Origin of the sequence: Paraglaciecola arctica BSs20135 (genome assembly GCF_000314995.1) — a bacterium.
In the GTDB taxonomy this organism is placed as follows: Bacteria; Pseudomonadota; Gammaproteobacteria; order Enterobacterales; family Alteromonadaceae; genus Paraglaciecola; species Paraglaciecola arctica.
Window position 1 is genome coordinate 57,672 of sequence record NZ_BAEO01000018.1, and the last position, 52,263, is coordinate 109,934.

Sequence of the window (52,263 nt, forward strand, 5' to 3'; positions counted from 1 at the left end):
CATAGTGAATGAATTGATTGCCAGCTTGACTCAGGATGAGCGAAAACGCCAAATTAACTCAGATGTAGGTGAACACCTCGACCAAATTCACACCCGTGTTCAATCATTACAAGCCGCAAGACAAAAAGGTGATTACGCAGCGACCGAGCATCACTTGCAGTTGCTAACAGAACGTGTGAATGACATGACAGGGCAGTTTGGTGATGCCATTGAAAGCTTGTGGCATAGACTCAATACCGAATTTGGTTTTGTAAGTAGTTTAGATGACAAAATTTTAGAAATTGAACTCGCCCAGCGACAACTTAGGCGGATACTTGACGGTTTTGGGATCATTAACTTTGACGATCTTATTCAACTAGCGGGCAGTGATGGTTCACTTCGTAAGTTATTAGTGAGTCAATTGCAGGCGCGTATTTCTGAACATTCAGGATCATTGTTAGAAGTACAAAAACGCCTGGTTTTATTGATGTCGCGCTTCCGTCAGCAACAAGACAAAGCATTATTAATTAATCGTATGAGTGCTTTTTTACGTCAACATCCTAATTTTCAAGTCGGTGATTACCCCAATCGTAGTCAAGTGCCAGCTGTAGTTAATCAGGCTCACGGTATCCATGCTCAGGCTTTTATTGCGTTAGACAGACCTCAAGATAGCTATGCCTTAGCAGAGCTCGCCCGTGCTGTGCCCAGGGAGCCTGAACAAAATGCTAAGTCTGAGAGTCAAACCCAAGGTTTTTCTGTTGCGCTGCAGAACTTAGTTGCCACCGAACAAAAACAACTCGCAAAAGATGTCGAAGACTTCTTTATCCAAGTCATAGAAAGTCCAGAAGCATTAAGTGGTGTGGATTATTTAGCCGAAAAAGAATTACCTTGGGAGCCCGAAATGTGGTTATTCCAAATTGTGGCTGAATACCAAGGTTTACCTGAGCAAAATAAACAAAGTTTTATGCTAGAAAAAGACAGCGCCCAGAAAAGCCGCTTTAATCAATTGCATATCATTCGAGATGTCAAAGTGGGCATGCATTTGTTAGGCAATTTTCAGGCGGTAGGTTAAGCCAAGTTATGGCAGATGATCTCAGTTTAAAGGCCAAAGGATTACTTGCTACACAACACCATAAACTGTTATTTGATGAAGCTTCTGTGGCGAATGTAAGTCGTATCCTAGAAGAGATTTTAAATTGGTGTGATGACCTAGAGTTTCAACCAGGAAAATGGCTTAAGTCTAATAAAACCTATCGATTCGATAGAGACTATATAACCCAAATAAATCAAATATTAGTGGATGAAGGTTACGCTAATATTTTTGATAACTTTGATCAAGATAACCACAGAAGCGCAGCACAAAGATCCCCAAATGAAAAACAGGCGAAACGCAAACCAACTCATCACCTTATTCTTTGTGCAGTCACTGAAGGGGCTGCTCTTGATGCCATTAATCAATGTTTTTACTCATGCCAGCACCAGCAGACCAATATTGAATTAGATGTTAGCCAGGTGCGATTAAATGCTTTTGACTGTCTTGTGATAGTGGAAAATCGTGATAGTTTTAATGATTGGTTTGAATATAAACATTATGCAAACTTATCTAAGCCTCTGGTTATTTACCGTGGCGATAAATATCACTCAACTGCCTGCAAAACTATACTTAGAAGTTGGTTAAACACCCAAGATGATAAACCCGCTATCTACTTTGGTGATTTTGATTTAGCAGGATTACGCATTGCGACTAGTGCAGGATACTCTCATCTGCTGTTACCAGAATATACTTGGCTAACCAAAAATGTGATTAAGCAACATTACCCTGATAATCAACAAAAGTACTTAGCTAGATTAGAATTAGATTGTCCTATTGGTTGGCAGCCATTACTGCAACTGATGCGTAACAAACGGACAGGGCTAAGACAGCAAAAAATGTATGACACGCCATTAATTCTGTATTCTAATCTAGGGTAGGCATATTTCAGGATTTGGGAGATGGTACAAGGAAGGCCAAAAAGCCAATGGCTAATACATTGGCTTTCAAAATAAACGGTTGGGAAAATGGAAAGTTAAGGTAAAACTTTCATCGCACTATTAAACTTATCTTGCCCTTTAACTACCCATGAAGGAGTCGCATCTCCTGTTCCTGCATGGATCAGTGAAGCATGGCGTTCTACCACTTCACTCATAACCTCATATTGATTGGCATCTACATCGACAAAAAATACGTGTTTACCTTGCTTCAGTAAAGCCTGAAAACGCTTGAATTGATAATTGGGTATTTGGATACCTATTAAGCCACCTACCCAAGTGCAAAAACCTAAAACAATAACCGCTAGAAATCCAGCAGGAAGCCATCCAGTTGCTGTTGTATGCCATTGCATTGTATAGGTAATACCGAAAATAAGCGCAGCGCCGATAATACCTACAACTGCACCTAGTTGGGTCGAGTGAACCACATCTTGCTTGAGAACCGCTTCAATGGCATGAAGGTGATGCTTTTCTACTTCTGCATCGTCTTCGCTAAGTACATGGAGTTGTGGTGAACTGAGGCCACTTAACTCAAGTTCTCGTGCAACTGCTTCGAGGTCGTTTAGATCGTCACTTACATAATAATGTCTTTGCATCTTTACTTACTCCGCTGTCTATTAATTGTACGTATTGATTAAAGCTCAACCAGCTTGAGTTGTATAGTATTGTCGCAAAAATATTGATTTTTATTGTGTGGATCAGGGGAATGGCTTAATACTCAGTTTTTTTAACCAGCATAATAGATAATGATGGATAATATAGTCCATTCAGCCTCATCATAGCTTGACTAAGGTAACGATAATATTTAATGTTGATGACTGGAAAAATGATAATCTACGGTGTTTATCTGGGGCCTGAAATAATATAACTATGTTATTAAGAGTCTTAATCTAAATCAGATATAAGCCGTTTTTAGAATTTCTTCAATGACTATGCGAACCTGAATAAAAAACAAAAATGCATGCCCTGAGCAGCATTACAAAAGCAGTTTTGCGTAGACATCATGGAAGAGTCCATTTTTGAATTATTTATTGCTAATTTTGGTGTGTCATTGATATTTTGGAGTTAAAAAAGTCGGACGGAGTCGGAAAAACAATAAAACAACCTTAGTGTCTTTATTTAGTGACAGGTTAAGCTGTTGAATTTAAAGTGTTTTCACTAAAGCTGTTGATTATAGTCTTATTTAAACAACATAGTTATTAGGAAGGTTCCCAGAGTTTACACAACGTTTAAAATAACATGTTGATTTATATGCTTAAAAAAACTCTGGCATATTATTTGAATTGACTGATATTTACTGAATTGTGTGATGATCAATTTCCTTATTGACAATGTTAAAGCAAATAAAAAAAACAAAAGTGCGAATTTAAATATGCAACCAAACTCAATGTTAGATCAAAATCCAACCAAAGCTACGCCAGAGAAAGTTTGTAACTTATTTCACTTGAGTCCATTACACCGTTTTGGCCACTATTTTGATGTGGAAAGTGGCGTAAATCAAATGATGTCACCCATCAAATGTGTAGAAATTTATAAATTACGGCATAAAGTCTATTGTGAAACATTAGGATATGAGCCTATTTATGACAACGGAATTGAGAAGGATAATTTTGACATTCGTTCTCACCATGTCGCTATTACTCATCAAAAACTAGGTACGGTAATTGGATGTACGCGGGTGGTGAATTGTTTTGATGAAACTGATTTGTTGCCAGTGGAAGTGTTGGCCGAAAAGCAGTTGTTAGACGCCGAATACCATCCTAATAAGTTTGGCCGTGAAAATATCTGTGAAATTTCTCGTCTTGCAGTAGACCAAGAATTTAAACAAAACTTAGATGAAGTCACTGCTCATGAGCAATCGTTATATCCTTATATCGCCTTACATTTATATTACAGCTCTCTGAAGTTGGCAGTGGAGTCGAATAGACCTCATGTATATTTGTTATCAGAATCAAAATTGATCCGTTGTATGCGTATGGAGGGTATTAATATTATCCCGATCGGTGATTATGTTGCGCACAAAGGTTTACGCAAACCATGCTATATCAATGCACAAGAATTTATTGATAACCTACCTAAGAAGTTTTTACCGATTTCCCAAAATAAATATGTGAAGAGTCAATTACCTGCAACCTCTGTAGAGTTATCTGCAATAAAAGCCTGAAATGTTTTATAAATGTTAAGTGGTTCAACTACTATTAACCATTTTTACTAAGACTAGTATTTACATTTAAGCGACCATGGAATGCCATTCTGGCAATAGCTGGTCGCTTTCAATTTCCCCTAGTAATGCGCCTATACAGTCATGGATATTGTGAACGCTTATATGGCCTAGAGTTGTCTGTTATTGCTTACCTTCGTGAAGTTACCAATAATTATGTGAAAACTTTTGGCCTCAAAAAGTAGAGAGTAGCTTTAATACCATTCTGTATAAAAAGGGAGAGGAAGGATTTCTAGGCTTTAAAAAATAACAATATTAGATGTCTAGAATTAAAAATCATATACAAACTCTAAGGTCAGTCTGCGGTCTGTGAGGTCAGCGTTTGAAAAGTTTATAGCACTTGGATTGGGATTGTTTGAGCTTCGATCTAAATATCTGAAGTCCAAGTTGGTAGACATATTTCGTCCTAACTCTCGAGAGATGCCAAGGCTACTTGAAATGGTCTTAGTCTCTGTACCTGTCGACTCTTCATCGATAAGCGCATAACTTATCGTTAAATTGAGTTTGGTTCTGCGACCAGCTTGGAGGCTGTTAGTTAAGGTAGCAATATTATTTTTTTGAATCCTATCTGTCTCCAAATATTCTATATTACTATGTGCAAAACTCAAAGCGGATGTAATTCTTCTACCACTCAGTCCAAAACTGGCGTTAAGGCTTTTTCTTAGTATAATTTGTTCGCTTAATTCGGGTATTTGCGCCAATAGATTGGAAAATTGTTGCCCTGGCTCAAGTTCGTAGGAAGGACTTGATGGCTGAAAGCATTCGCTGAACGAAAAACTGCCCGCAGGACAGACAAATACACCTTGGTCTTCGAGGCTGGTTATCAGACGAGACGAAGTGGTAAGTTGTTCGTTGTAACTCATTCGAGTTCTTAAGTGTTTGGTGTTGTGGATAAGTGAAAACGACCCACTATCACCAAAGAAACGTTTGCCATAATTTGCCTGAATAGAGGTTCTACTTGTAAAGTGCCAGTTCAAATCGAGCCCTATAAATGTTTCTTCTTCCTGATCGCTTTTTTCAGATTGGTTATAAGTTACAGTGATCGTCCTGTTTTTTGAGGCAAACCAAGATAATCCCACTCCAAAGCTGTCGTAATTGAGATTATTTATTGAAAGCTCGTCGGCATTTGCCAATTCATTTTCCTCGGTTCGCCCCTGTAAAACTGCTCGAATATTGCTAAATAGACCAAAACCTATTTCCCCGTCTATTACTCTTGACGTAAGATTATCGTTAATTGAACGATCAGTATTTTGATAGCTTGAATTAAAGTCCCAACTCAATTGGGTAAACTCGTCTCCTTGGTAAAATCTAGTTTCCAAAAACTGATTATTGTTATTAAGTCCCAAGTTAGTGCCAGTAGTTTTGTCACTTTTCACATTCGACATACCACCATTTAATTCTAAACGAAAATATTTTCGAGAAGGTACAGTTAAAGATACACTTGCACTATTATTCCGTGTTTTTGATAAGCCATCCGCCCCAAGATATGGGTCATTAACAAAATACTGGGAGGAAAGAATACTTCTATAAGATTGGCCTCCAGCAAGTTTTAACGACAGAATTTTTTCGACTAGAGAAATATCACCAGAATATTGATAATTAGTGAAACTATTATTTTGATTTCCCGTAGTTGTATCTGACTGTATTTGGTTATGATCTAAAGATAAGTTTCCGACCAAACGCTTGCTTTTATAGCTCGTTCTTATGCTAGGTTCTATGGACAAGATGCTGGCATCACTTTCTGCAAATGTTTCAGAATCATTCTGTGAACGTATAAGTGATGTACTAATGCTAGGCTTGATATCAAGCTCACCTGCTGCTGGCTCCATGGAATAGCCAATTAACAGACAAGTGGTGGTTAGCGTGATAAATTTAAAATTCAAAGTGCAGCCCTTCTAATGCAACTAATTATCAGCACCATAATAATATCCATAGACTCCTGAGCCATTATTAGAGCTTTTGTGAGCCTTGTTAATGACGAAGCCTTTTGCCATATCGGGATTAAGCTGCTCTACTAACTGGGATATACGGTTTAAATTTGTTTTCCCTTCCTGGACAACAATCACTGCTTGTCCTGCTAAATTTGCCAATATTGCGGTTTCGTTGATGCCCAATAAAGGCGGGGTATCAAAAATAACGATACGATCAGGATATCGGTTGGCAAACTCACTGACTGTTTCCAGCATTTTTTCGCTGCCTAACAGCTCGGATGATAAATGATGAGATTTACCTGCTGGAATAATACGCAAGGTTTCCAAACTGGTGTGATAAATAACTTCACTTAAATCTTCTACGTCGCCCAGCAAATATTCCATAAGGCCGTTTTCGAAAGGCTGATTGATAATTTTCATTATACTAGGGCGCAATACATCAGCATCAACGAGAAGTACGGTTTTATCTTGTTCTAAAGCAATGCTCAAGGCCAAATTTATCGCTGTAAAGGTTTTACCTTCGTTTGGATTTGCGCTGGAAACCATAATAATATTGCTATTATTGAGTGACTTTGAAAGCGGGCCAAAAGCGTTATTTAAAACTTTACGTTTAATTGCTCTAAATTCTTCGTTAATAACTTGCCTGTCTCTATTAACAAATCCATTTTGTAGCTCAGTAAGATCGATAGCCTTTCTTATTTCTGCAGGCTGAGTGGGTTCGACAGGCTTCTGTTGCGCAACAGAAAGCGACTCATCATCCAAGGTCTTAATGACGGGTTTTGAGCTTTGTAGCGCCGCCTGCTGGTTTTTTTTATCTTGTTCAAGAGCCTTATTTTTTTGAAGGGCTTTTTCTATAGAATTCAAAATAAATTCCCTAATAAATAGAATGGTAGACGTCCGTAAACAATGTCTGTCCATACTAATGAAATATAGATAGCAACAACGCACAAACTTGAAATTGTAAAAACCAGCATTCTATTGCGTTCTGTTTTTCGAAATGTTGCGGCGTGTATATCTGATACGCTGCCGAAAACCGGTATTCCAAAAGTGTTTTTTAATTGGTTAGCACTAAAAACAACGGGTTTAATCTGGCTGATTAGAAATGCGATGGCCAAACCTAATCCAAAGCCAAAAACCAGAATCATAGTGTAAAAAATCACTCGTTGCGGGCCTGATGGTTTACTAGGTAATGTGGGAGGATCTATTACTCTAAATTGCACATCGTCTGATGTCGCTTCCGCTTTACGAGACAATTCAGCTTGTTCTTTGCGGCTTAGTAACTCCAAATATTTTCTATTGGTAATCTCGTAGTCGCGGTTTAACCCCTGTGCCTCTGCTTCAATCTGAGGCACTAAATCGATTATTTTTTCAAGCTCCGCTACTTTAGCCCGATATTTTTCTGCTCTTACAGATAAAGATGCAATTTGGTTTTCGTATTGTGAAACCGCCAATTTCATTTCTTGGTAGACAGGATTTTGGTTAATGTTGCCAAATTGACTATATGAGCCTGTTGTTTCCGCTACTTTTGACATAGCTTCAATTTGCTTATTTCGTTCTTCTTTTAAGTTGTCTAACAAGCTGTTGGTTTTTCTCACATCAGGATGATTTTCTGTGTATTTAATTAACAATTCATCCAAATTACTTTCCAAAGTTGCAATTCTGCTATCAAATTTAGTTGTGATATTTGATTGGTTATCAATGCCATCTCCTGGTGTCGCCAAACCAAAAACCGGTTCTTCACCACTAAGTTGCGCTTTAGCCGCACTTAGTTGCGACTCAAGTTCCAGTAATTTTAGTTCTGTTACTTGCAACTCTGAAATTTGCATTTGATATTGACTATAGTAGTCAGTAGTCGAGCCTGGCGCCCGGTCCATGCGACTAATTTTAAAATTGGCTAAACGTTGCTCTGCTTCAATTAGGCGTTGCTCATATTCATCTATTTGCGTTTGAATAAACTCTTCTGCAGTATCACTGCTTTGCCTGTTTGATCCAAGGGCAGTTTCAACAAATTCATTTAGGGTAATTTGGACTATTTTTTGTGACAATACTGGGGAATGGGAAGGATAACTAATGGTATAAATATTCTGCTCACGGGTAGTACTGAGCTTGATATCATTTTGCAGATCATCAATTAACGTATCCATATCTTTTTGCGTCTTAGCAGTGATATCAAGATCTGCCTCGCGGGCAATTTTTTCTAGGTTGGGTCTACTTAATAATGTCCGGGCGACTAAATTAATTTGATCACCGGGGTTGTTGTAGACGGCAATCCCTCTTAAAAGAGGCCTAAGCAGGCTATTGGTATCCACAAACACCCTTGCCGATGATTCATACTCATTGGGCATGGTAGCGACATAAAACCAACCTATGGGACAAATTAACCATGATGTTATGATGATGTAACGTTTTTTTATCCAAACGCCCTTCACATAATCTAAAATCTGATCTAGCGTTTCCTGAATTCCTAACATATATACTTCTACTTAGATTATTACGAATAATTGACAAAGCGGAGTTTAAAACCAAGCCTCTGGGATGATCAATATATCGCCGGGCAATATATCTACATTGGCAGAAATATCTCCTTCTTTAATCAATCTATCAATATGTACTGTGTATTCTTTTTGCTCACCGTTTACGACGCGAATTAATTTAGAACCATCACCGTTAGCAAATTCGGTTATTCCACCCACTGCAACCATCAAATCAAGCAGTGACATATCTTCCTGGTAACTGATCGCTTGCGGAGAAGCCGCCTCGCCGATAACCCTGACTTGTTCACTATAAGGGCCGGAAAAACGTCCAACACTTACAGTTACAATGGGATCTCGAATATACTTAGAGAGCTCTTTTTCGACATCTCTGGCTAGAGCTGTCGGAGTTTTACCAGAAACTTGTAAATCCTCTACTAAAGAAGTGGTAATCATGCCATCAGGACGAACAGTGAAACTACCTGACACTTCAGGATTACGCCAAACGAAGATATTAACGTTATCACCCGGCCCAATTAAGTATTTATAATCGTCTATTGAGGTGGTGAGTGAAGGGCGAGTAGTTGCTCCAGGGAGAAGCGAAGAATTTGTACTGCAACCTGCCATTACAATAAGCCCGAAAGATAACAAAAATAATTGCGTCCATCTCACTATTTTCATATACGTAATTTCCTAAACCAAATAGTTACAAATATAACAAACTTGTCATTTACCACAGCGTCATAATCACTATAATGCTGCTTCAGAAAAGTTAGTCTATCTCAAATAGTTAATTTAGCATATGATAATTTATAGTAAAAAATGCAAGAGGAGTTGTTAATGGCGTTGACCAATAATAAGCAAAGAAAAAGGTCGAATGTCCTAGTGTTGGTGGAAGCATTCATAATTGGTTATGTCGCCTATATCGCTAATGTTGTTGTTGCCAGTACTACTGGTACCCCTCAGTCTAATAGCTTAACCCTTATTTCAAGTGTCTGCATTTTAACCTTTTTAGTGCTTATTTTTTCACTATCGGTTGGCTTATATGAGGCCAAGTTAAGGGAGACTTTTAGAGGCATTATTAGACGTATTTTTGTTAGTGTGGCTTTAAGTTATTTTGTTGTTGAGCTACTTGTTAGCATCTTCTTGACCGAGGCATTACCTCATCCTTACTATCTGCCAGTTGCTGCGGGGGCGATTATATTGTCGCTTGTTATATTCCGTTATTTCATTAGCAAGTTAGGTTTATTAGGATTAGGTGGTACCAGGACAATTGTTATAGGTGCTGGTGAGCGTGCTGCCATCATAGAAAAACGCATGCGCCGTGATGTCGATAGGTTAGGGTTTGAGTTGTTAGGTTTTATACCTATTCCCGGTGATAACCGAGAAGAGGGAATACAAAACGAAAAACTACTTCACGTTAAAATCGATGAGAATTTTAGAAATTTTATTACCGACAATGATATCGACGAAGTAGTTATTGCATGTGATCAACGACGCGGAACCCTACCGGTTGAAATTCTTTTTGACTGTCGTATACGTGGTGTCGAAGTGACCGACTTGCTTGATTTTATGGAGCGAGAAACCGGTCAAATTGTGGTTAATTTGATGTACCCAAGTTGGGTGATTTATTCTAACGGCTTTAATTCTCAAAATTATTTGCGAGAAGCATTAGACTATGTTTTTAACGGTTTAATGGCCTCTATGGTATTGTTGTTTACTTGGCCATTTATGTTGTTGACTGCCTTGGTAATCTATTTGGATGATGGCATGAAAACAGGCACTTCTGTGCTTTATAAACAGGAGCGAGTTGGATTAAACGGCAAGTTATTCAATATCCTTAAGTTCAGAAGTATGCGTCCTGATGCTGAAAGTGATGGGGCGAAATGGGCAACTAAAAATGATACTAGGGTGACGAGAATTGGGCAGTTTATCCGTAAATATCGAATAGACGAACTGCCGCAACTGCTTAATGTTTACCGTGGCGAGATGTCTTTTATTGGGCCTCGACCTGAACGACCTCAGTTTGTTGAACAACTTATTCGTGACATTCCGTATTATAACCAAAGACATAATGTCAAACCGGGGATAGCCGGCTGGGCTCAACTCAATTACCCTTATGGTGCTAGTGTTGAGGATTCCATGGAAAAACTAAAATTTGATCTTTATTACGTTAAACATCAGAGTTTTATGCTGGATATGTTGATCCTGATCCGAACGGTCGAAGTGGTTTTATTCGGTAAGGGACGTTAAATTTAGAAAAGGACCTTAAAAATTGAAAACTGATGTGCTTAATGCAATGACAGTAGATGTAGAAGATTTTTTTCATGTATCGGCTTTTGAATCGGTTATTTCTCCTTCTCAATGGAAGGACTACCAACCTCGCGTAGATACTAATACTCGCAGGTTGCTCGATTTGTTTGCCAAAAAAGAGGTGAAATCGACCTTCTTTGTATTAGGTTGGGTCGCTGAACGTTATCCGGAGCTGATAAAAGAGATACATCGCCAAGGTCATGAAGTTGCAAGTCATGGTTATGCCCATAGGCGAGCTTCACAACAAAGTCGTGAAGAGTTGCTACAGGATGTAAAACGCTCTAAAGATCATTTGGAAGACTTGTTGGGTGAGCAAATCATGGGCTATCGCGCCCCAAGCTTTTCCATAGGTTATACCAATGAATGGGCTTTTGAAGTCTTAGCTGAGCTTGGTTTTAAATATAGCTCTAGTACTTACCCGGTGAAACACGATTTGTACGGCACCCCAGATTGGCCGAGGTTTGCTTACAACAGACCAGAAAATATTATCGAAATTCCTATTCCAACATTAAGACTGATGGGCAAACAAATACCTATTGGGGGGGGAGGTTATTTTCGCCTTTATCCTTATAAAGTAACCGAAAAGTTAGTCCGTAAATATTTACGGCAAGAAAAACAGCCTTACTCATTTTATTTTCACCCATGGGAGATCGACGCTGATCAACCTAGACTCAACAATGCACCATTAAAATCACGTTTTCGTCACTATGTTAATTTGCATCGTACGGAAGCTAAACTGGAACGTTTACTGAGCGACTTTAACTGGTCCACCATGAAGGATGTATACGGAGTAAGCAAGTGACAGGCGCTTATACGTTCGAGATCCTTGGTTCAAGGGCTGAAGATTTAGCAAGATGGGATGCGTTTGTCGACCAGTGTGAACGTGGCAGTTTTTTCCATTTGTCTGGGTGGAAGCAAATTGTTGAGCAAGTTTTTAAACACAAAAGCCATTTTATGTATGCAGAGCAAGATGGCGCGATAGTGGGGGTACTGCCCCTAGTAGAGCAGAAAAGCTTTCTTTTTGGGCATACCTTAGTTTCAACCCCATTCTGCGTCTATGGAGGCGTGGCCTCAGATTCTGACGATGTTATGGTATTCCTTGAAGACAAAGCTATAGAATTAGCTCAGCATTTGTCGGTAGATTACCTCGAACTACGTTATCCTTTTGCACGCAATAATGCTGCATACACCGAAAAATGTGCCCATTCAGCATTTGGCTGCGTTATACCAGAAGACGATGAAGCGATTCTGGCAGCAGTTAAAAAGAAGCAAAGGGCAAATATAAGACATTCCCTCAAAAATAACCTAACACATCGAGTTGATAAAGATACTGCCACCGCCTATCAGGTTTATTCAGAGAGTGTTCGTAATCTCGGTACACCAGTGTTTTCTGCTAGTTATTTTGGTGCTCTGCAACAAATATTCGGTGAAAGATGTGACGTGTTAACGGTCGAACATCAAGGCCGTGCGGTCTCTTCCGTATTGAGTTTTTACTATAAGGGGCAAGTATTGCCCTATTATGGTGGGGGACTAGATGAGGCTAGAGCCTTAAAAAGTAATGATTACATGTACTATCAACTGATGTGTTCGGCTAAGTCATCAAGACAAACCAATTATTTTGATTTTGGGCGCAGTAAAGATGATTCTGGCGCCTTCAAATATAAGAGAACTTGGGGGATGGAGCCTCAGCCTTTGCATTATATGTTTTATTTGGTTAAGGCTACTGAGCTACCCAATTTGAGCCCCAACAATCCAAAGTATAAGTTTTTTATCAATATGTGGAAAAAGCTCCCTGTTGCAGTTAGCCGCTTCATAGGTCCATTTTTGTCAAAGTATCTTGGATAACATCAGATGAAAAAGGAACCCTTGTTATTTCTTTGTCATCGCATCCCATTTCCACCTAATAAGGGCGATAAGATACGCTCCTTTAATATGCTTAAGGCGCTAAGTCAGTCTTTTGATATTTATCTGGCTTGTTTTGTAGATGATCCCTTTGACTGGCAATATGCCGATAAATTGGATAATTACTGTCAGCAGAAGTTGTTGATAAAACAGAATAAAACAGTTTCAAAAATTAAAGGTTTACAAGCTTTTATAAGCGGTGAGGCTATCTCGGTTCCATACTATTACAGCCGCAGAATGGCTAAATGGACCAATGACATAATTGCCGCTCATAAGATAAAGCAGGTGTTTGTTTATTCATCATCAATGGCACAATACGTTGCAGGTGAGAACTACTCTGAGCTCAACCGGATTATTGATTTTGTGGATGTGGATTCAGATAAATGGAATCAATATTCAGAGGGAAAGACTGGCCTTGCTCGCTGGGTGTATAAAAGAGAGTGGCGCAAATTACAGTCTTTAGAGAACAAAATTGCTGAAGAATTTCAGCATAGTTTGTTTGTCTCTCCTCAAGAAGCTAATTTGTTTAAGCAGCAAGTTTCTGAGTCTGTCAGGCTTAAAGTCAGCGGCATGTTAAATGGGGTAGATACAGCGTTTTTTGACCCTCAGAACCCTGATATCCAGTCTGCAGAGGAAAATATTGATGTGGTATTTACTGGTGCCATGGATTATTGGGCGAATATTGATGCAGTTATTTGGTTTAGTGAAAAAGTTTGGCCCCTCGTCAAGGCTAGTTACCCAAAGGCAAGTTTTTTTGTGGTAGGCGGGAATCCTAGCTCTCAGATTAAAGCATTAGATGGTCAACTAGGGATTAAGGTAACGGGTAGAGTGCAAGATGTAAGACCTTATATCAAAAGTGCGAAAGTTGTTGTAGCACCTTTGCAAATTGCCCGAGGCCTACAAAATAAAGTACTTGAAGCTATGTCCATGGCAAAACCTGTAGTGGCAACTAGTATGGCCATTGAAGGTATCGAAGCTCGAAATGAAGAGATTAAAATTTGTGATAATGCGCAAGATTTTAGTCAACAAGTTATAGATTATTTAAATCATTCCACTTGTGCTGACAATAGTCGCACCTGGATATTGGAAAATTTGCAGTGGCAATCGAGTTTATCTCGGCTGCCAAGTTTATTTAAGGATGATGAATTAGATGTTAACTAACAATATATTTAGGCTGTTATGTTTAAGTTTAGTGGTTTGGGGGGCGGCGTTTTATTCGAGTATTGAATCGACGGTGGCAATCTGGAATCGCTCAGAAACCTTTGCGCACTGTTTTATCATCTTACCTATTTGCATCTATCTGATTCGAGAAAATTGGTCGAAATTACGATCCGCCAAAATTGAGCCGAATTTGATGGTGCTTCCCGCTGTAGTGGCAGTATTAATATTATGGTTATTTGGCAATCTGGCTCAGTTGTTGGTTATAGAACAAGGCGCAGCCTTTTTGATGTTGCCAATGATTATCTGGACTTTAATGGGTAATCAAGTTAGTAAGATACTGATATTCACGATGTTTTTCTGGATGTTTAGCGTGCCAGTAGGTGAATTTCTAATACCTCAATTACAAGACCTTACTGCAGACATTACTGTTTGGTCATTACAGATGACGGGGGTACCGGTTTATCGTGAAGGGCTATATTTAGCCGTCCCCAACGGTTTATTTGAAGTGGCTGTGGCCTGTTCAGGGATTAGGTACTTGATAGCCTCCTTCACTCTTGGCTCTTTGTTTGCCTACCTGAATTATCAAAGTAATAAAAAACGTCTGATTTTCATCCTGTTTTCCTTAGCGTTGCCGCTTCTGGCCAACGGTATTCGTGCTTATGGCATAGTGATGATTGCGTATTTATCCGACATGAAGTATGCCACTGGTGTCGATCATCTTGTTTACGGATGGTTGTTTTTTGGCTTGGTTATCTTTGTTATGTTTGCTGTAGGTAGTATCTGGAGTGATCCAGTGGTTAAAATGGAAAAGGAAGACAATGAATTACCTACTTCAACCATCCCAAAAGTAAAATTTCTTAGCGTTTTGATTGCTTTAGTTTTATTGGTGGGCTCAACCTTTGTTTATAAAAACCTAGTTAACAATCCCAACAGTGATTTTGTGGTCGACGTAGATTCATTGTTTATCGATAGCCAGGATATGAATGACGAATCCTGGTTGCCAATTTTTGAAAATGCCAATGCAGAGATGAAAGGTCACAGTGAAGGGCTCGATTATTTTGTTGCTTACTACAAAGTTAATGTTCAGGGGCAGGAATTAATTAACAGTAACAACAAGATGTTTAATGTTAAGAAATGGTCCATAGAGGAAAAACAGGATTATGCTCAGTTTAAAACGCTGACTATTATTAACATTCAAGGGCGAAAACGTTTATTAGCATATACTTATGTCACTCCATGGCTTACCAGTGCCAGTTCAATAAAAATCAAATTATCCCAAGCATTCGAAGCATTGTCTGGTCGACCACAATTGGGTATGTTAGTGATGCTTTCTGTACCAGTAAAACAAGAACAACAAGACACTCAAAAGTTACTTGATGCCGCAACGAGCAAGTTGAATGATGGCCTGCAGGACTTTCTTGATGAGTCAAAATAGCTTGCACATTGCTCATGTAGTTCACCGATTTGATACCGGTGGACTAGAAAATGGCGTGGTGAATCTGATTAATAGTCTGGGAAGCGAAGAATATACTCATAGTATCGTGACCTTGAAAGGGCATAGTACTGATTTCGCTGCACGTATAAAAACTGCAAATGTTAAGTTTTATGATCTGGCCAAGAAAGACGGGAATGACCTTAGTATTTTTTGGCGTATGAATCAGTTACTTAAACAGCTTAAGCCGGATATTTTGCACACCCGTAATACGGCTACACTAGAGTTGCAATTAGTTGGTTGGTGGCGACGAGTAAAATTACGCATACATGGAGAGCATGGCTGGGATGTCAATGATATGCATGGACAAAACCTTACCTACCGAAAGCTTCGTAAGCTACTAAAGCCTTTTATTCACCAGTATATTGCCTTGTCTAAAGAGGCAAGAGATTATTTGCTTGATATCATAAAGGTTAAGCCTGAGAGGCTAAATCATATATGCAATGGGGTCGATAAATCTAAGTTCTCGCCAAAGAAAGATATAACTAGAACATCCCCTTTTGTTATAGGTTGCGTAGGTAGATTAGAAGACGTCAAAAATCATGTGTTATTGGCTGAAGCATTTGTTATCGCATCAAAGCAAACTCAAGGTAAGGTAGATATTCAATTGCAGCTTATTGGTGAGGGGAGTTGTCGTGATAAAGTCGAATCTATTTTGACAGCAAATGATTGCATTAAAGCAAGTTGGTTGGCTGGAAACCGAAACGATGTAGCCGCGTTAATGACAGAATTTGATATATTTGTGCTTCCGTCACTAGCTGAAGGTATTTCTAATACAATTTTGGAAGCCATGGCCTGTGGATTGCCAGTTATAGCGACAAATGTCGGTGGCAATGCAGAATTAGTGCAACATGATCATTCCGGATATGTGGTTAATGTATCTGATCCTCAGGAAATGGCCGAGAGGATCCTTGATTACGTTGGCCAGCCTGAGCTAAAAATGCAGCATGGTCAAAATGGCAGGGCGTTAGTAGAGCAAAAATTCAGTATTCAGGTGATGACAAGTGCATACAACAACCTATATCGAACTGGAAAACCAGCGATATTGGATCCAGGCTCAAATACATTGCCGTGATCAATAATCCTCAGCGGCTTTGCGCCTCCGAGTGAGAAAAAAAGATTGAAGACATTTATTAGATTTTCGACATACCTGATAATGCAGGTGTCCAGAATACGTATATTTAAATAAGGAATAATTACGATGTGTGGAATTGCCGGGATTTTTCATCTGACTGAAAGTGGTCAAATGGATCGTGACATAATCGCCAAAATGAATGATCGGCAACAACATCGTGGGCCTGATGCGGGCGATTACTTCTTCGATCCTGGTGTTGCGCTGGCACACCGCAGATTGTCAATTATCGATTTGGAAGGCAGTCCACAACCCATGCTCAGTGCAGATGAAAAAGCCTGCATTGTTTTTAATGGTGAAATTTATAACTATAAAGAACTGCGCGAAGAATTATCTACCAAAGGATATAAATTTAATACTGATGGAGATACTGAAACGATCCTTAATGCCTGGCTAGAATGGGGTGAAGAATGTGTACACAAACTACGTGGTATGTTTGCTTTTGCCATATGGGATAGACAAAACCAGTGTATGTTTATCGCCCGGGACCGTTTGGGCATTAAACCCTTTTTCTATTCATTGTTGCCCAATGGCGAGTTTATTTTCGGCTCAGAACTAAAAGTTCTAAAACAGCATCCATTATTCGATAAAACGTTACGTAATACCACCATCGAAGATTACTTTACCTTTGGTTATATTCCAGAACCGAACACCGTGTATCAGCACAGTTTTAAACTGGCTCCCGGCCATTGCATGTTGTTGAAAAAAGGTGATAAACAACTACCCACACCACGAGAATATTGGGATATACCTACTCGATTCGATAAAGAACTTTCAGCCGAAGAAGTCAATGAGCAGTTAGTAGAACGTCTTAAAGAGGCTGTCGATATCCGTATGGTTGCCGATGTGCCTCTTGGCGCGTTTTTATCGGGGGGAGTTGATTCAAGTGCCATAGTTGCACTTATGGCGCAACTTCAAACTGACCCAGTTAATACCTGTGCCATTGGGTTTGATGTAAAGGCCTTCGATGAAACTGAATACGCTCAGCAAGTCGCAGACCAGTATAAAACTAATCATCGTTTTGAAACCGTTGACCAAGAAGATTTTGATCTCATCGATAAACTAGCGGATTTATATGATGAGCCTTATGCTGACAGTTCAGCTATGCCAACATACCGTGTTTGTGAACTTGCCAGAAAACATGTGACTGTAGCGCTTTCTGGTGATGGTGGTGATGAGTTATTTGCAGGTTATCGCCGATATAATCTGCATATGCACGAAGAAAAAATTCGCAATATGTTACCGCTCAATTTTCGCAAGGCAGTGTTCACGCCTTTAGGAAAATATTTTCCTAAACTTGATTGGGCGCCGAAGTTTTTACGTGCAAAAACCACGTTCCAGTCAATGGCATTAGATACTGTTGAAGGCTATTACAATTCGATGTCATTGTTACGGGAAGACGAGCGCAGAAAGCTTTTCTCTGATGAATACAATGAGAGTTTGCAAGGATACACTTCGCTAGAAGTATTTCGAAAGTATGGCGATAAGGTACAGCATCTAGATCCACTCAAAATCACCCAATATATCGATATGAAAACCTATTTGGTAGGGGATATTCTGACTAAAGTAGATAGAGCATCCATGGCTCATTCATTAGAGGTTAGGGTGCCATTGCTAGACCATAAGTTTGTGGAATGGGCGTTTAATACACCGTCGTCGAGCAACTTAAAAAATGGTGTTGGCAAACAAGCATTTAAAAAATCGTTAGAGCCTCACCTTTCACACGACATTCTATATCGCAAGAAGATGGGATTTGCTGTGCCCTTAGTTGATTGGTTCAGAGGACCGTTGAAACAACGTTTATACGACGGACTTTTATCTGAACAGATGGCAAATTCAGGCTACTTCAACATGACACGAATTAAACGCCTGGTAGATGATCATGTAAATGGTATGAGAGACAACAGTGCATCATTATGGGCATTAATGATGTTTGAATCTTTTATGCGTCAGCAATTGGATTGATTGTGATGAAAATACTCCACGTACTAGATCATTCGATCCCCTTACACAGCGGTTACACTTTTCGGACCCGTTCAATTCTAAAGCACCAACATCAATTAGGTTGGCAAACCTGTCATGTGACTAGCCCCAAACAAGGTCATTTTGATAGCGATATTGAAGTGGTTGATGACTTGGCTTTTTATCGTACTAAGGTACCAAAAGGCCTATTAACTAAAGTACCTGGGGTCAACCAACTTGCTTTGGTTAACCCGTTACGGGATAGAATACTTGAAGCAATAGAAATCGAAAAACCCGATGTGATCCATGCGCATTCACCTGCATTAAACGGTTTAGCGGCACTTAAAGCGGCGAAAATAGCCGGTTTACCAGTAGTCTATGAAATTAGGGCTTTTTGGGAAGATGCCGCAGTCGATCATGGCACTTGTAAAGAAGGTGATTTACGTTATCGATTAACCCGTAAAATGGAAAATCTTGTGGTGAATCGGGTAGATGCAGTTACCACAATCTGTGAAGGGCTGCGTAATGATTTAGTTAGCCGCGGAGTGCCAGAAGAAAAAATTACTGTTATCCCCAACGCCGTAAACATCGAACAGTTTAATTTGATCACTGAAAAAAATAGTGAGCTTGCTAAACAGTTAGGACTAGAAGATAAAGTTGTACTGGGATTTCTTGGCTCCTTTTATGGTTATGAGGGACTCGAGTTATTAGTTGCAGCAATGCCAGGCATTTTGAAGCAGATCCCCAACGCCATGTTATTGCTAGTTGGTGGTGGCCCACAAGAACAAAACTTAAAAACGCAAATCCATAGCTTAGGATTACAAGATAAAGTAATCATGCCAGGACGTGTACCCCATGCAGATGTAACCCGCTATTACAGCTTGGTCGACTTATTGGTTTATCCACGTAAACCCATGCGATTAACAGAGTTGGTTACGCCACTTAAACCTTTAGAAGCAATGGCACAAGGTAAGCTGGTACTCGCATCGGATGTAGGTGGACATAAAGAATTAATTGAAGATGGTAATAATGGCTGGTTATTTAAAAGTGGCAGTGTGACCGAGTTAATCAACAAAACCGTACAGGTGTTGGACCAACAGGCTGATTGGGAAAAGACTATCGCTAATGGCAGAAAGTATGTCGAAGATGAACGTAACTGGGGAAATTCTGTAGCGAATTATCAGCAGGTTTATCCTAAACTGGTAGCCCAAAATAAATGAACCGTTTTTTTCATCCATTAAGTATTAATAATGATATTGAAACGATCCATTGTTGGGTAGCAGAACGGTTGTTGAAATAATGAAAATATTGGTATTAACCACTCTTTATCCCAATAGCCAACAACCTAGACACGGTATTTTTATCGAAAACCGTGTTTTGAATTTTAAGGCGATGTTTCCCGATACTGAAATCAGAGTGATGGCTGCTATCCCTTGGTTTCCAGTGGCATCAGGAATATTTGGTGAATATGCAAAGTATGCGCAAATACCCAGCACTGAAGTGCGTCATAATTTAACTATCTACCATCCTCGTTATCCAGTGATACCCAAAATTGGCATGAATTTAGCGCCAATGCTAATGGCGATGGCGTTATTACCCAAATTGAAACAATTACTGCAAGATGGGTTCGATTTTGACATTATTGATTGCCATTATTTTTTCCCCGATGGTGTTGCAGCAACTTGGTTAGCGAGAAAATTAGGCAAGCCCGTCACTATTACGGCCAGAGGCAGTGATATACATTTGATCCCACAGTACAGATTACCCAAAAGGATGATTAACTGGGCTCTGAGAAACTGCACTCAAGCTATCGCTGTTTGTAAAGCTCTGGCAGATGAGATGCAGCTTTTGGAACCAAACTGCCAAGGTGTTAAAGTCGCTAGAAACGGAGTGGATTTAGTTAAATTTTCCCCCGAAGAAAATAGAGATAAATTGCGCAGACTGCTGAATATTAGCGGTTTTAACTTATTGTCTGTGGGCAACTTAATAGAACTAAAAGGCCATCACCTAATAATCGAAGCGTTAACGAGTTTACCTGATATTCATTTGTGTATTGCCGGTAATGGTCCACTGGAAGACAGCTTAAAAAAACAGGTTAAAGAACTTAACTTAGAAAATAGAGTGACCTTTTTAGGTTTATTAAACCAACAAGAATTACGAGATTATTATGCCGCATCGGATGCATTAATACTGGCTTCCAGTCGGGAAGGCTGGGCAAATGTGTTACTTGAATCTATGGCCTGTGGTACTCCTGTTATCGCAACCGCTATATGGGGAACTCCTGAAGTGGTTGCCAGTGATGATGCCGGTTTACTAATACCTGAACGAAGCGTTGAACACATTATATTAACCATACAACAATTAGTTGATAATCCACCTGATCGTTCGGCGGTAAGAGCATATGCTGAAAAATTTTCGTGGCAACAAACCAGCCAACTTTTATTTGAAATTTATACTCAAGCAATAAGCGTCCCAAATCAGGAATCAATTTCCAAGGTAAAGACATTATGATTGATAGTTTATATCTCGCATTAGATATACTTTGTGTTTGTTATTTATTTAATTATGCTTCGAAGAAGGAAGATAATTAATGCGTGATCTTGCGTTAACATTTCTTCTTATTGCAATAATTTACTATTCGTTCAAACGACCTTATATAGGTGTTTGTGCGTGGATCTGGATAGCATTGACTGCGCCAGCAGATTGGGCTTTTGGTTTTTCAACCAACTTTCGTCTAAATCTTACAGTCGTTATTATCACGTTTCTGTCTTATTTATTTGTAAGCAAAAATAAAAAATTTAAGTTAAGTGGTATTGGAGTATTAGTTTTATTGTTTGGTTTTTGGACACTGGTATCGTCTTTGGCCAGTATTACTTCTTTTCCGGAGGAAGTATGGTTTCGCTTTAGTGAATTTTTAAAAGTTCTGATGCTATTTTTCTTTGCTATTTTAATTTTTAAAAAGCGTTTACATATAGATACGTTTGTTTGGGCTATTGTATTGTCAATTTCAAGCTATGCGGCCATGGAAGCCACAAAGTTTATCCTGTCTGGTGGCAGCCACCGTATTGTGGGCGTTGCAGGGCAGATTCAAGATCGTAATGATCTTGCGGTTGCAATAAACATGTGTATTCCATTAGTTATTTATTTAATCCAGACTTGCGAACATAAAATCCTAAAAAATGGCTTGTGGGTATTATTGGGGTTGAACATAATGGCTGTTGTTGGGACATATTCCCGTGGTGGTTTTATCGGTCTTATTATTCTGGCAATTGCTTTTTGGTGGAAATCAAAACATAAGTTAATGCTCAGCCTTGCTGCCGTATGTATTATTCCTATTATGTATATGAATGCACCACAGGAATGGAAAGAAAGACAGTCAACAGTTGAGACTGCAGCAATCGAAGATGGATCCTTTATCGGCAGGTTATGGGCCTGGAAAATTTCCACGCTAATTGCGTTAGATAACCCTATGACAGGTGGAGGATTTCGAGCCGTTACCGATCCTTTTATATGGGATTATTATAGATCGCTGACCCCCGACTTCTCCTTTTTAAAAACGCCACCTATTTCAATAGAGGTAGCTCCCAAAGCTGCACACAATATATATATGCAGGTATTAGGAGATCATGGCTTTGTCGGTCTTGCATTATTCTTAGCTATCTTGTTAAAAACATTGAGTCTCAACAATCGAAATAGAAAGTTAGCGAAAGAATATGGAAATTTATGGTGCGAACATTTAAGTAATGCCCTCAGCCTATCCTTAATAGGCTTTTGCATCACTGGTGCAAATGTTAGTCGAGCCTATTTTGACTTGTTGTACGCGGTAGTCGCAATAGTTGTGGTTATAAGCACCAACCATTTAGCAAAAAAATATAATATTAAAACCGTAAAAAATACTGCGGCAATAAAAAGTGTTGAAACATAACAAATATTACATAGTTGATTTAACTTTATGCCTGATAAGAGTATTGCCAAGCAAATAGCTACTGGCACAATTTGGTCTGTCTTAATGCGCATGACCATTCGCATGCTAGGCATTATCAGTGTGCTGATTCTGGCACGAATCCTAGTTCCTGCGGATTACGGTATTGTTGCAAAAGCCATTTTATTGTCTGGTTTTTTGGAATTGGTCACTCAATTTGGTTTTAATGCAGCGTTAATACAAAACCAAAATGCAACCAAAGATGACTACGATACTGTTTGGACCTTAAGCATTATTCGCGCTACGGCCTTGTCCATTGTAATGCTCATCAGCGCCCCATGGCTAGCAGACTATTTTAATGAAGTTGCCATTGTTCCACTAATTTATGCTTACTCTATTTCAACCTTCATCCAAGGCTTTACAAATGTTGGCGTAATTGATTTTCAAAGAGATATGAATTTTAACTTTGATTTTAAATTCAATGTATTCCAAAAAATCAGCTCCTTCTCGGTCACTATTGCGGTAGCCTTAACATGGCAAAGTTATTGGGCTTTTCCATTAGGTGTCCTTGCTGGTAGCGTCGCCGCACTTTTCGCCAGCTTTTTAATGTCTGCATACCGTCCCAGATTTTGTTTAACGACTTGGCGTAGTATTTTAAACTTTTCAAAATGGATGTTTCTTTACGAGACTATGGGTGCTATTTCTTTAAAGTTAGACACATTTTTACTTAGTAAGTTTGCAAGTGCAGAAGAACTAGGTGTCTATACTATTTCTTATGAGGTATCCGGAATGCCATCCACAGAAATTGCGATGCCAGTAGCCCGTTCAGCGCTACCAGGCTTGTCCAAGTTAAATCATAATTTAAGCAAAATGAAAGAGACTTATATTGATATCTTGGCAACAACTTTAATGGTCGCTATTCCCGCGGCGGTGGGGCTAAGTGTTCTGGCTGAAGATATTGTTAAAGTGGTTTTAGGTAATAATTGGATAAGTGCCATCGCCATTATTGAAGTTTTAGCTTTGTTTGGTGTTACGCGGGTCATCAGTGCTTGTTCTGTGTCTGCTCTAATCGCGGCAGGTAAAGTAAATATTCTAGGTAGATTCTCATTTTTTATGATGCTTATGAGGTTAGCCATTTTGCCCGTCTCGGTAATTTATTATGGCATTATGGGGCTAACCTATAGTGTCCTTATTACCGGACTGATAGGTATGATTCTAATGTTATGGACACAGCAATTCATTGGTTTATTGTCTATTAAAGCTTTATTATTGCAAATATGGCGCATTATCATTGCCGCTAGCGTTATGCACATTTCACTAAATTTCCTTGTTCCATTAATACACAGCTTTGAATGGCCACTGCTCATTGTTTTATTGTTAGAGGTAGTAATCGGTGTTTTAGTATTTTCTATCGTATCTATCGTACTTTATAATCTGTCAAACTCAAAAGTTGGGCCTGAGCAAAGAGTTTTAAATATTATATATTCAAAGATTAGTAGAAAGAGTTTGTAATTATATACTGACAGTTAAACGGATATCGATCCCCCTAAAATTAATGGAGAACCAATTTGACCGTATTTGCAGGAGTAATAAGCCTTTCAAATGAGCCTCCATCTTCGCAATTGTTAACGGATGTTAGGAAGCAATTTGCAGTGCTCTGCAATCAAAAGGCAACGTTCGAACAACAAAAATCGAACACATTAATACTTCAATGTGATGTTCAGGCATATGACAATGTTACAACTCTGCAAAGCGAGTTACACACCACAGTTATCGCTGGCGAACCATTGTTACGGAATAGTTATCGCACAAGTTTGCATGACGACGTCACGCAATTACATCAGGCGGGGGCTGATAACAACCTATCCAAAATATTAAAAACGGCTAGGGGGGTATTTTCTGGTATTCACGTTGATGAAGCTGCGAATCGAATTCAATTGTTCTCCGATAAGTTAGGTATTAGACCTGTTTTTTACTATCAAAAAGATAATATTATTGTTTTTTCATCGTTGTTTTCACTATTTAAATATTTACCGCAGCTGGATTTGAAAACTGACTTCACAGGATTATGTGAATATTTGGCTTTTAATTATTGCTTGTCTGATCGAACCCAGTATCAATTTATAAAACGTATTGACGTAGGCCAAATTCTCAACATAGAAAAAGGAACGGTTAAAATCAGTCAATATTGGAATTGGGCAGATATTCAAGCTAAGAGCGAAGCCATAGCAATCGATATTGAGCAGTTGTATAAGAGCTTCGAAGATGCCATTAAACTTAGGTTAAATGACAGTAACGAAGCCATTGCATTTTTAAGCGGTGGATTGGATTCACGTGTGATAGCCGCAAGTTTAAAACAGCATGTAAAGACCTTGCACACTTTTAATTTTTCTACTCACCAATCACAAGATCGTGAATATGCTCGGGTTTTTGCCAAAAGTGCACAAATTGATCACCACGAAAAGGTATTTGAGTCTTTGTCCTTTCCAAATTGGACTCAATTAATTGCTGATGCAACCGATGAATGTGCTGCTACCGGAAAAATAAAAAGTAATCAAAGGTTAGTATGGTCTGGTGACGGTGGTAGCGTGGCACTTGGCTATGTTTATATCGAAGACGTTATGTTGGATGCATTAGATAAAGACAATAATAAATACGCTATCGATTTGTTTATGGCATTGGCACAGACATTTGTTCCTAAATCTTTCTTTAAATCAAAATACGTGCAGTTATCTAAGGGGGTAATTGAGGCTTCGATTCTAGATGAGTTACCAGAACTGCACTTTGGTAAAACTAGGTCAATGTACTATTTTTTGATGAATAATGACCAAAAACGTCATTTAAGCCTGCATTTTGAAACAATATGCCAACACAAAACCGAATTGCATTTACCTTTTTTTGATAGTGATTTTTTGCAGAATATTTACGGCTTCCCTGCTAAAGAGATGATGTATCACAAGTTGTATATGCAGTGGTTTGAATACTTTCCAAAATGCGCTAGGCAAACCCCTTGGCAAACCTACCCTAAACATGTTCCCTGTCCAATAAAAAACACTTCATCGTTATCCTATCAATGGGATAAAAGCACAACGAATCATCAAAATAGAAAACAAGATTTTTCGGAATATTTAGCTTTGCGGAAAAATAGATATATACAAGAATTCTTCAACTCTCAAAAGTTGATGATTGCGATGGTCTTGCATAGAATCGGAGTTAAAGATTATTCATACTTAATCGATAAACTCAAAAGGTTAAAGGTGTTAGTACATAATTAGTATTCTAATTTCAAAGCAACATTGACTACTTCAGTTGCGCCAATTTTCGTTTTAAACCGTCTAATGGGAAGCCCTGCCCATAAGCTGTTTTAGCGTATTTTCTGGCCTTGTCGATGTCTCCCATGTCTAAATAAAGCAGTCCAAGATTATAGTTGATCTCGGCATTCAAAGGTTGATACTGCAATGCAATTAAATACTCTGTCTCTGCTTGATTAGTTTTGCCTAGTTTAATCAAGTGCATGGCGTATAACATGTGTGATATGGCATCTTTAGGTTGAAAATAGATAGCGCGTTTAAAGAAACATTCGGCGGTGTAATAATCTGGGTTATAGAGTTCGCCATTTTTAAGTCTATTTCTATCCCGCATTTCTAATTTTGACATAGCATATAGTGCACGATGATAGTTAGGGATGGCAGTTAGTGTGTAAATAATATCGCCATGAAGGTTGGTAGAGCTCTTTCCTCTAATCAACCGTTCTACTTCAGGAGTAAAATGTGCACCTAGAACAATTGGGAGCTTAGAGGCATGCTCCGGATTAGTAAAATCCCACGGACCATACGAACTTGATAAAGGTTGATTATTAACAATGCCACAGGTTGCATTATTATAAGTTTTGGCTAATATCGTTGTGGAAAATAAAGAAATAGTTAAAATAACAAGGCTGTAAAATCGATAAAAGTACTTCACTTAATTATTCCTATTTTTTCGATAAATTTACGTAGACTAATAATATTGTTAACTTACCATTTATTGGTTGAATAAATGAAGAAAAATAACTTCCTTATCCGCGTATCAAAAATTTATTGTACACTCCCCAGGCATCCATCGCTGAAATTGACCTGTTTTTAGGCTTGGATTTTGAAGTTAACCAAATGCAGAAATCTGAACATGACAGCGCCATTATTTCTAAAGGCGAAACATGGAAATGTAAATAAATCCTTAATGACAGAATGATTATCCGCATGACAAAATATTGAGGTTAAAATTTTATCTGTACGGTTTAATACAAGCAGCGTATTTAAAATTAAATGGCAAGCTACCTTTTTAGTACACTAGGTGATGATTAACTATGAAGTACCATGGGCTAATTTGAACATCTTATTTACTAATTTTTTTTCTGCCGAATCGGGTTTGCCACTTATCCACCACAGTCCAATTAAACTAATCACATAAATCAGCGCTCCCAATAGGGCGTATGCAATGCAATATAGAATTGATGCTTGAATATCTATCGCAAAATAATCCGATTCCAATTGTACCAAGTGCGCTAATAGCAAGTACATTATGCCACTGGCACATATTGGTCTGAGAATGGTTCGCAAATAATCGGCTACCCTAAGCTGTATCATTTTGCAGGCGATAGTGACTGCTACCGGAAATATAATAAACGATACCAGTCCAGAAGCATAAGCGGCCCCAAGAACACCAAATAAAGATAAAAAGTAGATTAATATTGGGATGTAAATAATCAGCCGCAAAGTAAACAATACGGTTGTTATTTTAGGCCGGTTAATGGCCATGTAGACATAACCAATATTGGTATTCAGGGATACCGCTACACTGGATACGGCAATAATTTGGATCAGCAACACCGCACTCTGCCACTGATTACCCAGCATAATGGGCACTAGTATTGGGGCCAGTACAGCAACGCCGACACCAGCGGGGATAGCTAAGATAGCGATTGAAGAAACAATGTTAAGAAATAACTGACTTAAAGCTGATTGATCAGAGGAAACCTTAGTATAACCTGGGTAACTGGCACGGTTTATTGGTGCAATCAGTTCACTGGTTGGTAATGTGGCAATTTCATTACTGACTGAAAATAAGCCTACGGCCTGCGGGTTGATAATTTTACCTATGATTAAATCATGGGCTCTGTTATTCATAAAAAATAACAAATTATTTAGTAATAGCCATTTGGAAAAACGAAATATAGCTTGCACCCTCTCAAAGCAAAATGACGGCCTGTATGGACTCATTAGGTAGGATAGTATCAGGCTGATGAAAGAAGAAGAGAGCATTCCAAATACTAACGCCCAGTAGCTTTGTAACGTAAAGGCCAATGAAATCGTAATTAGGGTCGAAAGGACTTTAACGATAAGTTGAAATTTGAATTCCTTGTTGAATTGGAAATGTTTCCTGAAATCAACTAACCCAATATTTTTTAATGAATTAATCAGAAACAATAACGCCAAAGCGAACATGACCTCGATTAGTCTTTCATCATTATAATATTGAGCCAACGGGAAGGTAACCAAACACATAAGCAGGCTTGCAATAAATCCAAACATTACCTGCATAGTCCAGGCTGAATCGTAGTCGGCTTTGCCGGCATGTTGATTTTGGATTAACACCATATCGAAGCCAAATGCATTAATTAACTCTAAAAATGCATATATCGTCATAGCTATCGCGATAATACCAAAGTCTTCTGGCACTAACAGTCTTGCCAATACCATAGTACTCAGCAGACCTATAAATTTAACTGACATCCTTAGCGCAACCATCCAAATTGCACCTGAAAAAACTTTACTACCTATATCTTCTGTCATTAAAATCCGTTAAATATACGGTCATTTACCCAAATTAAATTTCACAATATGAAATTGCTGTATCGACGCAATTCTGTCGGCTAAACTATCAGCTAGAAAAGAATAATGCATTGAAAATAATAAGTTTTTATTTGAGATTTCTATATTGATAATGTTATACCTGTTTATCACTTACTATTGTTGTTCATCCTAAATGAATCAAAAGCATAAAATTTTATATATTGCCTATCACTATCCCCCGATTTTGGGCAGTAGTGGTGTACATCGCACTTTGGCTTTTACAAGGTTTTTAGCTGAAAAAGGATGGGATGTCACGGTATTAACTGCTTCATTAAAAGCTTATGAGCGTTGGTCTGAAGAACAACTGCAGTTTATTCCCGACAATGTTGAGGTTATAAGAGCCTTCGCACGCAACACTGCCAAAGATTTATCCTGGCGTGGTAAATATTTGGCTTGGATGGCATTACCGGATAATTGGCAAAGCTGGATTGTCGGTGGGGTAATTTCGGGCTTGTGGTCTATTTTAAAAAACAAACAAAATGTACTGGTTTCCACTTACCCTATCGCATCGGCTCATTTTATTGCTTACATTTTACATAAATTAACGGGGATCCCATGGATTGCTGATTTTCGTGACCCAATGGCACAAGCTGATTATCCTACAGAACCGGTAAAAAAACGCTGGTTTGAGTGGATTGAAAAGAAAATAATTAAGCATTGCAAATATGCGCTTATTACCGCTCCGGGAGCTAAAATCTTCTATGAATACAAATACCCTCAATGCAGCGAAGATTTTTGGCAGATAATTCCCAACGGTTTTGATGAAACATTATTTGCTGATTTGCATTCATCTCAGGATGCGGTAGATAATCAACCTAAAGTGATTCTACATAGTGGAGTGATTTATCCATCTGAACGCGACCCCACCGATTTTTTTAACGCGCTGGCTGAGTTACAAAATGAAGGTAGTATTTCCTCGAAGGATATTGTTATCCGTCTCCGTGCTACCGGACACGATGATCTATTTCGTAAACAACTGGCGGTGCTGAAGATAGATCAACTAGTACAATTGGAGCCCACAGTCCCTTATCGACAGGCATTGCAGGAAATGTTTGATGTTGATGGTTTATTGTTATTGCAGGCAGCTAACTGCAACTATCAAATTCCCGCAAAAGCTTATGAGTATATTCGGGTACAAAAGCCTGTATTAGCTCTGACCCCTAGCGAAGGTGATACTGGCCAGTTATTGCTACAAGCCGGTAATACAGTAATCGCACCATTAGATAATAAAGAAAGAATTAAGGTCGCTTTGATGGAATATATTCATCAGCTATCAAACACACATCCCAAAGTTATTGACAGTACGAAAATACAAAAATACTCAAGACAATTTCAGGCATATCGATTTACTCAGCTCTTAGATAATATAAAAGAATGATTTTTACAATTTTAATACATTCAACATGCGGTTAAAAAATAATTTATATTTATATTTTTTATTTTCTGTGTAATTACTTAAATAGAATATCAAAAATGGAACAACTACCCAGCACAATATTAGAGTGACTACCGAAGTAGGTTTATAGGGGACAATCGCTGAAATAAAAAACAATAGAGGCATGTGATACAAATACAGTGAGAATGTATGCGTCGCCATTTTTTGTATTGCAAATCCTATACTTGGTTTAAAGATGAAGATAGAACGACCAATATTTGTGAATGAGAATATATTTAATGCAACAAATAATGCCAATATGTAGTCACTCGCAAAGCGTTCGGCCGGTTCTAAAAGAAGAACATAGAAATCAGGAGGTAATAATACAGTCATGTAGGCATCAACGAAAGACTGAACATAACCGATGGAAAAAACTACAATCCCGATAATGGAAAATAAAAATAAAACTATTGCGACAAGGACTGAAACACTATGTTTTTGCGTTATTTTAAAGCACAGAACTCCAAAGAACCACATAGGCAAATATAAAAATACGCTTGGACCCATCAACAAAATAACTAAAAATAGTAAAGTGTATTTTTTAATTCCTTTCCCGAAAAAAATAATGCCAAAAAAACGTAATATAAAACCTCATAACCTAATGACCAGTAGGGTAAATTTGAAAAAAAAGGCCATGCCACCCAACTCTGATTTAAAAACGTCATTGCAGTAAGGATAGTTAGAATTTGATTGGAATTATCCGCACCTACTTTATCGAAAACTGCTGGATTAAGTTCAGCCCCCGCAAAATAGAGTGTAATTGTTAGAATTATAGCGGGGAATGCAACGGAATAAATTCTTGCTAATCTATTAACAATATACTCCGACCGTGTTTCTTTTTTGTCAATGCATACAAAGGCAATAACAAAACCGGATAACACAAAAAAGAACACGACAGCTTCGTGCCCCATTCCTCCAAACTGCCAGAACCAACCACCAGAAAAACCCGTTGCATGTGATGCAAATACAGCTAAAGCTGCGATAAACCGCATTAGATCGAGATAGATAGAAAGTTGGTTATTCATTGAGTTTTTCGATTGATATATTAATTACCCAATTAAAATATACATTTTTTGTATACGCTGATTTAGCAACAATAGAGTAAATCATGAGAGTGTTATAGGCCGTCAATGTTAGCAAACTGCAATACGAAACTCGAATTTTATTTTTCGATTCAACTTACCTACCAAATTTTAATCAACATACATTTAGTCAATCTACTCTTAAAGGGATCAGTGTTGTATGCAGTTGCAATGTACTGCGCAACCAGCATCCATGCAGAGCGGCTGACATTGCAGAACTTTTAAAAAAGAACTGAATATAGACAGCCTATACAACCAACTTAGTGGCCGCTTTGGGTTAATGCCGTTGACCTTAAGTAAACGTCATTAGGCTTTGGCTTGTTTTTTTGCGTGTGGATGAAAGAAAACCAACAGTGAAAATATATTACCTTGAAATGCTTGCAACAATTTAAAGCCAGTAACATTGTTAATAATTATTTAAGCGACAACGCTTTGGCAGCTCACCAAAGTGTGCATGTTGAGTATTATGGTGAGCTGATCATTGTTCCCTTATTTGGGGGAGTAATGGTGTATATCGCACTTTGGCTTTCACCCGGTTTTTAACTGCGAATGGATGGGATGTAGAAGCCCTCTCGGCGTCATTAAAAGCCTTTGATAAATGGTCATCGGGCCAAGTAATGTTTATCTTGGATAACATCACTGTACAGGCCAACTTTTAAGTAATGCCGGGCTATCTACCATTGCACCATTTATAATAAAGATAAGATTAAGGTCGCGTTGATGGAATATATTGATATATTAGCCAATCAAGTAAATACGGAAATAACCGTTCAACAACTTCATGCTTTTTCAAGACAGTTTCAAGCATTAAAATTTGAATAATTGTTGATGAAAATTTAATAAATAATTTATTCATAGTCTCAATTTACGATCCAGCATTGCTGATTAGATGGATAAATGCTCTTGTCACTACATACCTATGTGAGCATCATAGTTTGAATGTTGTGGTATTTGATGGAAGTGGGAAACGAAAGATGTACGGAACCTAAAATATTCTTGCGTCGGGTTCATATACCTAAAACGTCAATAATTATTTTCTTGATTGGAGGTGACCATAATAATGTTGCTCATCTTAAGTTATTACCTTAATTATAAGGAAGTTGTGTGGAAATTAATAATTCAAAAATTACTGTCATAATTCCCACTACGGCTGAATGGAAGCGGTTTGATGCTATTAAAAGAGCTGTAGAGTCGATACGCAAAAGTAGTGATGAAAAAGTGCTTATTATAGCGTCGGTCAATGGCAGCAAGTTCCATTTAGAAGTGTGTGAGTGGCTTAAAGCCCAACCTGATGTCATCTATATATACAATGATATTGGCTCTGCTCCCTTAGCCCATATTCGGGGACGTGAACTTGTCAAAACACCATACTTCAGTTTTTTGGATGATGACGATGAATATTTAAAACATGCGCTTGATATTAGGTTGAAAATATTAGAAGAAAATCAGAACGTGTCACTAGTGGTAACTAATGGTTATAGCGTTACTAAAAATGTACAAAACATACATTATAAAAATATGTGTAATGTAAATGAAGATCAATTTTATGCACTCTACCAAGAAAATTGGCTACATAACTGTAATCATTTATTTAGAACTGCAGATATAAAAATTGAGTTTTTCAAAAATTATGTCCAATATTTGGAATGGACATGGTTGGCATTCAAAATCTGCATAGCGGGGCTTAAAGTTGTTGCTATGGATGAAAAAACTTTTTTATATTATGACACAGAAGATTCTTTGTCTAAGAGTGATGCCTATAATGGTACTTTTCCAAAGCTTGCAAAAAAAATGCTCGCAATGTCCCCTCCAAAAAATATCAAAAGTCAGATTACCTATAAATTGGCAGAGCACTTTCATTTTTACTCGGTACAACTGTTGAAAAGTGGAAATGTAACTATGTCTCTTAAATACCATTTGAAAAGTATATTTCAATATAGAGGCTTCAAATATTTGTTATACACTCGATACATTATTTTTCCGACATTGCTTAAGTACGCAGCATAATACTGGGAAATTTAATTGTTGCTATAACCTTTTGGTTTAGCAACAATAGTCATGTTCATGGAAGTATTGAGTAAATATAATGAGTTTATCTGTTGACAAAAAACACTTAGATATAGTGTTTTCTGAGAAGTTCCGCTGCCAAGTTATTGGTGGAGAAAATAATAAAGTCAGCCATTTCGAAAGTAAGGAATTAGATGTTGCTTACAGCGGCAATATGCAACTCGACGAGCATAACTGCACTGCCTCTTACGTCGCACAACAATATCAGGCCAACCAAAATGTCGGTGAGCTATTCAACAGTCTTACTGGTGCATTTTGGTTGTTAATAGTTGATAAAACTAATCAAAAAATAGTATTAGTGAATGATCATGTTGGCATTCAGCCTTGTTATTTTTCAGTACAGAATGATTGTTTGTATATCAGCGATTCACTCAAGTTAATTAAGCAGCAAGATATTGTTAGTTGTACATTATCGCCCCAAGCGATTTACAACTATTTTTATTTTCACTGTATCCCAGCACCTGACACTATTTACAAAGAGTGTTTTAAGTTGGCCCCAGCAAATGCCGTTACTTTTGATGCTCACGGTTCTTCGGTTACTCAAAACCTTTACAGTCCTAAGTTTGCCAAACACATTGAGGATCAAGCCGTCGCTCAACAAGAATGTTTAGCCATAATTGAACAGGCGGTGGCACAACAAATTACCCCGGATTGTGGCGCATTTTTAAGTGGTGGCTTGGATAGTTCAACCGTGGCAGGTATGTTATCTAAACATCAGCAACCAGCTAAAACCTTCTCCATGGGTTTTGAAGTGCCTGCTTACGATGAAACAGCTTATGCGAAAATAACCGCCGAGCATTTTAAGACACAACATGAAATTTTATATTTAAAGCCAGATATGGCAGCTAAAGAATTTGTTAAAGTGGCACAGTACTTTGATGAACCCTTTGGTAATTCATCGGCTATGGCCGCGTATTTTTGTGCCACTTTTGCCAAAGAACATGGCGTTACTCATTTATTGGCCGGTGATGGTGGCGATGAGTTATTTGCGGGTAATGAACGTTATGCCAAGCAAAAAGTGTTTGAACATTTTCATCAAGCACCTAAATGGTTACAAGCCTTGCCGAGACTCGCGTTTGATAATCCGTTAACAGCTAGTATCCCTGGACTTAAAAAAGTTACCAGTTATATTCGACAAGCCGATGTGCCCTTGCCGGATAGGATGGAAAACTACAATTTTATTAAACAGCTTGGTGCTGAAAATATGTTTCCAGCAGCCTTTTTGTCAGAAGTTGATCAAGAACAACCGATTGAGCTTAAGCGTGAGCGTTATCGCCAATGTAGCAATGATGATCCCGTCGATGGCATGTTGTATCTGGATTGGAAATTTACACTGGCAGATAACGACTTAGTCAAAGTGACTAAAATGTGTGAGTTAGCCGGTGTAACAGTGGATTTTCCGTTATTAGATCGCAGGTTAATCGATTTTAGTTGCACTATTCCCGCTGAAGTAAAGTTGCCCGGTGGGCAATTACGTGACTTTTATAAAAAATCCTGCAAAGGCTTTTTAAACGATGCCACATTAGAAAAAAGCAAGCATGGCTTTGGCTTGCCTTTTGGGGTATGGATGAAAGAAAACCAGCAGTTAAAAGATATTACCCTGAAATGCTTACAACAATTTAAAGCCCGTAACATTGTTAATCATTCTCTTATCGACAATGCTTTGGCGGCTCACCAAAGTGTGCATGCCGGTTATTATGGCGAGCTGATCTGGATAATGGTTATTCTGGAGTTATGGTTACAGGGTAACGAATAATCATGTTGCACTGGATGCTGAAACAACTAGGGCTAATTACGAGTAAAAATAAACTAAGTATCTTGATTTATCATCAGGTATTTTCCCAAAAAGATCCGATGCGGCCCTCGGAGCCAGATACAGCAGAATTTGCATGGCAGATGGCGTTATTAGGTAGGTATTTTAACCCTGTGGCGCTGCCCCAAGCTATTGAATTACTGAAAGTTGGAAAATTACCCGCCAACTCAGTTTGTGTCACCTTTGATGATGGTTATTTGAATAACTTAACTGTGGCTCAACCTGTTTTGCAGCAATACAGCATTCCCGCCACCGTTTATATTGCGACTGGTTTTAGTTCTGGTGGCAATATGTGGAATGATCGATTAATTGACTTGATTGGGAACCCGTCAATATCAGAATTTAATTTGTCGGCGCTGCAATTAGCAACTGAACAAGTTAGTGATATTAGCAGTCGTCGTCAGCTAGCCTATAAACTTATCCCATTGATTAAATATCAAGATTACCAGCAACGTATCAATATTATCGACCAGTTATACACCGATAATCAGGCCAATGAAGTGGCTAATAAAATGATGACGCCAGATGAAATAAACCAACTCGCGAAACTGGGCGTCGATATTGGCGCGCACACAGTTGATCACCCCATTTTAGCAAGCCAGAATGAAGGGCAACAAAAACACCAGATTGAACAAAGTAAACAGCAATTGGAACAATGGTTAAATAAAGGTGTTAACGGATTTGCTTACCCCAATGGTAAGCCTGTTGAGGACTACCCTCTCAGCGCAGTGGATTTAGTGAAACAATCCGGCTTTGAATATGCAGTATCTACAACCTCTGGTTTGTCAACACCCGTATCCGATTTTTATCAGCTAAATCGATTTACGCCTTGGGATAAAACTCCGCTTAAATTCCATCTGCGGATGATTAGAAATATGTTGGGTATTTAAATGACGTTATTTTTTACAACACCAATTGCAAATGCTAGAGATTACCCATTGCCACACATTTTAGGGTTACCTTCTACCCCTGAAATTACTACTGCGTCAAAACGCTGGTTATTGAATGTTAATAATCATATATACACTATGGATAGTGCTCGATCAGGTTTGTATATTTTAGCTACAAGTCTACGTAGCAAATCAGTATGGTTGCCAAGCTACCATTGCCCAGCATTAGTTGAACCTTTCTTAGCTGCTGGAATTACAGTTAATTTTTACCCAATATGTAGTGACCTTAAACCAGATTTTAATTTTCTCAATTCAAATGTTGGGAAGTTCGAAAATATCGTAGGTATTCGCTATTTTGGTTTTGATTGTGGTATTGAAAAATTATCTGAGTTTTGTAAAAAAAATCAAAATATCTTAATTGAAGATCTGGCTCATGCAGCTTTCCCATCTCATATATACGGACAGGCGGCAGTCACCAGCTTAGTAAAATTTTATCCATTATCATCTGGCGCGGAATTAATTGTTAATAGTAATTTTGAAGCTATTGAAAAGGTACAAGAAAATTATGCAAATTTGCCAAAAAAGTTTGTCCAGCAATTTAACAACTTGTATAGAAAAGTTAAGTGTAAATTAGGCTTCCTTAAAAAAAAGCAATGGTTGTATTTGGATATAGATTCAATGACTAGCTGGATATCAGCAGCAGATGAATTGGTGTTGAGCTATACCGACCACATTAATGTTAAAAAAGTTAGACGAGATAACTATCAAGTTTTGGCGAACAGACTAGCAAACAATAAATATGGGACAGTTCTGTTTCCTGAATTAGATTCTAATACCGTTCCTTACGTATTACCGTTTTTAATTCACGACGAGGCTGTATTTGTCAAAATGAGAAAAGCGGGCATACAGATTTATCGATGGGAAGAGCTGGCTGAATCTAGATGTCAGCAAAGTAAACTATATAGGCAAAAGATAATTCAAATTCCATGCCACCAGAATATAGAACAGTCTGATATTGATTACATTATTCAAGTATTAAATCAGTAAGTCTAAATTTTTGAAATTTATGACATATTGTAAATTAGGGAAGTTCATGAATAGCAATATATTAAAGAGCGTTACAGAAATTGATGTATCAAATACCCAACATACTAATTTGAACTTACCCTTATTTCTCAATTTGGAATGGTTTAAAGAATTTGAACAGTATATTTTGCAAGATAATCAACAACCCTGTGTGTTGTTGAATACTTCTAAGGGCAGTCATCTCAGTTACATTCCATTCTTCACTTCTAAACAGCAATCTATGTTCAAAAGTAAGAAATTGATGAGTATGACTAATTATTACTCATGTATTTTTTCGGCTATTAATTTAGGGGAAGCTGAAGTCTCCATTGGAGAGTTGGTGAAAACACATTGTGATTTTTTAGTTGGTTTTGATGAAATTCATTTGAATTTTATTTATGAAAGCGAAATTGAAAGTTATGTAAAAGCTTTTAGTGATATTGGTTTCAAATGTTTTTCTTACACTGAAACCCGCAATTGGTACCACGATGAAATTGACTGTTTTGATTCGTTCTATTCTAATTGCTCAAAAAATATGAGAAGTAATACTAGGCGCGCGAAGGCAAAACTTGAGAAAGAAGAAAGTTTTGAAATTATTATCACTTGTGAAGATGATTTGGAAAATAAACTAAAAGATTATCATGCCGTCTACGAAGAGAGCTGGAAGCATGAAGAATCTCATCCAGAGTTTATCAATAGCATCGCAAGAATTGCTGCGATGCAAAATAAACTGAGGTTAGGATTTATTTACCATGATGGCTATCCTGTAGCGGCTCAGATGTGGTTTATCGATGATAATAACGCTTATATTTTTAAGCTTGCTTATAGGGAAAAATACGCGGACAGAAGCGTAGGTAATATTTTAACAATGGAGTTGTGCCGACATACAATTGAAAAAGATGGCGTTTCAACTATAGATTTCTTGACAGGTAATGATGAATATAAATCAAAATGGATGACAAAATCTCGTAACTTATGCGGAGTGAAAATTACTAATCCGAGACGGATATATGGTCTCATAGGAACAGCTAAAGAAAATTTGTCAGAGATTAAGCAGAAATGGAAAAAGTGAAGTAATGGGTAATATGAAAAATAGTATTCCGCTAGGAAAATGTTAGTGGTAACCGGCCATTTCATTCCTGCATCTAAAGGTAATATTTTACTGACTCAATATGGTCAATTAACCGATACCGCCATTTTATGCTTACCCTCGATTACTGAAGAAATGAACCTCGCTCGGGCAGTGGTGGCTAAACAGGCACACTATTTTGCCGCACAGGGTATTGCTACTGTGAGTTCGGATTATGCAGGTACAGGTGATAGCGAAGCCGAGTTTGATCAAGTAACCTGTGATGATTGGTTACAAGATATTGTTTGTGCAGGTCAATGGATGATGGCGCAAGGGGTGAAACAAATTATTGTATGGGGAATTCGATTCGGTTCTTTATTGGCATTGACTCACCAGCAAACGCTGGCAGCTCAACTACCCATAGTGGCGCAATTACACTGGAAACCCGTTATGAATGGCAAACAGTTTGCCAGCCAGTTTTTAAGAATAAAACAAGCCAGTAATATGATGACAAACAGTGCCGAAAAAACCAATTGGCGCGAACATATTCTTGCTGGAAATACTGTTGAAGTGGCGGGTTATCCGCTAACGGCCAAGCTGTTAGAATCGATTGAAGCATTAAAAGTGACTGCTGATTTTCAGCCAATTACTCCCTTGGTCTGGATTGAGTTGGCGGCTAAATCGGCCACACCAGCGGTGGCTCGTTATATTGACAATTGGTCGTCTGAAAGTTGCCAATTGCAGTGTATAAACACTCCGGCTTTCTGGCAAATTCCTGAAGTATTTGATTTGCCCGAGTTATATCCACTCAGCTTGGCTGGATTAAAACAATTGGAGATTATTTGATGGAATCCGCCATTAGTTTCAACATCAATCAACAATCAACACTGGGGATTTTGCATCGCCCTGAATCAGCCTTATCTACAGCTGTACTGATTGTAGTGGGTGGCCCACAGTATAGAGTAGGAAGTCATCGCCAGTTTTTGCAATTATCCCGTTTTTTAGCCACACAAAATATTATTAGTTTCCGTTTTGATGTTAGGGGGATGGGGGACGCAACCGGAGCAAAGCAGCCATTCGAACAATTGGACGATGATATTAAAGCTGCTACAGATTGTTTAATATCACAATGCCCTAATGTGTCTAAAGTGGTTATTTGGGGCCTATGTGATGCCGCATCAGCCGCATTGTTATACGCCCATCAAGACTCACGTATTGCTGGTTTAGTATTACTTAACCCCTGGTTACGCAACGAACAGGCTATGGCAAAGACCATGGTTAAATTTTATTATCTGCAGCGATTACTATCTAAAGCTTTTTGGCAAAAACTGCTAAGGGGTAAAGTCAATGTCGGTGGCAGCCTAAAAGAAGCCAAGGGCATGGTATCAAGCAGCATGCAAAAAGATGAGCAGGGCGACCAAAGCTATCAGCAGGGGATGTTATCTGGTGCACAGCAGTTTAGTGGCCCGGTGTGCCTGATATTAAGTGGAAATGATTTAACGGCCAGGGAATTCAGTGAACAGACCAACGCAAACAAAAAGTGGCAAGGCATAGTTAAAAATAACTGGCAGGCACACAAGTTAGTGGATGCCGACCATACTTTCTCTTCCCAAGGTTTCAAGCAAAAAGTTGAGCAGATTACGCTGCAATTTCTTATGGAGAATCAATAAATCTATTTGAAATAAATTTTCAATACCGGAATTACCGACTGTTCGATAGATTCCTTGCTTGCAAATTTCACAGCGCCATCGGTTCCTTGAATTATTAAGCCATAGTTTTGTATTTCATTGTGATACCAATTATTTACTAATGAAGTGATATCTATGGTAACCGTCCCGGCGGTATTGTCATCGTATAATATTGTTTCGCTAAACGGTTTCTCACTCATGAAATTACCGTCAATCCCGATCCAATCTCCTAGTTGCTCAACCCACAACTTATTTATATTAGTCTCAGCATAATCCCGTGTTGCGGTATATTCTCCCCAAGACTTGCCTACAGCATATATATTAATATTGATGTTGCCATATTCAGCAACCGTCATAAGTTCAAGTTCGGCTTTTTCAATTTCTATGCCTTGAGCAAGTTGTTGCACAGGGAAGTGTATGATCACATTACTATTGGTAGACACTTCAAGATCCTGAGTTCCACCCTGGTTTTTATAGGTTGAGCGATTTAGCTCCACATCTGCCGTAGAATACAGCGCTACATATGCAGTTGATGCATCATCAGAGGGAGCCGGTATGCCTAGCTCAACTTCATCAGACAATGGCGTTAAACCTTTCTCGACTCGTCTTGCTGCAACGCGATATTTATTTATTACTCCTAAGCTGGGTGATGTATGTAAAAAGAAGCTATTTTTTGTTTCAGCAATTTTTGATCCATTTAAATAAACTTCAAAGACATCCAAATCAAGACCATCGTAATTCCAACTAAGTTCAACGCTGTTGTAGTAATTCAACTGTGCCTCTAGCCCGGTAGGCTTAGTGCTTTTGACTAGTGTCACTTTCAATTTTGGACTCTGTGACCCGTCCAGTGACTCTTTGGTGGCTATTGTAAATATTGCTCCATCAGACGTTAGAACTAATCCGTTGTTAGGCGATAACCCGTTAATCCAACGATGTACCAAACTGGTAATATCTAATTCTACAGCTGAAGCGATATCATCATCTTCAATATATACCTGAGCAAAAGGTTGTTGCCCTTGAATAGTTAAACTTTTGTCCAACCAATCACCATTCTGATTATCCCAATACGCGTTTGATTTATTGTCAACAAAGTCACGGGTCACACTGTCTTCAAACCAAGGTTTGCTAATAGCATAGACATTCAGATTTCCATTACCGTATTCAGCTACTGTAGTCACCTGCAAAATGGCTTTTTCAATCTCATATCCTTCTGGGATCCGATCAAAGGCGAAGCGAATAATGCCATTAGAGATTTGGCTAGTTTGCATATCTTCAGCATCGCCAAAATTACGATAAGTTGAGCTATTCAGCATGCTGTCAGCAACAGGAGGTAAACTGTATTCGGTTTGTTTCACTGTTCCAATTTTTATGTTGACAACCAAAGGGGGAGATATAGGTGATATAAATTCGTCTGTATATACACCGGCAATAGCAAACACGTACTGATCAACAGCAATGGTTAAAGGCAAGGTATAATAAGCTCTATCTGTGTAAGTCAGTGGCTGATTATTAAGGAATATTCGGTATCCAGCCAATCCTGGCGTATCTATTTCAGGTAATTTCAATTCAATACTTTGACTTGAAGAGGAAATTAATTCAGGCGCTTTAGGCGCAGTCTTTTGTACAACTGTATCTGGTAGATGAGTGGGGATTTCGTCAGTTGTTGGAAGTTTTATCGCAATTTGTCTGGCAACAGAGCCGCCTTGGCCAGTGCAATCCATCCGCACATTACCTGCATTGTCGATTTGTACCCTTGCCTGTCCACTGAGAGATAAACTACCTTGCCATAAGCCACTTGCTGTACAAGTATCAGCATTTTGAGTTTGCCAATCAATGTCAATCGACTCTCCACTATTAACTGTTGTTTGACTGACTTCCAGATTAATATCAGGTGGCAATACTGTAGTATTTGTCATGCCTCCTACGGGGGCCTCGGTGCTCACTACCATCTGATCGAGATAAACCTTGCCGTCATTGCAGTTTCCGTATACACCACCTTTGTATAGACCTAACCAAACCAAACGATTATGCAAAAAGTCATGGCCTGGCAAACGGAAATTCATATTATTTTTTTGAAAAGATAGTTTGCCATTGACCCAACCACGAACAATGCCGTCATCTTCACCTTCACTGTTCATTTGGATCTGCATTTCGACTTGATACCATACGCCTGGTTCAAAGATACCTTCTTCTCCCATACCACAATCCATATTGCTAGGGTCACTCTCACAGCTACCGTTACGTTTACCGCTTTGTCCCAGATCATTTTGATCCCAAAATGCGGCATCACCGGTATAATCATGTTGATTGGTATGATAAATATATGAACCAAAACGGGTTATCGCATTAGGTTTGCTATCACAAACATCTCTTTCGCATGCAGAATAGATAGCTCGCGCGGACCAACAGTTTTCCCCATCAGCCCGAGCACCACCATTACCGCATTGTCCCACAGGATCCGCCCAAGTCCGAAAATCGGCAATACCGGGAAATTTACCCCCAGCGCCTTTAACTTCACCTTCGGAGCTACACATTTCAGGTGTCCAATCATCGCCGATTTTAATGTAATAACGTAAATACAGGTTATCTGGAGCTTGATTGGCATTTAACAAAGGCCAGTAGAGGCTAAGACCACTAGTTTCACCTTCATTCATATTTACTTGTAGACACTTGCCGGATACACAACCCGTGTTGATAACTTTGGTGTTCTTAACTCGACTATCTTTGGCTAATCTAGGGTCATTAACAATGGGATCTTGCAAATATTCATGATCTTTGTACCAAGTATCCGATTCCCAACCTTCACAAAATACTACATCGTCACGATCAGACAACTGACTTTCTATTTCACAATCGCCTAAATTATTTAGAGCTGCGATCACCGGAATTTCAAACGTGGTAACAGGCCCCATTGGGCTGATATTACCAAAGGAATCAAATGCCTTTATTGAAATCGTATATTCAGCCCCTTGGTTAAGAGATGGTATTTTTAATTCGGGGTTGCGTGTTTTTTTGTATAGCACGCCATTGATATAAACTTCATACCCATCAACACCAAAATTATCACTACTGGCATTCCAAGTGATTTTTGCTTTACCTGGATAGGGATGTTCTATTTGGATGCTACTTACAATACTGGGTGCTTGGTTGTCGCCTCCCGTCGGTATTTTAAGTTGATATACATTTTCTTGCATGCTATTGACTAGAAAAAAGCTGTCTGTCGCAGGGTTATAGACAAAACGCCCAAATGTACCAGCAGCAATTTGTGGCCCTGGGTCACCTTGAATAGCAAGACTATGCCATTCTCTCTCCTCATCCATATAGTAGACACGACCATCCCCGGACCAGGCGTAGTAACGTTGAGTGCGGGAATCAAATGTTAATCCTGGCGCATTTATGCCTGTTATATATTTGCCATCCAAGGTAGTCGGTAATTCAATGCGTGGATACCCTCGATCTTCATCAAGTTCGTACATTACATTGTGGCCACCACCAATGACTAGCATCGTATTGTTGATAGGATCAATGGCGGCATTTGCCCCACCTCCAATAGAACTGCTCCCCTTTAGTTTTACATATTTTCCACCGTTATCATCGTAGTTATAAGAAAACAATGCGGCTCTGTCATGCAAATAAATTTTGCCATTCCCAGTATGATAGGCGGATACTATTCCATATACGTTCTGTGGGATATCACCAGTTGACTGGTCAATTTTCCAACGGTTAGTTTGTGGATCGAAAATCCAGGTATTCTGATCAGAATTTGACAGCCTGCCCGCTAGGGCACCGGACAATGCCCAAATTTTATTGGCATGGTCAATAAATGCCATTCCACCATAAGTATGTCGGCTATTGGGTTGGCTACCATCAAAAGGCGCTAACTCGCTTTGAGCTGGTATTGCATTTGGATCTGCAGGTAAACCGGGGTCGGTTATCCGAAGAATCGTTTGATTCTGCAAGTTAATTCTATAGAGTTCATTACCGTAATAATCATGATGCCCGCCTCCCCAGATATAAAGGTGCTGTTTTACCTTATCCAGTGCTCCACTGTTCCATGCTTTTATGACATAGGAGCATTTATCATTAAAATTATAGTCATACCCATTAAAGTTGTTTTCAGGACAAACCGTTTGAAGTTTAGTGTTTGCTAACTCAGACCAGCCAACATTATCAGTTTCTTGCGCTAAACTATTGAAACTAAACATACCTAAGACTGCAAATCTTAAGATATATTTGATTGAACTACAGGTGGGCATGATTTAATTAACTCCGGTCTTTGAAAGTGAGCGCCAATTATAATACACAGTAGCGAGATTACAGGTACGCAGTTTAATAACTCAGCACAATATTGGATACTTAGCCTATAAATACTTGCGTATGAAATGCAATGTTGTCGCTCAGGATTTATCAAGGATAAATCCTGAGCGACTCATCTTTGACCTAGTAATCAAGTACCATGTATTGCAGTATAAAAATGTAACTGCGGATCATGGTTTATTCAAATCCACTGGCCGCTTAATATATCACTATTTATATTCAAATAACCTTCCAGATTCTGTTTTTTGCTGAACTTCCACCAAAACAATGGCAATATACTGTCTATGGAAAAATCACCATACAAAACAAGGGGAAAGGCTTGAAAATATCATCTAAACAAACGTGGATTAGCGGAATAATGTTGGCAATTGCTAACATTATTGCCTGCATTGTAGGTTTTCATCTTAGCCGACACTACAAAATCATCCCAGATACCCTTGTGCATTTACCGGACATCCATGTCGGTCACGCAGATATGGTACAGATGATCAGTATTTTCGCAGTTGTTTTTATCTTACAAATTCTACTATCCCATATTATTAATAAATCGGGCTTTTTTATTAATGGAAAGCGCTTTGCAAATGAGTATTTTGGTTTTTTAAATGCTTATACCGTTGCTTCTTTGTATGTTTTTTTGGCAACGACAATTAACTATGATCCACAATTTGTTGCCATCATTGGCGTTTTATCGACATTATTTTATCTATTCTTGTATCTTATTTTGGCTTTTAGCTGGCAGAAACAGTCTGTTATGGTGAGTTTGAAAATTGCTATCTTTTCATTGCTGAAGAAAACGGTAACTTTCGCTGGGGTTTTCACCTTACTATTTTTTCTAACTCCATTAGTATTAGGTAAAGCTTTTACGTCAGATCGTGATATCGCCAACCAAATTACCCAAATCCGCATCTGGTTTAATCCAGAGCCTGAATCGGAGTGGGGTTTAAAAAACCTATATCCGGGGATTAAGTTTGCCCAGCCGGTTTTAGTTACTCAATCCGCAGGTCAACTCGATGCTCTTTATGTGCTGGAAAGAACCGGCCGAGTAATGAAAGTGTCTTATCCTGAAGATAATGAAGCAGATGTAATTCTGGATTTTTCAGATAAAATGGATGAAATAGAAATGGAAAACGGGGCTGTTGGTCTGGCATTTCATCCTGATTTTCCAGTTCAACCATATGTATATATTTACTACACAGATACTCGCCCTGCAAATGGACAGCTAAATCAATTAGTCCGTTTTAATATCGAATTAGCTACTTTAGAAGAAAGAAACAAGTCAGAAACATTAATCATTTCAATGCAACGTGAAGATGATGGATTCCATAATGGTGGTTCAGTGGAATTTGGCCCCGATCGTATGTTATATGTTGGGCTTGGTGAAGGTGTGCATCCTAAGGGGCAGGAATTGTCATCGGAAGTATTGCGCTCAGGCATCATTCGTATTGATGTATTAAATGAAACCAATGATTCATTGCCTCCTCAACCATTTAAGTATGGGGAATTAGGAAATTACCGAGTACCTTCTGATAACCCATTTATAGGCAGAGACGATATTCGCAACGAATATTGGGCACTTGGTCTGCGTAATCCTTTTCGGTTTAATTTTGATCCTGTCACCGAGCAGTTATGGGTTGGTGACGTTGGCTCAACAATATGGGAAGAGGTTAATAAAATTGAAAAAGGCGGCCATTACCAGTTTCCGGTAATTGAAGGTTATACAACTACAGGAAAGAGCGGCTGGGAGGCGCTTGGTTTAACTGAGCATCCTCCTATTTATACTTACCAACATTCAGCTTATGATCGGGCAATAATTGGTGGTGTGGTAGCTCGAGGGGATAAATATCCCTCCTTGAAAGGCCTGTATATTTTTGCTGATAATTACTCATCAAAAGTATTTGCAATGCCTACTGATGAAAATAAGGTAGAAAATGTTAATACTATTGCACGAGCCAACCAGTATGCACAACGAGGCGTTAGCTCTGTCAAGCAACTGCAAGGTGGTGGCTTGGTTTTCACTACATTAGGGACGGCTAGCGAACATGGTGGAGAAGTACTTTTGTTGGTTAAAGCCCAAGATGCCGATGCTGATATTGTCGAAGATGAAGGTAGCAAAGTTCCTAAAAATTACGATGAAACCATAACCGCTCCTTTATTTGCGGTAAATTGCGCTCGTTGTCATGGTGCAGTGGGTAAAGGTGATGGTCCGGACTCATCAATGTTAGGTGTCCCAATGCCTGACCTGACTTCTCCTATGTTCCACAATGGTAAATCCAAAGACGTATTGGTGAGTGTTATCCGGGATGGTGGTGCGCAACATGGATTGAGCCCAATGATGCCACCATGGGGAGGCTTTTTAAAAGATGAGGAAATAGAACATCTGGCAATTTATTTGCAGAGCTTGCCAGAAAAACACCATCATCATTAATGAGGTTGCGACTTTGCTCCGGTGTATTGACAGGTAACTATTAAATTATCTAAATGTACCTGGAGCGGTGTTGCTGTTTTATCTTTAAATAAAGAAACCTGAGCTTTTATCAACGACTCAGTTGAAAGTGAAGATTCCGCTTAATATTATTAAACAATTTGCAACTGACGTTTATTACTTAAAAAAGTTCGTCTAATAAGGTGTGTTAATGGACTATAACTCGAAAACTAATCGATGGATTAATTACAGTGTAGGGGGCATTGCACTCTTACTCATGCTGTTAGGTGTTAGCGCTTTTCCAAGTTTTCAGTTATTAATTGTTGCCCTAGTTGGTTTAGTGATTATTAGTTGTTACTTTGTACCAACGGCATGGTTGCTTATTTTACCTAGCATTATTGTGCTGGTAGATTTGTCGTCGTGGACAGGTCGGTTTGTTTTTAACGAATTTGATTGGCTAGTATTAAGTGTTATTGCTATAGGCTTTTTGAGACGTTCAAATTTTTGCAATCCTTTAAACCGTTCAAGCCCAGAAACTCAGCTTAGTGTAAGTTATAAAAAATATAGCCTACCGCTATTGCTTTTGGCACTTGTTGTCATTCATTTTAATTTTACTTCTTTAATTTCTCTGTTATCGCAGCCGTTATTTGCTAATCCTTATTATTTTGATGCTTATCATGTGAAAGTTGGCAAAGGGATTATTTATGGTTTTATTCTTGCAATATTATTGACTCGTCAATTTAATCAAAATTCCAATACAGTAATTAGCCATTTAGCGTTAGGGAGTTGCTTTGCGTCATTCGGTTTGTTTACGCTGGTGTTATGGGAACGTGGTACGCTTTTTCAAGTGTTTAACGCTACAAATTGGTGGGCGCTGGCCAATTCGTTTTTAGACTTTACATCTTCTTACCGTGTTACTGCACTTGTCTCGGATATGCATACAGGTGGCGAAGCATACGACGGTATTATTTTAACCTTGATACCACTTAATTTATTAGGTTTTTTTTGGTTTAAAAAACACAGTCTACGGCTATTGTCTGTTTGTGCCTTAATGGCTGTTTGTTATTGTGTTTTGGTGGGCTTTACACGCACGACCTATTTTGCGACGGCATTAAGTATTGGTTGTTTTGTCTTATTGTATACCTTCGTTATTGTTAAAAAGCAAAATCAAAAAAAATACGCATTAAGTGATCATTTAATGACGGCGTTATTAATTGTTTTTAGTTTTGTGCTATTTAAAAATGCGGGTTATGCCGGCTTAGTTATTTACTGTGGTGTTTTATTTGCTGCTATAGCAATCTGTTTATTGTCGACACGCATAGGTATAAATAAAGTTATCGTACAAGTTGTGTTTGCGCTTATTACCCTTTTGGGTATTTTGCTATCGCTACAGCAAGCAGGTGAAAGTAAATGGATTACCTCAAGTACTATTGGCAACATTAGTATTATTGTCGGTATTATAGTTACCACTGTGCTGAGTTATCGATTTTATATTTACAATCAGTCTTTGCTGATATCTAGCAAATTTTATCATGCAGTCGGCGTTATTATTAGCTCGGTTTTATTGAGTGCGGTTGCTGGTGGTTATCAAATAAATGCCCGAGTTAACAATATATCTGCCGATTTATCAACACGTTTCGAGCATTGGAGTGATGTTGTTAACTCATCAGATAATGGTGTTTTAACAGTGCTCTTTGGCAATGGTGTTGGTAGCTTTCCGCTTAACTATGCTCTTAATTATCCTGATAAAGTAAAAGATGTTGGTGGATTTATTGTTCGCCAAGATAGCTTGGTTTTAGGCCGTGGTGACGATTTAGCTTTTGGCCAACGTGTAGATATTTTGCCTAATACTGAGTATGTCATTAGTTTTGAAGGGCAAGCTGAGCAAAGTACTGAACCAGACACCAATACTAAGGGGCGAATTGGTTTTTTCTTGTGTGAACGAAACTTGATATTTGCCAGTAATTTTAATGCTAACTGTGTTGCCCATGCTTTAAATATAGATGAGGAATATAATTCCTATCGTTTTGAACTTAACTCAAAAAATGTTGGTAGTAAATCGATGGCGTTTTTACGTTGGCCAACGACCTTATATATTAAAAACTTTTCAAAACATGGCAATGTAAGCGTTAAGCAAATTTCGTTAAAAACAGCTGAGTTCGCTGATGTTAACTATGACATGAACAGTAGTGAGTTATTACAAAATACTGACTTTAATCAAGGTGTGGATTATTGGTACTTTTACAACGATTTTAAACATTTACCTTGGCATATTAAAAATATTTATCTGAGTGTTTTTTATCAATTTGGCATTGTTGGCTTTATATTATTGGCGTTTATGTTTTGTAAAGCCATGTTACTCGAACAGAATAATCCGCATTTAAATGTCTTAAAAATTACTTTTATAAGCTTATTAGCTGGGATGTTACCCTTTGGGTTATTTGGCGATCCGTTTGATTCGTCTAGAGTTAGTACCTATTTTTTTACCTTGGCCTTTGCAACTTACTTACTGACTAATGCTAAAATACGGGATCAATTAAATCCTAAAAACACCAAAATTATTCTCGGTGTTACCGCTGTTTTAATTACTGTGTTGATAATAGGTATATTTAGCGTGCGATATTATTTTCAACAATCAGCTATCTCACTTATTAAAGCTAATGTATTGACAAACATATCTGCAGTAGACGCGGGACAATCAGATCAAACCTCAACTAATGATGCCAAATTTAGCGTATTGCAAAAAGCCCTTCCTGCGTATGATTTTTGGCGAGGGCAAACCATTGGTCCAAATGATTTTGGTGAAAAACAATATCAGAGTGAATGGGAATCACTTGATAAAAAACGCTTGCATCGAGTCATTAGTGAAAGTGAGTTTTTGAAAGCGGTTACTAAGGCCTCGGCCGGAGATATTATTGAGTTAATGCCAGGTAACTATGTGTTTTCTGGTAGGGCTATTAATATAACGGCTAAAGGGCGACCTGATTTACCTATAATTATCCGCTCTTCTGTATTAGGCGAAGTTACTTTAGCATTTAACTTACTAGAAGGTTTTAAAGTTTCAGGACCTTATTGGCAGATAAATAATTTAATTATTAATGGTGTATGTAAAGTCGATTCGCAATGTGAGCATGCCGTACATGTTGTTGGTGGGGCAAGTCACTTTAGTTTTGAAAATAATATTGTTACTAATTTTAACGCCGCGATTAAAGCAAATCAGACTGAAAGCCAATTTCCAGATTACGGAAATATTACATCAAACGCCTTTTATAACGTAACGCCTAGAGAAACGGGCAATCCCGTTACAGTATTAGACTTGGTTGCTGTAAGTAATTGGAATGTATCCGGTAACTTCATCGCGGATTTTGCAAAAGGTGCGGGCGATAATATTAGTTATGGTATGTTTTTTAAAGGTGGTGGTGAGAGTAATGTTATTGAAAACAATTTGATCGATTGCCAATGGCGTAATAGTGGTGGAGTTAATATTGGCGCTTCTTTTGGTGGGGGAGGCACCCAGGCAAAATATTGTCGCGATAAACAATGTCAAAGTGAACAAAGTGATAGCTTATTTAGAAATAACATTGTGATGAATTGCTCTGATGTAGGGTTATATATTAATAAAAGTAAGCATATTACCGTATTCAATAACTTGTTTTATCGAACACGCGGCATAGATGTTCGTTATAAAGAGTCGTCAGCCATTATTAAGAATAATATTTTGGATGGTCGAATTAACAAGCGAGATAATGCTACCGTTATCGAAAGTAATAATGTCTCTGACTTTTTAACGTCACTGGCCTTGGACTCTACTGTAGAAACTATTTTTTCTGATCCAGAAAAAGGTGATTTTACTGTAAAACAAGCGGGAAGAGTTGAATTACAAGGCGAGGGAAATAATGCTTTAGGTATTGGTTTTTGTGGAAATGCGCATAGTAAAAATGTACCTAATATAGGGCCATTTGAGACATTGGCTTCTACTCACTGTCATTCAAGTATTAAATTGCTGATCACAGAACTGTAATTTTTGAGGATTGAATCGCTACAGCCTAAAAGAGGCAAATTTGATGGATAACCATCAGAAGGTGCAGTGGTATTGGGAGCCCTCTCATTATAATGCATCGTTAGGAGAATTGATGCTAACGGATATGTTTTCTCCACAACAACAAAAGCAGTTCGGAAGAAAGTTAAATATTGAAAACATTGATAGGATTTTATCATAAGATAAAAACGGTGTGAAATCTTCAAAAGACGCTTATTTCACTTTGTTAAATAATCTGAATTCCGGTTGAATAGGTTGGGATTGAAGCAGAGCGGGACCGAAGCTGCTCCCACCCCAACCATGGTTCCATATAAATACAAACGTATTTACTGTGCAAGAACCAACTTAAATAGATGTTTTTACTACTCGAGAATCACTCTAGCTCGAGTAAATAAGTCACTTATTTAAAGCAATATCTCGCTTACATGGGGATGCCCTAAAAAATCTTGGGGGCTAGCCGTAGGGCCGTAGGCACCAGATTGGAATACTACGAGCCAATCGTTCAATTCGGCTTGTGGTAGTTGCATTTTGTCTGCCAGTGTATCGAGAGGGGTGCATAAAGGCCCAACTGCAGTGACTTTTTCATCTGACGCTTCTGCTCCCATTTTATTGCCGATAGCGACGGGATAGTTTTTGCGAATGACTTGGCCAAAGTTGCCTGAATTGGATAAGTGGTGATGTAAACCGCCGTTGGTCATCAAATATGTGTGGCCACGGGATACCTTAATATCTGTGATGCGAGAGGCATATATTCCTGCCTCAGCTACTAAAAACCGGCCTAATTCGAAGATTAATTCGAGTTTGGCCAATTTGGGATATTGCGCAAGTAATTGTTTAAGATTCTCACCTATAGGCGCCAAATCTAATCGCTTTTCACCGGGGAAATAGGGGATACCCATACCGCCACCGAGATTTAAGGTGACAGTTGGAGTAGGGGTTATGTCCACCAGTTTCTGGGCTAAAGCAAAGGTATTATTGTGAGCGTCGATTATGGCTTCTTGTTTAAGGTTTTGTGAACCCCAGAAAATGTGAAAGCCTCGAAATTCAAATTGCTGGTAATCTAACTCAGGTAATATTTCAAAAAGACGTTCTTCATCTATGCCAAACTGTTTGGGGCCGCCGCCCATCTTCATGCCTGATGCTTTTAATTCAAAAGCGGGATTCACCCGAAAAGCAATAATAGGTTTAGTGTTCAGTTCTTTGCCTATATTAATGGCTCGTTCAAATTCCAGTTCAGACTCGACATGCAAGGTGATACCCGAAACTATGGCTGCGCGGATTTCAGATATTTGTTTGGCTGGACCTGCAAAACTAATGTCGCGACTGGGCATGCCAGATTGGATGGCCAGTAACATTTCTTTCTGAGAGGCCACATCGAAGCCTTCTACCCAAGGGCGCATTGCATTAATCAATGGCAGATAAGGGTTGGCCTTAATAGCGTAGTGCAGCTTGATGTTTGAAGGAATATGGCGATGAAAAATATCAATTTGAGCCTTCACTACTGCTTTGTCATAAGCATAGTAAACTTGTTTGTCTAGCATATCGGCAATCTTGTCGAGTGAGTACCCGCCGATCTGAAGTTGACCTTCGCTTACCGGAAACTGGTTCATCTCAGCATGTACTGGAGGTATTTTACTCATGTTTTCTCTCAACTAATTAAAATCTATATTCACCACTGATATCACAGTGCAAATCTTATTATCAATATTCACTACAACCACTAAATAAAAACTTATTATTACCACAGAGACACGGAGGTCGCAGAGAAAATGATAAAATCAATGTTTTATACAACAAAGATTCTCTGTGCACTCTGCGCCTCTGTGGTTACTTTATCTTGTAAAAACGTATATTCACCGCAGAGACACAGAGGTCGCAGAGAAAATGATAAAATCAATGTTTTATACAACAAAGATTCTCTGTGCACTCTGTGCACTCTGCGCCTCTGTGGTTACTTTATCTTGTAAAAAC

Annotated in this window: 38 protein-coding genes (1 of these 38 cut by a window edge); 27 read left to right on the forward strand and 11 right to left on the reverse strand. The window is 38.5% G+C overall.

The window, feature by feature from the left end; all coding sequences use genetic code 11:
* Together GARC_RS07450 and GARC_RS07455 are read left to right on the forward strand one after the other, a co-directional pair.
* A protein-coding gene (locus tag GARC_RS07450) for a hypothetical protein (RefSeq protein ID WP_007618450.1) crosses the window boundary here: on the forward strand, window positions 1-1,051 show its 3' portion. The gene continues 221 nt to the left of window position 1, outside the view; 1,051 of the gene's 1,272 nt are visible here — the last part of the coding sequence; its start codon lies beyond the left edge, outside the window; it ends in the stop codon at window positions 1,049-1,051.
* Between the two features lie 8 nt (window positions 1,052-1,059).
* A complete protein-coding gene (locus GARC_RS07455; protein ID WP_007618452.1) occupies window positions 1,060-1,950 on the forward strand; it encodes a DUF7281 domain-containing protein in 891 nt (296 codons plus the stop codon).
* A gap of 95 nt (window positions 1,951-2,045) precedes the next feature.
* On the opposite strand, the gene GARC_RS07460 is transcribed toward GARC_RS07455, so the two are convergent.
* Window positions 2,046-2,603, reverse strand: coding sequence for a hypothetical protein (locus tag GARC_RS07460; RefSeq protein ID WP_007618453.1), 558 nt, complete (start codon window positions 2,601-2,603; stop codon window positions 2,046-2,048).
* Window positions 2,604-3,379: 776 nt separating this feature from the next.
* Between GARC_RS07460 and GARC_RS07465 the strand changes: the two genes are divergently transcribed.
* Window positions 3,380-4,171: a PEP-CTERM/exosortase system-associated acyltransferase gene (locus GARC_RS07465; RefSeq protein WP_161603928.1), complete on the forward strand. Its 792-nt coding sequence runs from the start codon at window positions 3,380-3,382 to the stop codon at window positions 4,169-4,171.
* Window positions 4,172-4,497: 326 nt separating this feature from the next.
* Here GARC_RS07465 and GARC_RS07470 read toward each other — a convergent pair whose 3' ends face one another.
* The 4 genes from GARC_RS07470 to GARC_RS07485 are packed head-to-tail and all read right to left on the reverse strand — an operon-like array spanning window position 4,498 to window position 9,311.
* Entirely contained in the window at window positions 4,498-6,111 is a 1,614-nt protein-coding gene (locus tag GARC_RS07470; RefSeq protein ID WP_153810886.1) for a TIGR03016 family PEP-CTERM system-associated outer membrane protein, read from the reverse strand.
* A gap of 21 nt (window positions 6,112-6,132) precedes the next feature.
* Window positions 6,133-7,023: an XrtA-associated tyrosine autokinase gene (locus tag GARC_RS07475; RefSeq protein ID WP_007618459.1), complete on the reverse strand. Its 891-nt coding sequence runs from the start codon at window positions 7,021-7,023 to the stop codon at window positions 6,133-6,135.
* Complete coding sequence (locus GARC_RS07480) at window positions 7,020-8,630, reverse strand: XrtA system polysaccharide chain length determinant (RefSeq protein ID WP_007618460.1); 1,611 nt, start codon at window positions 8,628-8,630, stop codon at window positions 7,020-7,022. The genes GARC_RS07475 and GARC_RS07480 overlap by 4 nt, the downstream gene beginning before the upstream one ends.
* Window positions 8,631-8,675: 45 nt before the next feature.
* Window positions 8,676-9,311 (reverse strand): XrtA/PEP-CTERM system exopolysaccharide export protein, encoded by a 636-nt coding sequence (locus GARC_RS07485; RefSeq protein WP_007618463.1) that lies wholly within the window; start codon window positions 9,309-9,311, stop codon window positions 8,676-8,678.
* Between the two features lie 159 nt (window positions 9,312-9,470).
* On the opposite strand from GARC_RS07485, the gene GARC_RS07490 reads away from it, so the two are divergent.
* The 12 genes from GARC_RS07490 (at window position 9,471) to GARC_RS07545 (ending at window position 25,789) form a co-directional block, all read left to right on the forward strand.
* Window positions 9,471-10,883, forward strand: a complete 1,413-nt coding sequence (locus GARC_RS07490; RefSeq protein ID WP_007618465.1) for a TIGR03013 family XrtA/PEP-CTERM system glycosyltransferase — start codon at window positions 9,471-9,473, stop codon at window positions 10,881-10,883.
* 22 nt (window positions 10,884-10,905) lie between these two features.
* Window positions 10,906-11,745 carry an XrtA system polysaccharide deacetylase gene (locus GARC_RS07495; protein ID WP_007618467.1) on the forward strand — a complete coding sequence of 280 codons (840 nt, stop codon included), beginning with the start codon at window positions 10,906-10,908 and terminating at the stop codon, window positions 11,743-11,745.
* Window positions 11,742-12,788, forward strand: coding sequence for a FemAB family XrtA/PEP-CTERM system-associated protein (locus tag GARC_RS07500; RefSeq protein ID WP_007618469.1), 1,047 nt, complete (start codon window positions 11,742-11,744; stop codon window positions 12,786-12,788). The genes GARC_RS07495 and GARC_RS07500 overlap by 4 nt, the downstream gene beginning before the upstream one ends.
* Before the next feature lie 6 nt (window positions 12,789-12,794).
* Window positions 12,795-14,006 carry a TIGR03087 family PEP-CTERM/XrtA system glycosyltransferase gene (locus tag GARC_RS07505; protein ID WP_039989055.1) on the forward strand — a complete coding sequence of 404 codons (1,212 nt, stop codon included), beginning with the start codon at window positions 12,795-12,797 and terminating at the stop codon, window positions 14,004-14,006.
* Window positions 13,996-15,441, forward strand: coding sequence for an exosortase A (gene xrtA / locus GARC_RS25880; RefSeq protein WP_081587520.1), 1,446 nt, complete (start codon window positions 13,996-13,998; stop codon window positions 15,439-15,441). The genes GARC_RS07505 and xrtA overlap by 11 nt, the downstream gene beginning before the upstream one ends.
* Entirely contained in the window at window positions 15,428-16,573 is a 1,146-nt protein-coding gene (locus GARC_RS07515) for a TIGR03088 family PEP-CTERM/XrtA system glycosyltransferase (RefSeq protein WP_007618473.1), read from the forward strand. Before xrtA ends, GARC_RS07515 begins: the two co-directional genes overlap by 14 nt.
* 126 nt (window positions 16,574-16,699) lie before the next feature.
* Window positions 16,700-18,595: an XrtA/PEP-CTERM system amidotransferase gene (locus GARC_RS07520; protein ID WP_007618474.1), complete on the forward strand. Its 1,896-nt coding sequence runs from the start codon at window positions 16,700-16,702 to the stop codon at window positions 18,593-18,595.
* Window positions 18,596-18,600: 5 nt separating this feature from the next.
* Window positions 18,601-19,812, forward strand: a complete 1,212-nt coding sequence (locus tag GARC_RS07525; protein ID WP_007618476.1) for a TIGR04063 family PEP-CTERM/XrtA system glycosyltransferase — start codon at window positions 18,601-18,603, stop codon at window positions 19,810-19,812.
* A gap of 79 nt (window positions 19,813-19,891) precedes the next feature.
* A complete protein-coding gene (locus GARC_RS07530) occupies window positions 19,892-21,103 on the forward strand; it encodes a glycosyltransferase family 4 protein (RefSeq protein WP_007618477.1) in 1,212 nt (403 codons plus the stop codon).
* 79 nt (window positions 21,104-21,182) lie between these two features.
* Complete coding sequence (locus tag GARC_RS07535) at window positions 21,183-22,517, forward strand: putative O-glycosylation ligase, exosortase A system-associated (protein WP_007618478.1); 1,335 nt, start codon at window positions 21,183-21,185, stop codon at window positions 22,515-22,517.
* Window positions 22,518-22,544: 27 nt separating this feature from the next.
* The gene (locus tag GARC_RS07540; RefSeq protein ID WP_007618479.1) at window positions 22,545-24,026 is read left to right on the forward strand and encodes a lipopolysaccharide biosynthesis protein; all 1,482 of its coding nucleotides are present in this window, start codon (window positions 22,545-22,547) and stop codon (window positions 24,024-24,026) included.
* Window positions 24,027-24,082: 56 nt separating this feature from the next.
* Complete coding sequence (locus GARC_RS07545; RefSeq protein ID WP_039989057.1) at window positions 24,083-25,789, forward strand: asparagine synthase-related protein; 1,707 nt, start codon at window positions 24,083-24,085, stop codon at window positions 25,787-25,789.
* Window positions 25,790-25,814: 25 nt separating this feature from the next.
* On the opposite strand, the gene GARC_RS07550 is transcribed toward GARC_RS07545, so the two are convergent.
* On the reverse strand, window positions 25,815-26,477 hold the full coding sequence (locus GARC_RS07550) for a tetratricopeptide repeat protein (protein ID WP_007618481.1): 663 nt from the start codon (window positions 26,475-26,477) through the stop codon (window positions 25,815-25,817).
* Window positions 26,478-26,857: 380 nt separating this feature from the next.
* A complete protein-coding gene (locus tag GARC_RS07555; protein ID WP_007618483.1) occupies window positions 26,858-28,345 on the reverse strand; it encodes a lipopolysaccharide biosynthesis protein in 1,488 nt (495 codons plus the stop codon).
* Between the two features lie 193 nt (window positions 28,346-28,538).
* On the opposite strand from GARC_RS07555, the gene GARC_RS07560 reads away from it, so the two are divergent.
* Complete coding sequence (locus GARC_RS07560) at window positions 28,539-29,783, forward strand: glycosyltransferase family protein (RefSeq protein ID WP_007618484.1); 1,245 nt, start codon at window positions 28,539-28,541, stop codon at window positions 29,781-29,783.
* A 3-nt stretch (window positions 29,784-29,786) separates the two neighbouring features.
* Here GARC_RS07560 and GARC_RS07565 read toward each other — a convergent pair whose 3' ends face one another.
* A complete protein-coding gene (locus GARC_RS07565) occupies window positions 29,787-30,347 on the reverse strand; it encodes a hypothetical protein (RefSeq protein ID WP_153810888.1) in 561 nt (186 codons plus the stop codon).
* Window positions 30,348-30,358: 11 nt separating this feature from the next.
* On the reverse strand, window positions 30,359-30,865 hold the full coding sequence (locus GARC_RS07570; protein WP_039989060.1) for an acyltransferase family protein: 507 nt from the start codon (window positions 30,863-30,865) through the stop codon (window positions 30,359-30,361).
* A gap of 435 nt (window positions 30,866-31,300) precedes the next feature.
* Here GARC_RS07570 and GARC_RS26705 point away from each other — a divergent pair, with 435 nt between their 5' ends.
* From GARC_RS26705 to GARC_RS07605, 8 genes are all read left to right on the forward strand, one after another.
* Window positions 31,301-31,465 (forward strand): hypothetical protein, encoded by a 165-nt coding sequence (locus tag GARC_RS26705; protein ID WP_007618485.1) that lies wholly within the window; start codon window positions 31,301-31,303, stop codon window positions 31,463-31,465.
* Between the two features lie 561 nt (window positions 31,466-32,026).
* On the forward strand, window positions 32,027-32,929 hold the full coding sequence (locus GARC_RS07575; RefSeq protein ID WP_007618488.1) for a glycosyltransferase family A protein: 903 nt from the start codon (window positions 32,027-32,029) through the stop codon (window positions 32,927-32,929).
* Between the two features lie 79 nt (window positions 32,930-33,008).
* The gene (locus GARC_RS07580; RefSeq protein ID WP_007618494.1) at window positions 33,009-34,745 is read left to right on the forward strand and encodes an asparagine synthetase B family protein; all 1,737 of its coding nucleotides are present in this window, start codon (window positions 33,009-33,011) and stop codon (window positions 34,743-34,745) included.
* A 2-nt stretch (window positions 34,746-34,747) separates the two neighbouring features.
* A complete protein-coding gene (locus tag GARC_RS07585; RefSeq protein WP_007618496.1) occupies window positions 34,748-35,692 on the forward strand; it encodes a polysaccharide deacetylase family protein in 945 nt (314 codons plus the stop codon).
* Entirely contained in the window at window positions 35,693-36,739 is a 1,047-nt protein-coding gene (locus tag GARC_RS07590; RefSeq protein ID WP_007618498.1) for an aspartate aminotransferase family protein, read from the forward strand.
* Between the two features lie 46 nt (window positions 36,740-36,785).
* On the forward strand, window positions 36,786-37,829 hold the full coding sequence (locus GARC_RS25885; RefSeq protein WP_007618500.1) for a GNAT family N-acetyltransferase: 1,044 nt from the start codon (window positions 36,786-36,788) through the stop codon (window positions 37,827-37,829).
* A gap of 45 nt (window positions 37,830-37,874) precedes the next feature.
* The gene (locus GARC_RS07600) at window positions 37,875-38,672 is read left to right on the forward strand and encodes an alpha/beta hydrolase family protein (RefSeq protein ID WP_153810890.1); all 798 of its coding nucleotides are present in this window, start codon (window positions 37,875-37,877) and stop codon (window positions 38,670-38,672) included.
* Window positions 38,672-39,496, forward strand: coding sequence for a hydrolase 1, exosortase A system-associated (locus tag GARC_RS07605; RefSeq protein ID WP_007618505.1), 825 nt, complete (start codon window positions 38,672-38,674; stop codon window positions 39,494-39,496). Before GARC_RS07600 ends, GARC_RS07605 begins: the two co-directional genes overlap by 1 nt.
* A 2-nt stretch (window positions 39,497-39,498) precedes the next feature.
* Here GARC_RS07605 and GARC_RS07610 read toward each other — a convergent pair whose 3' ends face one another.
* Window positions 39,499-43,719 (reverse strand): DNRLRE domain-containing protein, encoded by a 4,221-nt coding sequence (locus GARC_RS07610; protein ID WP_007618507.1) that lies wholly within the window; start codon window positions 43,717-43,719, stop codon window positions 39,499-39,501.
* Between the two features lie 431 nt (window positions 43,720-44,150).
* On the opposite strand from GARC_RS07610, the gene GARC_RS07615 reads away from it, so the two are divergent.
* The 3 genes from GARC_RS07615 to GARC_RS26710 all read left to right on the forward strand — a co-directional run bounded on the left by GARC_RS07615 (window position 44,151) and on the right by GARC_RS26710 (window position 50,473).
* Window positions 44,151-46,256, forward strand: a complete 2,106-nt coding sequence (locus GARC_RS07615) for a PQQ-dependent sugar dehydrogenase (RefSeq protein ID WP_039989064.1) — start codon at window positions 44,151-44,153, stop codon at window positions 46,254-46,256.
* A 208-nt stretch (window positions 46,257-46,464) separates the two neighbouring features.
* On the forward strand, window positions 46,465-50,274 hold the full coding sequence (locus tag GARC_RS25890; RefSeq protein WP_007618515.1) for a polysaccharide lyase domain-containing protein: 3,810 nt from the start codon (window positions 46,465-46,467) through the stop codon (window positions 50,272-50,274).
* A gap of 43 nt (window positions 50,275-50,317) precedes the next feature.
* Window positions 50,318-50,473: a hypothetical protein gene (locus tag GARC_RS26710; protein WP_007618517.1), complete on the forward strand. Its 156-nt coding sequence runs from the start codon at window positions 50,318-50,320 to the stop codon at window positions 50,471-50,473.
* Window positions 50,474-50,696: 223 nt separating this feature from the next.
* Here the strand turns inward: GARC_RS26710 and GARC_RS07625 are convergent, their stop codons facing one another.
* The gene (locus tag GARC_RS07625; protein ID WP_007618519.1) at window positions 50,697-51,932 is read right to left on the reverse strand and encodes a pyridoxal-dependent decarboxylase, exosortase A system-associated; all 1,236 of its coding nucleotides are present in this window, start codon (window positions 51,930-51,932) and stop codon (window positions 50,697-50,699) included.
* Window positions 51,933-52,263 lie beyond the last annotated feature (331 nt).

Excerpts from the sequence above, each read along its gene's own strand:
- GARC_RS07455 (WP_007618452.1), top strand. The coding sequence starts at position 1,060 with ATGGCAGATGATCTCAGTTTAAAGGCCAAAGGATTACTTGCTACACAA.
- GARC_RS07460 (WP_007618453.1), bottom strand. The coding sequence starts at position 2,603 with ATGCAAAGACATTATTATGTAAGTGACGATCTAAACGACCTCGAAGCA.
- GARC_RS07465 (WP_161603928.1), top strand. The coding sequence starts at position 3,380 with ATGCAACCAAACTCAATGTTAGATCAAAATCCAACCAAAGCTACGCCA.
- GARC_RS07480 (WP_007618460.1), bottom strand. The coding sequence starts at position 8,630 with ATGTTAGGAATTCAGGAAACGCTAGATCAGATTTTAGATTATGTGAAG.
- GARC_RS07485 (WP_007618463.1), bottom strand. The coding sequence starts at position 9,311 with ATGAAAATAGTGAGATGGACGCAATTATTTTTGTTATCTTTCGGGCTT.
- GARC_RS07490 (WP_007618465.1), top strand. The coding sequence starts at position 9,471 with ATGGCGTTGACCAATAATAAGCAAAGAAAAAGGTCGAATGTCCTAGTG.
- GARC_RS07505 (WP_039989055.1), top strand. The coding sequence starts at position 12,795 with ATGAAAAAGGAACCCTTGTTATTTCTTTGTCATCGCATCCCATTTCCA.
- xrtA (WP_081587520.1), top strand. The coding sequence starts at position 13,996 with ATGTTAACTAACAATATATTTAGGCTGTTATGTTTAAGTTTAGTGGTT.
- GARC_RS07515 (WP_007618473.1), top strand. The coding sequence starts at position 15,428 with ATGAGTCAAAATAGCTTGCACATTGCTCATGTAGTTCACCGATTTGAT.
- GARC_RS07520 (WP_007618474.1), top strand. The coding sequence starts at position 16,700 with ATGTGTGGAATTGCCGGGATTTTTCATCTGACTGAAAGTGGTCAAATG.
- GARC_RS07525 (WP_007618476.1), top strand. The coding sequence starts at position 18,601 with ATGAAAATACTCCACGTACTAGATCATTCGATCCCCTTACACAGCGGT.
- GARC_RS07530 (WP_007618477.1), top strand. The coding sequence starts at position 19,892 with ATGAAAATATTGGTATTAACCACTCTTTATCCCAATAGCCAACAACCT.
- GARC_RS07535 (WP_007618478.1), top strand. The coding sequence starts at position 21,183 with ATGCGTGATCTTGCGTTAACATTTCTTCTTATTGCAATAATTTACTAT.
- GARC_RS07540 (WP_007618479.1), top strand. The coding sequence starts at position 22,545 with ATGCCTGATAAGAGTATTGCCAAGCAAATAGCTACTGGCACAATTTGG.
- GARC_RS07555 (WP_007618483.1), bottom strand. The coding sequence starts at position 28,345 with ATGACAGAAGATATAGGTAGTAAAGTTTTTTCAGGTGCAATTTGGATG.
- GARC_RS07560 (WP_007618484.1), top strand. The coding sequence starts at position 28,539 with ATGAATCAAAAGCATAAAATTTTATATATTGCCTATCACTATCCCCCG.
- GARC_RS07565 (WP_153810888.1), bottom strand. The coding sequence starts at position 30,347 with ATGGGTCCAAGCGTATTTTTATATTTGCCTATGTGGTTCTTTGGAGTT.
- GARC_RS07570 (WP_039989060.1), bottom strand. The coding sequence starts at position 30,865 with ATGAATAACCAACTTTCTATCTATCTCGATCTAATGCGGTTTATCGCA.
- GARC_RS07580 (WP_007618494.1), top strand. The coding sequence starts at position 33,009 with ATGAGTTTATCTGTTGACAAAAAACACTTAGATATAGTGTTTTCTGAG.
- GARC_RS07585 (WP_007618496.1), top strand. The coding sequence starts at position 34,748 with ATGTTGCACTGGATGCTGAAACAACTAGGGCTAATTACGAGTAAAAAT.
- GARC_RS07590 (WP_007618498.1), top strand. The coding sequence starts at position 35,693 with ATGACGTTATTTTTTACAACACCAATTGCAAATGCTAGAGATTACCCA.
- GARC_RS25885 (WP_007618500.1), top strand. The coding sequence starts at position 36,786 with ATGAATAGCAATATATTAAAGAGCGTTACAGAAATTGATGTATCAAAT.
- GARC_RS07605 (WP_007618505.1), top strand. The coding sequence starts at position 38,672 with ATGGAATCCGCCATTAGTTTCAACATCAATCAACAATCAACACTGGGG.
- GARC_RS07610 (WP_007618507.1), bottom strand. The coding sequence starts at position 43,719 with ATGTTTAGTTTCAATAGTTTAGCGCAAGAAACTGATAATGTTGGCTGG.
- GARC_RS25890 (WP_007618515.1), top strand. The coding sequence starts at position 46,465 with ATGGACTATAACTCGAAAACTAATCGATGGATTAATTACAGTGTAGGG.
- GARC_RS26710 (WP_007618517.1), top strand. The coding sequence starts at position 50,318 with ATGGATAACCATCAGAAGGTGCAGTGGTATTGGGAGCCCTCTCATTAT.
- GARC_RS07625 (WP_007618519.1), bottom strand. The coding sequence starts at position 51,932 with ATGAGTAAAATACCTCCAGTACATGCTGAGATGAACCAGTTTCCGGTA.